This window comes from Mesorhizobium sp. P2_F7 (assembly GCF_056403695.1).
The window spans coordinates 1,074,727-1,116,365 of sequence record NZ_JBFUFA010000001.1 but is presented as its reverse complement, the minus strand read 5'-3'; the positions used below and the strand labels follow the sequence as shown (position 1 = coordinate 1,116,365).

Here is a 41,639-nt window from a genome sequence, read left to right as displayed (position 1 = left end):
CCTCACCAGAGCCCATTGGCAGATCGAGAACGGCCTGCATTGGATGCTCGATGTTCATCTGGATGAGGACCTCAGCCGCGCCCGCAAAGACAACGCCCCTGCCAACACCGCGCTCCTAAACCGTCTCGCCAGGAACATCCTCCAACTCGCCGATGCAGACAAAGTCCCCATCAGCCATCGCATCAAGAAATGCGCTTGGAATGACGACTATCTCATCAACGCTCTAAGCCATATGCGATAGCCCTGCCCTCGAGGGGGAGATGTCGCCGAAGGCGACAGAGGGGGTCGGTACGACCGGGATCGGCCTCCTGCGGCAGAAGAAGGTTAGCGCTCCACGCGAAGCGACCCCCTCTGGCCTGCCGGCCATCTCCCCCTCAAGGGGGGAGATTAGCCCCTCAATCATAAGTCAAATCCGTCGCCTTCCCGCCGAACACTCGATACGCGTAGAACGAATAGAAGATAATCACCGGCAGCACGACCACCGTGCCGGCGAGGATGATGGCGAGGCTTTCGGTTGCCGACGCCGCCTGCCAGATGGTCAGCCTGTCGGGCACCACGAAGGGGTAGAACGACCAGGCAAGCCCTGCAAAGCCGAGCGCGAAGATGGCGGCGAGCGTCAGGAACGGCCGGATCGCGTGGCGGTCGTCGGGCTTGGGCAGGTGAAAAGTCTGCCGCCACAGCCACAGGAACAGCAGCGCCGACAGGATCGGCAGCGGCGACAGATAGAGCATTTCGGGCCAGACGAACCATTTGGCGAAAATGCGCGGGCTGGCGAAGGGCGTGGCCAGCGACACCGCCGCCATGCCGAGCGCGGTCAGCACCAGCGCGGTGCGCAGCCAGGCCACCGCCTTCTTCTGCAACGCGCCTTCGGTCTTGTAGATCACCCAGGCGGCGCCCATCGCCGCATAGGCGGCCGACAGGCAGAGCGCCACCAGCGCGCCGAAGGCCATGCCGCCAAAAGCGACATCGAGGCCGAGCACATAGACGCCCAGCATATAGCCTTGCGCCAGCGAGGCGATGATGGAGCCGAGAAAGAAAATGCGATTCCAGCGGTGCTTCTTGCCGGACGGCACCTTGGCGCGGAAATCGAAGGCGACGCCGCGCAGGATGAGGCCGACCAGAAGCACGAATACCGGAATGTAGAGCGCGGTCAGGATGACGCCATGCGCCATCGGGAAGGCGACCAGAAGCAGGCCGACGGCCAGCACCAGCCATGTCTCGTTGGCGTCCCAGAACGGGCCGATGGCCGCGATCATCGTGTCCTGCTCGGTATCCTCGGCGACCGAGAACAGGATGCCGATGCCGAGATCGAAACCGTCGAGGATGACGTAGATCAGGATGGCCAGGCCCATCAGGCCGGCGAAGATGAGGGGGAGCGCGGTTGGCCAGTCGAAGCTCATTTTCCTCTCCCTACTCGCCGGCAGCCGGCTGCGACATCGCCGTCTTCATCACGCCCGGCAGCGGCGAGGTGTCGCCGTCCTTGGCCGCCTTCAGCGCCAGGTGCACCAGCACGCCGAGATAGGCGATCAGCAAAAGCACATAGAGGATGAGATAGATCGCCAGCGTCAGCGCGACATGGCTGCCCGCGACCGGGCCGACGGCATCCGCCGTCTTCAGCACGCCGGTGACCAGCCAGGGCTGGCGGCCGATCTCGGTCGTGTACCAGCCGGCGAGCGTCGCCAGCCAGCCCGACAGCGACATCGGCACCATCAGCATGGCCAGCGGCCTCGGCAGGCTGTGGCGGCGCTTGAGGAAGAAGGTCGCCGACCAGGAGACGAGAAGCATCAAGATGCCAGTGCCGACCATGATACGAAAGCCCCAGAACAACGGGAGGACCGGCGGATGGAGGCCGGGATAGTCGTTGAGCCCCGGCACGACGCCGCTGGTCGAGTGCCGCAGCATAACACTGGCGCCATCGGGAATGGCGACCTCGAACTTGTTTTCCTTCGTCGCCTCATCCGGCCAGGCAAACAGCACCAGCGGCACGTTGGGCCCGGTGTTCCAGTTGGCCTCCATGGCGGCGATCTTCTGCGGCTGGTGCTCCAGCGTGTTGAGCCCGTGCTGGTCGCCGGCAAAGATCTGGATCGGGATCAGGATCGCGGCGGTGAAGACGCCGGTGCGCAGCGCCTTCCACATCGATTCCGAGCGGTCGCCGCTGAGATAGCGCAGCGCCGACAGCCCGGCGATCAGGAACGAGACGGTGAGCCCCGAGGCGAGCAGCATGTGCGTCAGTCGATAAGGCATGGACGGGTTGAAGACGATCGCCCACCAGTCGACGGGATGCGCCTTGCCGTCGATCATCTCGAAGCCGGCCGGCGTCTGCATCCAGGAGTTCAGCGCGATGATCCAGAAGGCCGACAGCGTGGTGCCACCGGCAACAAGCACCGTCGCCAGCGTGTGGACACGGTTCGACACGCGGCGGAAGCCGAACAGCATGATGCCGAGGAAGGCCGCCTCGAGGAAGAAGGCGGTGAGGATCTCGTAGGCCAACAGCGGCCCGGCAATGTTGCCGACCGTCTCCATGTAACCTGGCCAGTTGGTGCCGAACTGGAAGCTCATGGTGACGCCCGAGACGACGCCCATGGCGAAGGACAGCGCGAACACCTTCACCCAGGTGAAATAGGCGCGCATCCAGGCGGAATCGCCGGTGGCGTTGTAGCGGAGCTTGAAGAACAGCAGCACCCAGCCAAGCGCAATGGTGATGGTCGGAAACAGGATGTGGAACGAAATGTTCGCCCCGAACTGCATTCGCGACAGGATGAGCGGGTCCATGGCGGGCTCCGGCTGCTGTTTCTTGGCGCAGGATAGGCTGCCGATGCGGTGCGGTCAAAGCGGCGTGGCGCCACGCGGGGCGCGTTGTCGCAGCAGATGAGGCCAATCCGTCAGCGGCCCCGGCTACCCCGGCGAAACGGCCAAAAGGGAACGTTTGTCCAGAATTGTCAGCAATGGCATTGACTTCCGGGTTCGCGAACCGACATTCAGCGCAATAATAATCCCCCGCCTCTTTCAAGCAGTCGTTTCCCGCCCCATGCCTTCCACCAATTCGCCATCGATCATTTCCATTTCCGGGGTCACAAAGACCTACGCCACCGGCTTCAAGGCGCTGAAGGAAATCGACCTCGACATAGAACGCGGCGAGATCTTCGCGCTGCTGGGGCCGAACGGCGCCGGCAAGACGACGCTGATCTCGATCGTCTGCGGCATCGTCAACCGTTCGTCCGGCACGGTGACTGTGGATGGCCATGACATCAACCGCGACTACCGCGCCGCGCGCAGCCTGATCGGGCTGGTGCCGCAGGAACTGACCATCGACGCTTTCGAGACCGTATGGACCACGGTCAATTACAGCCGCGGACTGTTCGGCAAGGCGCCGAACCCGGGCTTCGTAGAAAAAGTGCTGCGCGATCTCTCGCTGTGGGACAAGAAGGACGCCAAGGCGATCACGCTGTCGGGCGGCATGAAGCGGCGGCTGATGATTGCCAAGGCGCTGTCGCACGAACCGCGCGTGCTGTTCCTCGATGAGCCGACGGCCGGCGTCGATGTCGAGCTGCGCCAGGACATGTGGGCGATGGTGCGCCGGCTGCGCGACGACGGCGTCACCATCATTCTGACCACGCATTACATCGAAGAGGCCGAGGCGATGGCCGATCGCGTCGGCGTTATCAACAAGGGCGAGATCATCCTGGTCGAGGGCAAGGCCGAGCTGATGCACAAGCTCGGCCGCAAGCGGCTGGTGCTGGAGCTGCGCACGCCGCTCACCGCCATCCCTGATGCTTTCTCGCACTACAAGCTGGAGCTGTCGGGCGATGGCACACAGCTGACCTACACCTATGACAATCAGAGCGAACGCCCGGGCGTCGCCTCGCTGCTGCGCGAGCTCGAGGCGGCCGGCATTCAATTCCGCGACATGGACACGCAAAACAGTTCGCTCGAGGAGATCTTCGTCAATCTGTTGAGGCAAGAACCATGAATTGGCGCGCAGTCTGGGCGATCTATCGGGTCGAGATGGCGCGTGCGTTCCGCACCGTGCTGCAGAGCATCGTCTCGCCGGTGATCTCGACATCGCTGTATTTCGTCGTCTTCGGCTCGGCCATCGGCTCGCGCATCACCGAGATCGACGGCATCAGCTATGGCGCCTTCATCGTGCCCGGCCTGATCATGCTGTCGCTGTTGACGCAGTCGATCTCCAACGCCTCCTTCGCCATCTATTTCCCGAAATTCGTCGGCTCGATCTACGAATTGCTGTCGGCGCCGGTGTCCTATCTGGAGATCGTCATCGCCTATGTCGGCGGCGCGGCAACCAAGTCGATCATCCTTGGCCTGATCATCCTGGCCACGGCCTCGCTGTTCGTGCCGCTGCATATCCAGCATCCGTTCTGGATGCTCGCCTTCCTGGTGCTGACGGCGATGACCTTCAGCCTGTTCGGCTTCATCATCGGCATCTGGGCGAAAAGCTTCGAGCAGCTGCAGCTGGTGCCGCTGTTGATCATCACGCCGCTGACCTTCCTCGGCGGCAGCTTCTACTCGATCAACATGCTGCCCGACGCATGGCGGACCGTGACGCTGTTCAATCCCGTCGTCTATCTGATCAGCGGTTTCCGCTGGAGCTTCTATGGCAAGTCGGACGTCTCGGTCGCCGTCAGCCTCGGCATGACGTTGGTGTTCCTTGCCATCTGCATCGCCATTGTCGGCTGGATCTTCCGGACCGGCTACCGGCTGCGCAACTGAACGGTAGCCGGCAAATCTCAGCTACGGCACATTCGTGATGCTGCCGCTGCCTCTGACCTGCGAACGCTTCATCGTCGGGTGGCCGTAGAGATCGACGTCGCCGCTGCCGGAAATCGAGACGTCCGCGTCCGCCTGCGCGGTGACCTCGGCGTCGCCGCTGCCGCGGATCTCGATCTGCGCGGACTGTGCGATCAGGTTTCTCAGCCGCCCGTCGCCCGAGCCCGAAATCTCGAGGTCCACCGTCTGGGCGGTTCCGCTGGCGGTGACGCTGCCGCTGCCACTGATGTTGAGCCGCAGCTTCGGCTGGTTGATCTCCTCCAGCGCGAGGTCGCCGCTGCCGACCACTTTCCAATCCGTGATCGCCGGTCCCGACACGGCGACATCGAGCCGCGACGGGAACCAGCCCGGCTCGCAGTCGAGGCTGAGCTGGCTGCCTTCCAGCCGCAGATGGTCGATCAGAACCGCTTCGCCGCTGATGACAGCCTGCGCTTTGCCGCCCGGCCGATAGCGAACCGAACCCGGCAAAGCGAGGGTGAAACTGTCATTGGCGTCGAAGGGCAGGGTGACCTCTTTTTTCGTCCGGGTTAGCGCGCCGCAGGTGGATTGTCCGCCGATCCACGAGCCGCCGGCGTTGATCCAGTCCGGCCCGGCAAGGCCGATGCCCACTGCCAGGAAGACGGCGGCGCCCGCCAGTCCAACTGTCGCTGCGAATGCCAGTTTTCCACTCATGATCTGGTTTCCTTCAACGTAGTGACAGATGTGCTCAGGCGCGGTTGCGGTCCGATTGCGTCAGGCGCGAATGCATCCGGGCATAGCGCCCGAGAACCCGCAGGCCGGCGCCCTGGCCCAAGAGCAGCAAGGCGCCGCCGCCGATGAAGAAGCTCACCAGTCCGGCGCCGATAAAGACGCGGCCGAGCGTCACTGTCAGCGCGCCGCCGGCGTCGAACAGCAGCGTGGTGACGATGATCTTGATCCCCAGCGCACCGACAGCGACAAGCGTGATGCCAAGGCCGATGCCAAGGATGACAGCGGTCAAAAGCAGCGGTAGCAGGAAGACGAGGTCGACGAAGGCAAGGCCGGCCAGCGCCAGCGTCGCTGAGAACATGTTGGAAACGCTGCCATGGGATTCGAAACGGCGCAGCCCGGCTTCGGCCTGCAGCTCGCGGGCGAGCCTCGCCGGGTCGCCCAACGCAGCCGCGACCTCCGCTTCGCTGCGGCCCGACGCGTCGGCGAAATGGGCGGCGTAGTCGCCGACAATGTCGTCGATTTCCTGCGGCGGCAGGCCGGCAAGCCCGGATCTCAGTCTCTGCAAGAAATCATCCCTGGTCATGGCAAATCCTTGAGGAGTTGGTCGACAGCGGCCGAGAGCGAGCGCCAGTCGCGGCGGTGGACGTCGAAGGCCCTCTCGCCCAGCGGTGTGAGCCGGTAATACTTGCGCGGCGGTCCGCTGCTCGACTCGACAATGCGGGTGGCGACAAGGCCGTCATTCTGCATGCGCCGCATCAGCGGATAGATCGTGCCTTCGCCCATATTGACCGCGGCGACCAGCGTGCTGGCGATCTCGTAGCCGTAGCTCTCGCCGCGCGACAGCACGGCCAGCACGCACAGCTCAAGCGCGCCTTTTCGCAATTGCACCTGGATTGAGTCGGTCATGTCAGTTTCCGGTTTTCCGGATAGCCCAGCTTCCGGTTCCTATCACATAGATATAACAAGCTACCTGTTAATGCAAGGTAGCTTGTTAACGACGATAGCACGCACGCTCCATGCGGCCATTGGTGGTGGTTTGATCAACGGCTTTTGCGGAGTTTCTACGGGCAGCGCTACGGCTGCGTGTACTAGATCGCCTTGATCAGGCGCAGCAGGCCCAGCATCTCGAACAGCGTCCCCTTGCGGAAGGCGATGTAGGTCGGCTCCTCGATACCGTGGAAGCGGCGCTTGAACGCCGCCTGGCCCTTGAGGTTGAACTTGCTGCGGTTGACCCAGGGCGATTCATAGGCGAGCTCGAAAGCGTTGCGCCAGAAGCTCGATTCGGCAAATTCATTGGTTCCGACGTCGAGCATCGGCGACAGGCCAAGCGTGACGACCGAAATACCCTCGCTGCGAAAGCGGTCGACGGCGAATTTGGTCAGGCCGATCTCGGCGTGTGGGGAGGCATCGATGTGCTTGCGCTTGAACGAGGTGGTGTAGCCGATCACCTTGCCGTCCCTGAACAGCGGATCGAAATCGAGCAAGGCGACGAGTTCGCCTTCCGGGCTGTAGAGCACGAAACGGCGCATATCGATGCCGAGATGATCGGCAAAGGGGCGGTTGAGGAAGGCCATCTCCCAGCGCTTGACGATGCGGTCGGCCCGCCAGTTCTGCGACAGCCGCTGGACCTCGTCGAGATAGACCGCTCCTTCGCCAAAGGAAAACCCCTTCTTCAACAGCCAGCGTTCGGAATAGCGCACGGTTTCGTTGCGCTTGCCGGAAAAGTCATGCGCTGGAAGCTCCAGCCGTGTGTCGATACCGAGGCGGTTGACCTGGTAGCCGAGCCCGGACAGCACGCGCGCCGTCGGCTCGCCGATCTGCACGAACCATGGGCTGTCGGCGGCTTCGACGAAGCGTCTTATGTAGTCGGGCCGGTCGGGCGGATGGGCCACCGGGTCGCCGAGCGCGAAATGGTGCTTCATCTTGGTGCCGAAGGCGATATAGCCGTCGACGTCGCCGAAATAGGACAGTTTTTGCTGCACGGCGGTCGAATAGGCCAACGAGAAGTCGCCGTGCTGGCGGACCAGCGCCAGCCGCTCGACATGCGTCAAATCCAGGCGCGGCACCTTGGCTGCGGCGCCCTCCAGCAGTCTGTCGAGAAAGATACGCAAGGAGGGCATGGTCGAGCTTCCGCGTGCCGATGATAAACAGAGGCCTGCCCCCCAGGCCTCGAATCAGTCGCATTGACGCGACCTCATTATCGATCATATGGCCGCTGTGCCATATAGGACGGGTCCCCATGGCGCAGCTAAAAGGGAATCTCGACCGAATGGCGGCAACGACACGCGAAACGATGCCTATCGCCCCGGGGCCGAAAGGACCCGACGAGACGGTGATCGTCATCGGCGCCGGAGCGGCCGGCTTGGCCGCTGCCGACGCGCTTGGCCGGCGCGGCATGACGGCCGTCGTGCTGGACAAGGAACAGCGGATCGCCGAGCCGTGGCGGCGGCGGCACAAGAAGCTGACCCTCAATACGCATCGCGCCCTTTCGGCCCTGCCCGGCCTTGCCTTTCCGCCACGCACCGCCGCCTTTCCGAGCAAGGATGTCATCGTCGGCTATCTCGAGGATTTTGCCCGCACCCGCGGCATAAGGGTCGAATTCGGCACCGCCGTCGAGCGGATCGAGCGCAGCGGCAGCCACTGGCTCGTCCATACCGGCCAAGGCGTGCTGAGCGCACGTCACGTCATCGTTGCCACAGGTCGTGATCGCTTGCCGTGGACTCCGGACTGGCCGGGCAAGGCGACTTTCGCCGGCAAGCTCGTCCACGCCGCCGATTTCGGCACCGCGGAGGACTATGCCGGCAAAAAAGTGCTGGTGGTCGGCGCCGGAAATTCCGGCTTCGACGTGCTCAACCATCTTGCTCGCGCCGACACGGAAGCCGTGTGGCTGTCGGCAAGGCAGGGTCCGTCGCTGATGCCGAAGCGGATCGGCAAGGTCGCCGTCGCGCGCTTCGGCGGCTTCATGGCGATGCTGCCGACGCGGATTGCCGACGCCGTGATCGCGGCAACGCAGCGCCTGGTGTTCGGCGACCTCACGCGCTTCGGCCTGCCGCCGGCGCCGAAAGGTGGCGCCAGCCGGCTCGGCGTAGAGCAGATCGCTATTGCCGTCGACGACGGCGCCGTTGCCGCGCTGAAGGCCGGACGGACTTCGGTGGTAGCGCCTGTTGCCGCTTTCGAAGGCGCCAGCGTGCGGCTGAACGACGGCACGTTGATCTCGCCGGATGTGGTGATCGCAGCGACCGGCTATCGCACTGGCTTGGAGACCATGCTGGGCGATCTCGGTGTGCTCGACGCCAAGGGCGTGCCGAAGGCCAATGGCGGCACGCCGAGCGGCCAGCCCGGCCTATGGTTCATCGGCATGCGCCCGAGCCTGACCAGCTATTTTCATAGCGCGGGTATGCAGGCTGAGGCGATTGCCCGGCAGATGGCACGGGAGTTGTAGCCGAGCGCTGGACAGAGAAACACAGCGCACTCTCGAGATTGCTGCTGCATCCGCACGACGGGATCGCATACCTCGGCGATTAGCCGAAGCGCCCCGTCCCTTCGTCATCCACGGGCGGAGCAAGGAGCGTAGCGACGCGGCGCAGACCCGAGGATCCATGCCGCGACATCAACGCGTTGCTACGGTGCAGAATTCTGCTCCGCGAACGCTCCACGGCGAAGGTCACGGAATGGATCCTCGGGTCTTCGCGACGCCGCTGCTTCGCCCGTGGATGACGAAGCTGAGAGGACTGGGGCCAACCTCCAAAGCAGGCTCTTGAAGTTGTTCGTTGCCTGGTTATATAACATGTAATGAAGCGAGCAGACTCACCCATGGAAGACATCATTCGATCTCTTGGCTACCTCACGCTCGGCAGCAGGCTGAAGCGCATCGGCGAGCAGTTGCAGGCCGACACGCAGCGCATGCTCGATGGTCTGGAAGTGCCGGTCCAGTCGAGCCAGTATCCTCTTCTGGCCGCGCTCGATCGGCTGGGGCCGCTGCCGGTCGGCGAGCTGGCGCAGTCGCTCGGCATCACCCAGCCGGGCGTGACGCGCAGCGTGGCGCTGCTGGCCGAGCTTGGGCTGGTCGAGGTCATTCAGTCGGACGGTGACCAGCGGCGGCGAATGGTCTCGCTGACCAAAAATGGTCAGCGTCTGGTCGACAGAGCGAAGCGGAATGTCTGGCCGCGCATCGAGAATGCCGTCGCCGATTTGTGCAAAGGGCTGACAGGGCCGCTTCTCGAACAACTCTCCGCCATTGAGGACGGCCTGGCGGCAGCTCCGCTCGATCGTCGTGTAAAACAGGGCGTCGCGCCATGAGCCATGTCCTCGACCGTCCTGTCTGGAGCGCGCTCGACACGCGGCATCGCATCTTTGCCTATGGCGACAAGCTCGCCAGACGTTATCCCTCCTCGATCGTCCCCTTCGCGGCTTCAGGCGCAGATGACGCTGAGAGCCTGCAGGCGCTCGGAAGACTCGTTCCCGCAGGTGAAAGCGTGTTCATGCTTCAGGCGGACGCCATTGTCTTGCCGCCGGAACTGACCGCGACCACGACCGCCTTTGGTGTTCAGATGGTTGCCGAGGCGCCCTTGCCGGACGTCTCCGACGAGCGCGTGCAGCAACTGACGCTGGACGATGCAGCCGAGATGCTCGCTCTGGCGTCGCTGACCAAGCCGGGCCCGTTCACGCTCAAGGCGCTTAGCCTCGGCGATTTCTGGGGCGTGAAGGATCAATGGCAGGCTGGCGGCGATGGCCGGCGAGCGCATGAAGCAGCCCGGCTACAGCGAACTCAGCGGCGTCTGTTCGCATCCGGACTTTCGCGGCCTCGGCCTCGGCAGACTGCTGTCGCTGTTCGTATCGAACCGGATTATGGCGCGCGGCGAGGTGCCCTACCTGCACGCCTATGCCAACAATGCCAACGCGATTGGATTGTACGAGTCCATCGGTTTTAAGCTGAGGTCAGCGATGAATGTGGCCGTCGTGCAGCGCGCCGGCTAGGCAAGAGCCGTACTTATGGCTTCACGCCGATTTCGGCTCCAACCGGCGGAAACCGACGGTTTCCATAAGCATGTCCTCCTCGACCATACCGGCATTGTGGAGCGCGAGCACGTTCAGCGCGATCTCCCGCGCCTCGGCCGAATCGGGATGCACGTCGCGCCTGCGGCAGGCCTCGTCGAACACACGTTGCAGCTTGGCGATGTCATTGGGCCTGAGCAGGCCACGGTCATAAACAGACTTCGGCATGGCAGCCTCCTCTACAAGACCTAGGGCGCCGAGAATAAATGTCCAATCTTTCCCGAGGCTTGAGTGGAGCAGACGCCCGGATTTGAGTAAATCCGGCCCGAACGTTGCAATCGCACCGCGATCTTGCTGCCACCGACCCGGCTACGTCTCGCCACCGGTCAGGCCTGTTCCACCGCAGTTCGCTTGACGTCTCGGCACGCTTGCGAAACAAGGGCTGCCACAAACGGCAGCGAGGCACAAAGTGAGTTTCTGGGGACTGGCGCAGCTCGTCATTTCGACGGTGATCTTCCTGCTGGCGGCAACCGCGGCCAAGCAATGGGGGTTGGCGCCGAGCCTCGGCAAGATCGTGGTGACGCTGGCGCTCTATACGCTGGGCAATCTGATCATGCTGCGGCTGGTCCGCGAGTTCGGCATGTCGGTGTCGTTCAGCCTGTCGGCGGTGATCCAGCTGGTGTCGGTCAATGTCGTGGCGCTGGTGTTCTTCGGCGAACGCGTCAATGCCTTGCAGGCGACCGGCATCGTCCTTGCCATCGCTGCGGTGGCGCTGATCACACTCGGGCCCTATCTGCAGGGGCGGCTATAGTCCGATGAAGACCGCCGTCCGCACCCTCGCCAACTGGATCGAATTTCCGGTGCTGCTCGCCGGGCTGATCATCGCCGGCGGGCTTTGGGGGTTCGAAGAGCTGATGGAGGTGGCGCGCGCCACCACCCCGCACGCCTTCGACACCGAGATCCTGCTCGCCTTCCGCCAAACTGGCCATCCCGACGTTCCGCTCGGCCCGCTGTGGCTGCAAGGCGCGATGCGCGACATCACCAGCCTTGGTAGCTCCTCGGTGCTGGTGCTGATCGTAGCGGCGGTGATCGTCTATCTCCTGCTGATCCGCAAGGCAGGAACGGCGCTGTTCATCCTGGTGGCCGTGGCCGGCGGCCAGGCGCTGTCGACCTTGCTGAAAGCCGAGATCGACCGACCGCGCCCTGACCTTGTCTCGCACCTCGTCACAGAGACGTCGCTGTCGTTTCCAAGCGGCCATGCCATGGTCTCGGCGGTGACCTATTTGACTCTCGGCTCGCTGGCAGCGCGCTTCCTGCCGGGACGTACGACGAAGATCTTCGTGCTCTGCCTCGCGGTTCTGACGACACTGCTGGTCGGCGTCAGCCGCGTCTATCTCGGCGTCCACTGGCCTTCCGACGTGCTCGCCGGCTGGTGCGCCGGCTTCGCCTGGGCGATGCTGTGCTGGCTGGCAGCGCGGCTGCTGCAGCGGCGGCATGCGGTGGCGAATAGTGACAGCGAGTCTGAAAACTGACAGTCCGGAGCGACCATCAAATCAGCCGGTTGATCAGCCCGTGTCCGCAGCCCGCCAGCAGAAAAACCGCCGACAGCAAGGCTGCCGATGTCATCAAGGTCTTGAAAATCTTCAACCGATATCTCCCCTCCAATGAGAACCAAGGCGGGGAGCGTAGCATGCTTTTCCGGTTTCCCGCCCATCCGACTCCACAGGCATATCATGTCTCATATATGCTTTATGATGGTTGAAACATCACCATGATTGTATTATACGTCGTTTCCGCAGACTCAGACGGGGGTTCAGGCCGATGATCACTGCCGCGCAGATGCGCGCCGCGAGGGCGCTGGCCGGCATCGATCAGAGGACGCTCGCGGAGCGCGCCGGGGTTTCGCTTCCTACCATTCAGCGCATGGAAGCGAGCGACGGCGTGGTCAGGGGCGTGGTCGACACGCTGATGAAGGTCATCCAGGCACTCGATGAGGCCGGGGTGGAATTGATCGGCGAGAACCAGACCAGCGAGCGCGGCGGCCGAGGCGTGCGCCTCAAGCCCGTCGCGTCGCCGAACCCGCAAGGTTGAGCCGGCACACAGTCGCGACGGCGACCGCCGACAGTCCTGCCGACGATCCCGCCGCCTTCACGCAAGCGGAAGGCAGTCCATGGATCAGATCCGACGAGCAGTGCATCAACCGGCCCAAAAGTCGGCCCAGAATTCCGCGAAGCCGACATTTTCCGAACTGTTCACGCCGAAACTGGTGACGGTCTGGCGCGAGGGTTATCACCTGCCGCAATTCAAGGCCGACTTCATGGCCGGACTGACCGTCGCCATCGTCGCGCTGCCGCTGTCGATGGCGATCGCGATCGCTTCGGGGGTGACGCCGGAGCGCGGCCTGTTCACGGCCATCGTCGGCGGTTTCATCGTCTCCGCGCTCGGCGGCAGCCGCTTCCAGATCGGCGGCCCGGCCGGCGCCTTCATCGTGCTGGTGGCGGCGACGGTGCAGCGCGAAGGTATCGACGGTCTGCTGCTGGCGACGATGATGTCGGGCGTCTTCCTGCTCGCCATCGGCTATCTCAGGCTCGGTACCTACATCAAATTCATCCCTTATCCGGTGACGGTCGGCTTCACCGCCGGCATCTCGATCATCATCTTCTCCGGCCAGATCGTCGAACTGTTCGGGCTGAAACTGGCGGGCAAGGAGCCCGGGCCGCTGGTGCCGAAGCTGATGGCGATCGGCGAGGCCGCCGGCACGATCAATCTCGCAGCAACGTTCGTCGCGGTGCTGACCATCGTCACCATCGTTGCGGTCAAGCGCTGGCGGCCCGGCTGGCCGGGTATGCTGATCGCCGTCGGGCTGGCCTCGCTGGTGGTGGCGCTGCTGGCACTGCCTGCGGAAACGATCGGCACGCGCTATGGCGGCATTCCGCGCAGCCTGCCGTTTCCGGCGCTGCCGGCGTTCAGCCTCGACAAGGTGGTCGCCGTGCTGCCGGATGCGGTGGCCTTTGCCCTGCTCGGCGCCATCGAATCGCTGCTGTCGGCCGTGGTTGCCGACGGCATGACCGGACGCCGACACCGCTCCAACTGCGAACTGGTGGCGCAGGGTTTTGCCAACATCGCGTCTGCCCTGTTCGGCGGCATCTGCACCACCGGCACCATCGCCCGCACCGCCACCAATGTGCGGGCCGGCGCGCACGGGCCGGTTTCGGGCATGCTGCATTCGCTGTTCCTGCTGGTCTTCATGCTGGTGGCAGCACCCCTGGCCAGCTACATCCCGCTTGCCGCCCTTGCCGGGGTGCTGGCGGTGGTCTGCTGGAACATGTTCGAAAAACAGGCCTTCGCCACGCTGCTGCGCGCTTCGCGCGGCGACGCGCTGGTGCTGATGGCGACCTTCCTGATCGTCGTCTTCCGCGACCTCACCGAAGGCATCGTCGTCGGCTTCGCGCTGGGCTCGATCCTGTTCATCGACCGTATGGCCAAGTCGATCGCGGTCGAAGCGGACCAGTCGCTGGCGCAGGACGATGTCGCCGACAGCGCCAGCGTCTATGATTCCAGCGAGGCGACCGACGCCGAGACCGTCGTCTATCGCATCTCGGGCGCCTTTTTCTTCGGCGCTGCCTCCACGGTCGGCACCGTGCTCGACCGCATCGCCGACCAGCGCAAGAACTTCATCCTCGATTGCTCGGCGGTGCCGTTCTTCGATTCGACGGCCGCCAATGTCATCGAGGGGGCCGCCCACAAGGCCAGGCGCGCCGGCGTGCGCTTCATCATCTCAGGCGCCTCGCCGCAGATACGGCGCACGCTGATCAACCACGGCGTCAAGCGGCCGCTGGTGACTTATGCCGCCTCGATCGGGGATGCGCGAGCGCAACTGATGGGGAAGCTGGAGACACAGTAAGCAGCCGGGATTTGCCGGGCGGGGTCATTTTGTCAGTAGAAAGTTATCCGCCGGTTGAATGTCAACTTTTGACGGTGGCGGCCGCTCCGCCTGCATTTAGCAACGAGGAAAACATGTGCGCGTAGTTCTCCGCCTGCACGGCCCAATCCCACTCTTGGATCGTCTCGATCATGCGGGCGGACATCCGCGATCCGATCGATGGCGTGGTCCGCAACAGGGCGAGCTTGTTCGCAAGCCCTTCCGCAGTTCCATCGAAGAACAGCCCGTTGTCACCATCCCGAATCAGTTCGGGCATGTTTCCCACACGGGTCGTCACCAAGGGGACACCGCACGCCGCCGCCTCCAAGCAAGGATTGGGAGTACCTTCGCTGCGACTGGCGCAGACATAAACGTCGAGATTCCGATAGAAGTCGAGCATTTCGTCATGGTTGCGCCAGTGTTGCTCCCGAATCGCAGTCAGTAGTCGCACGCCCGGCACGGCAGCGACGGCGGGCTCGATGACGTCGTGGAAGCCGCGATGTGCCGGACCATGGTTGCCGAGACTTCCCGCCCATCCGACGCGGAGCTCGCCAGAATAAGGTTGCGGCTCTGGCGGGGGGCAAAAGAATGTCGTGTCGACTCCATTGGGCGTGTAGTGGACCGGAACACCCAGTAGAGGACTATATTCGTGCTCGAGCTTCCGATTGTTGACAAAGACAGCGCGCGCCAGCCGGTGCAGAGCAGCGAGCCCGGGCTCGCGGAACTCGCCCTCCAGTTCTCTGTGGCTGCAGATCCCGATGAGCAGCCTGTCAGACCGCCGGGCGAGGACCGATTCCGGCAGGGGCAGCTTCGCGAGTTGGAACCAATAGAAGATGAGCACGATGTCCGCCACGTTCACGTCGGACTCAGTCACATCATGCTGGAATCGTTCGACGATCTCGAACCTTCCTTCCAGCACGCGCCGGAGATTTTGCGTCTTTCTATCGATCGCCCAGCCGGGTCGGTCCGCGATCGCCAGGATGCGGGGGAGGTGTACATCGCTCACGAGGCGTACCGCTCAAGCCAGTGCGCCGACCATGGCTTGGTCTCGTCCAGGTCGTCGTCCGTCGCCGTGGTGAGCACCTGGGTAGTGTCCGGCAGTTGGATATCTCCTGGTCGCAAGCGGGGTCGCCATCCGTGCCAACCAAGACCATTGACCTCCTCGCTCAGGTACCGGCGGCCAGCATACTTGCGCGCGGCGTGCTCTGCGCTCAGGAACAGATAGTGCTTCATGCGAAAACGCTCGGGGGAGAGCCTTACCGGACCCTCGAAGCGTACGCGGTGGCCGCCTGACCACGCAATCTCCATGGGGCCGCCCTGTTTCTTGTACGCACGGACGCAGTGCGGGGAGCTCGGCCGGAACGGGTAATAGGTACGCAGTGTGTGTTGATAATTGGGATTGTCGTGATCAGGTGCTTCCCGAGTAGGAATGAACGTGAACTCGGAAGACTCGATCGCATTGAAGCCGAGTGCGTCGGCTGCCGCGATGGCGGAGACCAACGATGAGTACGAAGGCGGCGGAAGGTGGATCTCGTCAGCGTCAAGATGCATGAACCAGTCAGCGTCGAGCGACTGAAAAAGTTCCTCTTTGCGACGAAGAAGCTGTTCCCAGCAATACCAGCCGTTGTGCGGGATGCTTTCGAAACCTATCAATCCGACCCCGCGGTAGCGCTGGGCAATCTCAAGCGTTCGGTCCGTCGAAAGATTGTCGCAGATGTAGACCTGTACGCCTTGCCGAAAGAGGTTCTCGAGACATCCGGCGACGAACCGTTCTTCGTTCCGTGTTGTAAGGACCGCGACGACTCGCGGGGAATTCCGGTCCCGCGCAGCATGCGCAATGTGGGTGTTGAGATCGACCAAATCCCTCAATCCTTGGTTATATGCTTCCGGATGCCATGCTGGCCGATCAACTGATATGGCGCAATTAATGAACTTGGCCGAAATGACAAGTCAAAAGACTCAGAGCGGCCATGCCGAGGCGCCATCACTTTCCCACAAAAATGACCGTTTCGGGTCGGAAACAGCCATTCGGGGTTCTCCAGTTCTGCGTTGTGAAAACCAATTGACGGGGATAATCCGTGTCCCTGGCTGCCTCATCGCAGCCATCTCGAAGCAGGCTTTCGCCACGCTGCTGCGCGCTTCGCGCGGCGATGCGCTGGTGCTGATGGCGACGTTCCTGATCGTCGTCTTCCGCGATCTCACCGAAGGCATTGTCGTCGGCTTCGCGCTGGGCTCGATCCTGTTCATCGACCGCATGGCCAAGTCGATCGCCGTGGAGGCGGACCTGCCGCTGGTGCAGGACGATGTCGCCGACAGCAGCGGCCGCGCCTACGATGCCAGCGAGGCGAGCGATGCCGACACTGTCGTCTATCGCATCTCCGGCGCCTTCTTCTTCGGCGCCGCCTCGACCGTCGGCACGGTGCTCGACCGTATCGCCGACCAGCGCAAGAACTTCATCCTCGACTGCTCGGCCGTGCCATTCTTCGATTCGACGGCAGCCAATGTCATCGAGGGCGCCGCGCATAAGGCAAAGCGCGCCGGTGTCCGCTTCATCATATCAGGCGCCTCACCGCAGATACGGCGCACGCTGATCAACCACGGCGTCAAGCGCCCGCTGGTGACCTATGCTGCCTCGATCGGGGATGCGCGGGCGCGGTTGGCCCCGGAGAAGGCGTAGCCGCCGGCCGGGGACCGGCCGGCGGTCGATCATTGCGATGTTCCGTCGAAGGTCTCCGCGGCGATATCGCCTTCGTTCATCAGTGGCACGAAGATCCGCGTGCCGTCTGTGCCGATATCGGCGCTGCCCGGCTTGAACTGCACTACTGCTTCCGGAGCGCCGCCATCCTTGTAGCGATAGAGCGTGCCGGTCATGTAGGCGGTGGCGTAGATGCTGTCGCCGATGGCGACGACGCCGTCGAGATCGGCGAAGTTTTGCGCGCCGGGCAGTGGCGTGACGGCCTTGCTGGCGAGGTCGACCGACAGCAGGCCGCCGGGCTCGGCGGTGCTGAAGTCGGGCTTGATGCCCTTGCCCCAGGACGCCACGATCAGCCGATCGCCATCGGCGAAGACGCCGTTGGGCGACGCCAGCAATGCGTCCTTGACGAACAGTTCAGGCTTGCCGCCGTCGATGCGGTAGATGGCGTCGGCCAGCATGTCGGTGACATAGATTTTGCCCGACCTGTCCGATGTCACGTCGTTGAGGAAGACAGCGCCAGGCACATCGATGGTCGAGACGAGCTTGCCGCTGGCGAGATCGACGACACGCACCTTGGTGATATCGGCGACGTATATCTTGCCGCCGGAGATCGCCGAACCCTTCGGTGCATCCATGCCGTCGGTCCAGTGTTGGGTGACGACCTTGCCCTCCAGCGACAGCACCGAGAGATAGCCGTTGCCGTCGGCTTCGCCGGGATTGCCGACGATGTTGGAGACGATGATGCGATTGTTGGCGGCGTCGAACAGCGCCGATTCCGGCTGCTGGAAGCCGGAGGCGCGCCAGATCTCGCCGGCCTGGGCGGCCGGTGCAAGCACGATGCCGAAGGCGGCGAAACAAATCGAGGTGATGAGGGGTTTCATGGCCAGGTCTCCTGTGATGACGAGCGGAGAGCTAGAGATTTCGATACTTTTCGGGAAGGTCGATTACAGCTAGTATCGAAAACCGATACCAAATGGCGCAAAAGAGGTGCATCCCATGAATGGCCTGATCTTCGAGGCACTGAAGCGGACGCTGAAGGCCAAGGGCGTCACCTATCGCGACCTTGCCGAACGGATGGGCGTTTCCGAGCCGACGGTGAAGCGCATTTTTCACGAGCGCAATTGCAAGCTCGACCGGTTGGTGGAAATCTGCGCCGCCGCCGGCGTCGAGCTGGAAAACGTGCTGGGATCGATGAACAGGGGGCCGGGACCGGTCAACCGCATCGCGCCGGAGATCGAACGCAAGCTCGCCGGGCGGCCGGCGCTGCTGTTCATCTTCGTCATGCTGTCGGAGAAGTTCACGCCCGAAGGCGTCATGCGCTCGCAAGGCCTGAGCGAAGCCTCGATGTTCCTCTATCTGCGCGATCTCGAAGCGCTCGGCCTGATTGCGCTGGGCAGCGGGCTGTCGGCGCGGCTGCTGGTCGACACGCCGATCCAGTGGAATTTCGAAGGGCCGCTCAGGCCGCTGTTCGAGATGACCAACAAGAATTTCATCGGCTGGGCGATCACCCATCTGGAGCGGGAAGCGACTTTCGTCTCCTTCTCCAGGCGGATGCGGCCGGAAACGGCGGAGATGGTCAGGCGTGAGGCCGAGGAACTGGCCGAGCGCGTAAAACTGCTCGCCCATCACGACCAGCACACGACGCCAGAAGACGGGCTGACCGGCTACAAATGGACGTTTGCTTTCGGCGCGACGCCGTTTCCGGCGATCATGCCGATCGGCCCGCACCCCAGGGATGCCGGGGCATCCGACCGGCCCGCCGCTCCAGCAAAGGGACGCCGTCCTTTGCCCGCCTGACACGGCCAAGCCTCCGCCTGTCTTGCTTCGGTTTTCACCATGATCTTTTGTCTGGACGTTTTTGCTCTTTGCAGCCGCGGTTCAAAAATGAAACCCACATTCGTGATAGAGTTCGCGCATTGATTTGCCAGACCGCATGACACGTCCCCATGAATCGAAGTGATCCCATGCCGACCGCACCAACACTTGAACTTCGCCGCTACTCGCGCCTGAAGAATCTGCGGGAGCGCGCGGAACGTCAGGGTGCCGCATTGCAGTTCTGGGCGCGTACGGCATCGCTTGCTGTGATCTCCTGCTTCTTTTCATTGATCAGCCGCTGGGATGCCGCGTTGCTTTTCGTGCTGGCAGGCCTCGTCCTGTTTCAGCTCGTCGGCCTGATCCAGTTTCTCTTTGCGCGTCGTCGCAGCACGGCGCGATGGTGGATCGGTTACCTCGTCGGTACGCTGGACATCATTCTGCTGACCGTTCTGCTGATAACGCCCAACCCGTTTTCCCAGGAGATCGCGCCGGCCGCGATGCAGCTGCGCGAGGGCAGCTTCAAATTCCTGCTGATTTTCGTATGCCTTGGCGCGCTGACCCTTTCGACACGATTGGCGCTCTATCTCGGCGCGCTCGCGGCCTTGACGTGGACGATCGGCGTGGGATGGGTGATTCTTCGTCCGGAAACCGTCATTCCGGCGACGAACCTCTATTCGATGCCGATGACAGAGCGACTGAACCTCTATCTCAACCCCAATTTCGTCGACACATTCGCGCAGGCGACCAACGTGTTGATTGTGCTGATTATCGGCGCAATCATGGCGCTGGTCGTGTCTCGTTCCCGACATCTGTCGGATGATTATGTCAAGGCAGAGCGCGCCCGCGCCAATCTCGCCCGGCATTTTTCGCCCAATGTCGTCGACCAGCTCGCCACCGATGACGAGCCCTTCGGTCCGGTCCGCCGGCAGGATATCGCGGTGCTGTTCGCCGACATCGTCGGCTTCACACACTATTCCGAGGATCATCCGGCCGAAGCGGTGTTCGAACTTCTGCGCCAGTTCCACCGTCGCATGGAGCAGGTCGTTTTCGACCACCATGGCACCGTCGACAACTATATCGGCGATTGCATCATGGCGACATTCGGGGTTCCGCAAGCCAGCCATGATGACGCGACTCGAGCCATCCGGTGCGCCGAAGCGATGATCGCTGCTCTCGAAGACTGGAATGTGCAGCGTGTGTCCAGGGGATACCCGTCGCTGGACGTTCGGATCGGTGCACAATATGGCGCAGTTGTCATCGGCGCGGTCGGCAGCGAGCGCAATCTGTCCTTCGCGGTGGTGGGCGACACCGTCAACGTCGCCAGCCGTTTGCAGGCGCTCTGCCGCGAGCTTCGGGCGAATATTTGCTTTGGGTCACGACTGATTGAGGCCGCGAAGGCGGAATCGCCCACGACACAGTTGAATGCGCGCGATCATGGACCGGTGAGCATCCGCGGCCGGGACGAACCGGTCCATGTCTGGGTCGAACACAGAGCCGAAAACCAGGGCGCTGTTGCGGTTTCGGCGTGATGCAGGCTGCCATGTGAAACGCCTGCACCTCGGCCGGATAGGGGAATGTTCTGACGCAACCCGAAAGCCGTCACGTGTCTGAGGCGATTGCGCCAGCCTTCGTGGCCGCGGCGTCTATGCTTGCCTTGTCCTCCCAGGTCACCGCCCGGTAGTCGAAACCATACTCCAGCGTCGGCTTGACGATGCGGAAGAAAGGCGACAGGTCGAAGTCGCGCGGCGTGTATAGCGAGTGGTGACGGATGTGCAGGATTTCCCGGCGCGAATAGTTCGACTGCGCCGAGGCGCGGCCGGGCGCGCGGGTGATCTCGGGCAGGATCGGATAGCGGATCTGGCCATAGGCCTCGGCAATCAGCGTCGAGCAGATGGCGCGCGTCGGATCGCCGGAGCCGAACGCCAGCATGCGGCGGCGCCAGCGCACCGGCACCGGCGGTGCCGGCAGGAAAAAGCGCAGCATGTCGAAAATGTTCTTGAGATCGTATTTCAGGCCGAGCTTGCCGATCATGAAGGCGACGACCTTGTCGCGGTCTTCCGGCGTCAGGCCGCTCGCGCGGCAGATCCGCGTGTTGTAGGTGCGGTAGCGCGACAGCGGCACGGCGACACAGCCTTCGCCGAGCGTAACCTCGATCAGGCGCGGCCGCTCCGACCCGTCAGCGGGTACGGGCAAGGCATCGCCAACATAGAAGGCGGCGTGTGACCATGTCGACTGGGTCAGATATTTGATGACCGCGGAGATCTTCTGGTTGCCCTCGATGAGCAGGATGTCGCCGGGTTCGAGCGCGCGGCGCAGCGTCTCGGCGTCGGACGGTGTGTACGGCTCATAGCCCGAGGATTCGTCCTGCAGCCGGCCGGCAAGCCAGCGGCCAAGTCGGTCGAGAAGCGTTTCGGCGGGCGCGGTCATCGTAGAGCGTGACTAGCACGGGGTGGTGGGCGAGGGCCAGCGGCCGGCGCATCACCCGACTGTTGCGCTTGTCTCTTCCTGTGGCGCCGGGCCGGCAAGGTCGTCGCGGGCATTGCGGGCGAGTTTCTTCGTCGAGCGCTTGGGGCTGTCGCCGAACAGTTCGGCGGCTCCGGCAAGACAGCTCTTCTTCAGGCTCTTTTCGGAGCGCTTCAACAGCTTGCCCAGGAGCTTTGTGTCCTGCGCATCGCCGAGCGGCTCGCCGTCGGCTTCAAGCAGCGCGCGCATGACGAAGACATCGTGCAACTCGCCCAGCCTTTCGCCCAGTTCGTCGACCGCCTTGCGCCGCACCTTGATCGGCGTCGGCCACAGCCGGCCGAGCAGCGACAGATGCATCGAATGGGTCTTGGCCGCCTTGCGCAGATCGTGGAAATCCTCGGCCTCGCCGCGCGATCCCGCTCTGTCCAGCGCCTTCTTCGCTCGGCGCAAGGTCGCGCGGGCGCCGTCGGCGAGCACATCGGCGGCATGTTCGGGCAGATCCGGGAGCAGCAGCCGCTCTATCCGCACCAGGCCTTCCTCGCAGGCGGCGGTGGCAGCGCCTATCGCCGCGTCGAGGCCGGCGCCGGCATGGATTTCATGTTGGCGGGAAATGAGCCGGTCACGCACGCTGTCGAGGCCGCCGCCGGCAACCTGCTCGGGAAAGGCGGCTGCCAGCCGGTCGATGGTCTCGACCAGCGCGGTCGCTTCGCGCGGGCCTGCCAGCAGGGCCGCCACCTGGCGGTAGCACTGATTCTCGGTCTGGCAAAACGTTTCGTTTCCGGAATGGACGAGACGCAGCAAGGCACGCGCGCTCTTCAGCCGCTTGCGGCATTTGTGCAATGCCTGCTCCGGTCGGTCACGCGCGGCGGCCAGATGGGCAAGCGCCTTGCCGATTTCCTCGCCAAGGATGCGCCTGACCTCGCCGGTCAGCGGCAGGCGCGGGTCGATGCGAAAACTCATGCGGCGATCTCCGGAATCCCCCCAAGGGCGAGCGACGCGTTGTAAAACCTTTGCTCGCCGGTCACTTCGCGGCCGAGCCAGTCGGGCAGCATTTCGTCTGGTACATTCTCCGGCGTCTCAAGCTCGGCCACCACCAGGCCGGCAAGAATCCCGCCGAAAACATCGACTTCATAGAGATAGCCGCGATGCCTAACATGGTGGCGTGTCTTCTCGATGACATGTCCGATGGCGAAGGCCAGCATCTCCTCGGCATCGGCCAGCGGGATCGGATATTCGTATTCGTCGCGCTCGCGGGCGCGGCTGCCGAATTTGAGCGTCAGCTTCGCCGAGGTGCCGTCGCTGATGCGCACCCGCACGGTGCGGCCAGGCGCTGCGGCAAGGTAAAACTGGCGAATGCGGATATCCGCCTCGGCCAGATTGCACCATTCGGCGCTGGAGACCAGGAATTTGCGTTCGACTTCCTTGCCCATGGCCGCGCACTAAAGCGTCTGCGGCTCGACATGGCAAGCCGGCACAGAGAATCAATTTGACTTTAATCAATCGATTGATTAAATAGTCTGCATGATCAAAGCCGCACCCGAAAAAATGCCCCGCCAGGAAACATCGCCCGCCGAGCAAACGCGCGCCGCACTCGTGCTGGCCGCGCTCAAACTGTTCGGACGGCAGGGCTTCGACGGCACCTCGACACGCGAGATTGCGGCTGAGGCCAAGGCCAATATTGGCTCGATCGCCTATCATTTCGGCGGCAAGGAAGGCTTACGCGCCGCCGCCGCCGACCACATCGTCGAAACCATCCAGGCCATTGCCGGACAGGCTATCGGACCGGCGCAGGCATCGACGCCGTCCACCCCAGAGGCTGCCAGGGCACAATTGTTCACCGCGCTGGAGGCGATGGTGGGATTTATCGTTGCCAGTCCCGAGGCCGGCGAGATCGTACAATTCGTACTCCGCGAGCTCTCGCATCCCACGGCGGCGCTCGACCGTATCTATGCCGGCGTGTTCGAGCCGACGCATCGCCGGCTCTGCCAGGTCTGGGAACAGGCTACCGGCGAGCCAGCCGAGAGCGAGGCCACCAAGCTCACCGTTTTCACCATGATCGGCCAGGTCATCTATTTCCGCATCGGCCGTGAGGCAGTGCTGCGCCGGATGGGCTGGCGCGAGATCGGCGCGGCGGAAGCCGCCAAGGTGGTGGCGGTCGCCACGAACAATCTCGAGGCCATGCTGGGCGCGCGCAAACCGGCCGCCCGCAAGGAGGGCAAGCGATGAGCTTTTTCTGTTCCCTGCCGCTCGCGGCCCAGCTGTTCGGCGCCTGCGCGCCGGCAGCGCCTCTCGCCGTCGGCTATGTCGAGGGCGACTATGTCTTGCTGGCGCCGATCGAGGTGGCGCAGGTCGAGACCGTCACGGTCAAGCGCGGCGACCGTGTCGAGCCCAACACGCCGGTGGTGACGCTGGAAAGCGCCGATGCCAAGATTGCCGTGGCGCAAGCCGAAGCGGCGCTGGCGCAGGCGCAGGCGCAGCTGGCCGATCTGCAGGTCGGCAAAAGGCCGGAAGAGATCGCCGTGCTGAAGGCCGAGGTCGACATGGCCCGCGCGCAAGCCACCGACGCCAGGCGCCGCTATGACCGCGCCGCCGACCTGTTCAAGCGCGGCACCGGCACGCAGGCCGACTACGACACTGCGTCGGCGACGCTGGAGACGGCCAATGCGCAGGTCGGCCAGGCGGAGGCAAATCTCGCCGTCGGCGGCCTGCCGGCACGGGCTGAAACGATCAAGGCGGCCGACAACCAGGTCAAGCAGGCGCAGTCGGCCCTGGAACAGGCTGAGTGGCGGCTGTCGAAGCGGGTGCTGGCGGCGCCCTCGCCCGGCCGCGTCAACGACGTCATCCGCAACCCCGGCGACACCGCCGGCCCGACCGCGCCCGTCATTTCTATACTGCCCGACGGCGCCGTGAAACTCAGCGTCTATATCCCGGAAAGCGCCTTCTCGTCGATCAAGGTCGGCACGCTGCTTGCCGTCCATTGCGACGGCTGTGGCGACGGCGTGAAGGCGCGCGTCAGCTATGTCTCGCCCGATCCGGAATTCACCCCGCCGGTGATCTATTCGCTCGAGAACCGGCAGAAGCTGGTCTACCTCGTCGAAGCCCGGCCCGAGGGCAATACGGGCCCGCTGCAGCCGGGCCAGATCGTCGATGTCGAACTGGCGGCCTCGGCACCATGAACGCCATCGACGTTCATGGCCTGGTCAAGCGTTTTGGCGACAAGACCGTCGTCGACCATGTGACGATGTCGGTGGCCGAGGGCGAGATCGTTGGCTTTCTCGGCCCGAACGGTTCCGGCAAGACGACGACCATCCGCATCATGTGCGGCCTCTTAACGCCCGATGAGGGCGAAGGCACGGTGTTGGGTTTCAACATCCGCACCGAGTCGCTCCGCATCAAGCGCGAAGTCGGCTACATGACGCAGAAATTCTCGTTCTACGAGGATCTGACCATCGGCGAAAACCTCGAATTCGTGGCGCGGCTCTACCGGCTGAAGCCGGTGGAAGAGCATGTCGCGCGCACGCTGGAAGAGCTCGGCCTGACGACGCGGCGCAACCAACTCGCCGGCACGCTGTCCGGCGGCTGGAAGCAACGGCTGGCACTGGCCGCCTGCATCATGCACAAGCCGAAGCTGCTGCTGCTCGACGAGCCGACCGCCGGCGTCGACCCCAAGGCGCGGCGCGAATTCTGGGACGAAATCCACAGGCTGGCGGGCGGCGGTCTGACCGTGCTGGTCTCCACCCACTATATGGATGAAGCCGAGCGCTGCCACCGCATCAGCTATATCTCCTATGGCAAGATGCTGGCCACYGGCACGGTGGACGAAGTGGTGAAGAATGCCGGGCTGACCACCTTCGTGCTGCAGGGACCGCGCCTCGATCAGGTCGCCGACGCGCTCAGGGGGCGGCCGGGCGTCGACCAGGTGGCGCCGTTCGGCGCCACGTTGCATGTCGTCGGCTCCGACAAGGCAAAGCTCAAGAAGGCGCTGGCCGACGTCGAGAAGGAGCACAAGGGTGTCACGGTAAAGCCCGGCGAAACCAGCCTCGAGGATGTGTTCATCCAGTTCATGTCCGGCTCGAAGGACAATATGGCATGAACGGCATCTTTTCCTTCGCCAGGCTTGGCGCGCTGCTTATCAAGGAATTCATCCAGATGCGGCGCGACCGCATCACCTTCGCCATGATGCTTGGCGTGCCGCTGGTTCAGCTGGTGCTGTTCGGCTATGCCATCAACAACGATCCCAAAAGCCTGCCTGCCGCACTCGTGGCGACCAGCAACGACCCTTACACGCGCGCCATTGTCGCGGCGCTTCAGACGACCGGCTATTACCGTTTCGACCACGTCGCGCAAAGCGCCGAGGAGGCCGAATTCCTGATGGCACACGGCGACGTTACCTTCGTCGTCACCATCCCCGCCGATTTCGGCCGCCGGGTCGAACGCGGCGACAATCCTGAGATTCTGATCGAGGCCGACGCCACTGACCCGGCCGCCGCCAGCGGCGCCATCTCGACGCTAAGCACTGTCGCCAGCCAGGCGCTGCTTCGGGCGCAAGGCATGCAGGAGGCGGCGACCGAGAACGCCAGGGGCCAGCTCGATGTGGTGGTGCACCGGCGCTACAACCCGGAAGGCATCTCGCAATACAACATCGTTCCCGGCCTGCTCGGCGTCATCCTGCAGATGACCATGGTGATGATGACCTCGATCGCGCTGACGCGCGAGACCGAGCGCGGTACGATGGAGAACCTGCTGGCGATGCCGTCCAGCCCGCTCGAGATCATGATGGGCAAGGTGCTGCCCTATCTGGCGGTCGGCGCGGTGCAGGTGGTGGTGGTGCTGGCGGCGTCGAAGCTTCTGTTCGCCATCCCGTTCACCGGCTCGATGTCGCTGCTGCTCACTGCCGTGCTGGTGTTCGTGCTGGCGCTGGTGCTGCTCGGCTACACCATCTCGACCATTGCCCGCACGCAGATGCAGGCGCTGCAGCTGACCTTCTTCTTCTTCCTGCCGTCGATTCTGCTGTCGGGCTTCATGTTCCCCTATCGCGGCATGCCGGGCTGGGCGCAGATCTTTGGCGAGATTTTCCCGCTGACGCATTTTCTGCGCATCACCCGCGCGGTGATGCTGAAGGGCGCCGAGCTGCCGGCGGTGGCGGGCGAGATCACCTGGCTGGTTGCGTTCGTGGCTTTGTTTGCCGGCGTCGCATTGGTGCGGTTCAGGCGGACACTCGACTAGGCTCTCAGGGGTTGAGCGATTTTGGACCGCTGACGAAGGGACTGCCCCTGACGTAAAACCGCAGCAGTCGGTCGGCATCCTTGGTAATGCCGATGCGGATGCCTTGGCCGATGTCGCCGGCTTGATGCTCGTCTTCTGCCAGCCATAGCGGGCCTTGGCGGCACAGATCGAGGCCGTCGAGCGAACGATCGATCCGCAAGGCCTGGGCGAGCCGTCCCGGACCTCGCGCCAGGTCACGCAGGCTCTGGACGCCCCGGTTCTGCTGCATAAGCGGAATGCCTTCGAGCGGTTCGAGCGCCCGGATCAGCACGCCGGTGCCGGTGCCCGGTCCCTCGCTTGAAACATTGAGCATCCAGGAGACGCCATAGGCGCGATAGACATAGGCATGACCGGGTGCGAGAAACAGCGATCTATTGCGCGGCGTCATCCCGCGAAAACCATGGCCGGCGGCGTCGCCGACGACATAGGCTTCGGTCTCGACGATGCGGCCGCTGACGATACCTTCCGGCAACTCGCGCATCACCAGCCTGCCGATGAGATAGCGGGCGAGAGCAGTCGTATCTTCCGGCAGGTCGACGCGGTCGAGTGGGCGGTGGCCGGTCATGCTAGCGCCGCCTGGCTTCAAGGTATCCGCTCGACCCATTGTGCGCGCGAAGGGCCCGGCTCGAATGGATCGCCAAAGTACTGGGTCTCGCGGGCCACCTTGCCATCGAGGAACTCCATGATGCTCACCGTATAGGACGGAACCCCGTCATAGGTCAGGACATACTCGGTGATCCAGAGGTTTCCGGCGCCGATGATACGGCGCACGGAAAAGCGTTTCTGGTTCGGCTGCGCGACACGCGAGGACCGGATGTTGTGCCGCCCGACGATGCGCTCGCCCGATTGCGGATAGTCGAGCACCGCGTCGTCGCGATAGATCTGATGCTCCGCCTCGAAATCATTGGTATCGGAGGCCGCCCAATGGCGATCCAGCGCCGCTCTTATCTCAGCGTCTGCCATACCGGTTCTCAGGCCGCGGCCATGATCTCGGCATAGGTGCTGAAATCGACATTGCCGCCCGACAGCACGACCGCGACGCATTTGCCCGACAGCTCGATCTCGCCTGACGAGAGCGCTGCCAGCGCCACGCAGCCGCCGGGCTCAACCACCAGCTTGAGATGCGCCATGGCGTCGCGCATCGCCTGTGCGGCCGCCTTGTCGGAGACGGCGATGGCGCCGGCGAGATTCTTGCGGTTGATCTCAAAGGTGATCGCGCCGGGCTCGGCGGTGAGGATGGCATCGCAGATCGAGCTGTGGCCGGGTTCGTTGGAAACCCTTTCGCCCTTGGCCAGCGAGCGGCGGGTGTCGTCGAAATGCTCGGGCTCCACCGCCCAGACGGCCGTATCTGGCGAGGCGTCTTTGACCGCAATCGAAATGCCGCTCGACAGGCCGCCGCCGCCGCAGGGGACGAGAACCGCGTCGAGGCTGACACCGAGTGCCTTGGCCTGGCGCATCAGTTCAAGGCCGATCGTGCCCTGCCCCGCGATGATGGCCGGATCGTCGAAGGGCGGCACCAGCACCATGCCCTTGTCCATATAGGGGCGCACCACGGTCATGCGGTCGTCGCGAAAACGATCGAACGGCACCACTTCGGCGCCCATCTTGCGGACATTGGCGATCTTCATCGCCGGCGCATCGGCCGGCATGGCGATGACCGCCTTGACGCCGAACATGGCGGCCGACGCGGCAACGCCTTGCGCATGGTTTCCGGAAGAAAAGGCGACGACGCCGCGGCCGCGCTCTTCCTCGCTCAATGTCGACAATTTGTTGTAGGCGCCGCGGAACTTGAACGAGCCGGTGCGCTGCAGCGTCTCCGGCTTGAACAGGATGCGGCCGCCGAAGCGCTTGTTGAGTTCCAGCGATTCGATCAACGGCGTTTCGACGATCAGGCCAGAGAGCCGCGCGGCGGCGGCGTGGATGTCGGCAATGCCGGGAAGCGTGGTCATGGGGAAGTCCTGCGAGGGTGGGATCGCCGCATGGTGCACGCAAAGGCAGGCCGCGCACCAATGAAAAAATGTGACCGTTACAAAGTTTGGCGTGCGGGCGCAGGGCGTCCCATCCGTCAGCCTCTGCGTCCTGCCGGAATTCTCTCCATCGAGAGACTCGCGAGGAGGAGGGTCAAACTGGCCCACCTCTCCCGCCTTTATCCGCGGGGCCGTATCGGCTAAGGGCGGGAGAAGCAGAATCCCGGACCGCCAGAAATGACCGCCAAACCAAAACCCCTGTTCCTCGGCATCGACACCGGTGGCACCTATACCGATGCCGTGCTGTGGTCGGAACAAGGTGGGCCAAAAGGCAAGGTGCTCGCAAAGGCCAAGGCGCTGACCACGCGCCACGATCTTGCGGTCGGCATTTCCGGCGCGGTCGATGCGGTGCTGGAAAAATCCGCCACCGACCCGGCTGCGATCAAGCTGGTGTCGATGTCCACAACGCTTGCCACCAATGCGCTGGTTGAAGGCCAGGGTGGCCGCGTGGCGCTGATCATGATCGGCTTTACCGAGGCCGACCTTGCCCGCGACGGACTGAAGACGGCGCTCGGCACCGACCCGGTGGTGTTTTGCTCCGGCGGCCATGATGTCCACGGCAACGCGGCCAAGCTCGACCTGTCGGGACTGGAAGCGGCACTCCCCGAACTCGGCGCCTCGGTGTCGGGCTTTGCCGTCTGCGCCTATTTCGCCACCCGCAATCCCGCGCATGAACTGGCGGCCCGCGACCTCATCCGCGAAAAGACCGGCTTGCCAGTTACCGCCAGCCACGAATTGTCGGCCAAGCTCGGAGGTCCTCGTCGCGCGCTCACCACTTTGCTCAACGCCAGGCTGATCTCGATGATCGACCGGCTGGTGGCGGCGACCGAAGGGTTTCTGGAAGCCCGCAACATCGCGGCGCCTCTGATGGTGGTGCGCGGTGACGGCGCGCTGGTCTCGGCGGCCTTTGCCCGCCAGCGGCCGATCGAGACCATTCTGTCCGGCCCGGCCGCCAGCCTGGTCGGCGCGCGCCACATGACGGGCCTGGACAACGCCATGGTCTCCGACATTGGCGGCACGACCACCGACGTTGCCGTGCTCGATGGCGGCCGTCCCAGGCTCGATCCCGAAGGCGCCACCGTCGGCGGCTTCCGCACCATGGTCGAGGCGGTGGCGATGCGCACCTTTGGTCTTGGCGGCGATTCCGAAGTGGCGCTGGAAGACGGCGCGCTCAACCCGAAGATCCTGCTCGGGCCGCGCCGCCTGGTGCCGCTGGCGCTGGCCGGCATGATGCATGGTGTTTCCGTGACGTCGGAGCTTGAACGCCAGCTGCGCGCGCCAAACCCGGGCCGCATGGATGGCCGCTTCGCGCTGCGCACCGGCGTGCCGGACAGGCTCGCCGCCGGCCTCACCGCGCCTGAAGCAAAGCTCTACGAGCAGATCGGCGCCGTGCCGCTCGCCATCGACAGGCTGCTGGCGTCGAACGCCCAGAACGCCACGTTGAACCGGCTGGTGTCGCGCGGGCTGGTGCATATCTCGGGCTTCACCCCCTCGGACGCCGCACATGTGCTGGGCAAGCAGGCCAATTGGGATGCGGCGACTGCCCGCCTCGGCGCCGAGCTGTTTGCCCGCAAGCGCGACGGCCGCGGCCAGAACATCGCCGCCTCGCCGGAAGTGATTTCAGAACGCGTGCTGCTGACGCTGACCCGCTGGTCGGCCGAATATATCCTGGAAACCGCCTTCGCCGAAGACGGGCTGGATGGGGCCGCCACCGTCGCCCATGCGCTGGTGCAGCGCGCCGTCGATGCCCATCCCGGCATCGCCCGCCTGAGCGTCGCGCTCGACCGCCCGGTCATCGGCCTCGGCGCCTCGGCGCCGCTGCACTATGCCGGCTTGGCCGAGCTGGTCGGCAATGAGTGCGTGGTGCCGGAGGATACGGACGTCGCCAACGCACTCGGCGCGGTCGTTGGCCAGGTCCGCGTCTCCGCCGAAGCCCGCGTCAGCCAGCCCAAGGAAGGCTTGTTTCGACTCGCGTCGGGGCAAACGGTGCGCGACTTCACCGACGAGGCCAAAGCGATCGCTGCGGCGGAGGCGGATGTGCGGGCGATTGTGGCCGAGCGGGCGAGGGATGCCGGCACCGACAATGCTGAGATCGAGGTCGCGACAGAGTTCAAGGTTTCTACGGTTGAGAGCCAGCGCATGTTCATTGAGGCGCATGTGGTTGCGGTGGCTTCGGGACGGCCGAGGATTGCGGTGTAGCGGTAATCTCCCCCCTCGAGGGGGAGATGTCGCCAAAGGCGACAGAGGGGGTCGTCGCGCGTGAAGCGCCGAAATGACGTTGGCGCTTTGTGCGCTAGGGCCCCCTCTGGCCTGCCGGCCATCTCCCCCTCGAGGGGGGAGATTAGCAGCTCCGCCGGCCGCGATTCTCCCCACCTTCACCCTAAGCTGAATTGACCCCTCACCCCTGACATGCCAAAGGCCGCAAAGCCTTTCATCTGGAGAAGCCCTGATGACCGATCGCGTCGAGATCGCCGGATTGCGGATTGCCCGGGAACTGCATGACTTTGTCACCGGCGAAGCGCTGCCTGGAACCGGTATCGCGGCTGACGCCTTCTGGAACGGCTTCTCGTCCATCGTCCATGATCTCGCCCCGAAGAACCGGGCGCTGCTGGCCAAGCGCAACGCCATGCAGGAACAGATCGACGCCTGGTACCGCGCCAATGGCGCGCCGATCGACATGGAGGCTTACAAGAGCTTCCTCAGGGAGATCGGCTATCTCGTGCCGGAAGGCCCGGCCTTCAGCGTCAGCACGGACAATGTCGACCCCGAAATCGCCGTCGTCGCCGGGCCGCAGCTGGTGGTGCCGGTGATGAATGCGCGCTATGCGCTCAACGCCGCCAATGCGCGCTGGGGTTCGCTCTACGATGCGCTTTACGGCACCGATGCCATCCCCGAAACCGGCGGGGCCGAAAAGGGCAAAAGCTTCAACCCCGTGCGTGGCGCCAAAGTGGTTGCCTGGGCGAAGAGCTTTCTCGACGACTCCGTGCCGCTCACCTCCGGCAAATGGGCTGGCGTCAACGGGCTTACAGTCCAGGGCAACATCTTGCGGCTTGGCGCCGGCGCCGGCGGCACCACGCTGGCCAATCCGAAACAGTTTGCCGGCTATCGTGGCGACGCCGCCAACCCGGAAGCCATCCTGCTCAGCCAGAACGGCCTGCACATCGAAATCCGGATCGACCGGGCCAACCAGATCGGCCGCACCGATCCGGCCGGCATTGCCGACATCGTGCTGGAATCGGCGCTGACCACCATCCAGGACTGCGAGGATTCGGTTGCGGCGGTCGATGCCGAGGACAAGGTCGTGGTCTACCGCAACTGGCTCGGCCTGATGAAGGGCGACCTGGCGGAGGAAATCAGCAAGGGCGGCAAGTCTTTTGTCCGCAAGCTCAATCCTGACCGCGCCTGGACAGCGCCGAATGGTGATGCGCTGAGCCTACCCGGTCGCTCGCTGATGCTGGTCAGAAACGTCGGCCACCTGATGACCAATCCGGCGATCCTCGACCGCGACGGCAACGAGGTGCCGGAAGGCATCATGGATGCGGCGCTGACGGCGCTTATTGCCCTGCACGATGTCGGGCCTAAGGGGCGCCGCGCCAATTCCCGCGCCGGCTCGATGTATGTGGTGAAGCCGAAGATGCACGGGCCTGAGGAAGTCGCGTTCGCCGTCGAGATTTTCGACAGCGTCGAGGCGCTGCTCGGCATGGCCAGAAATACCATCAAGATGGGCATCATGGACGAGGAGCGGCGGACCACCGTCAACCTCAAGGAGGCGATCCGCGCGGCGAAGGAGCGCGTGGTGTTCATCAACACCGGCTTCCTCGACCGCACCGGCGACGAGATCCACACGTCGATGGAAGCCGGCCCGATGATCCGTAAAGGCGACATGAAGCAGGCCGCCTGGATCTCCGCCTATGAGGCGTGGAATGTCGACACCGGGCTCGAATGCGGGCTGGCCGGCCACGCCCAGATCGGTAAGGGCATGTGGGCGATGCCGGATTTGATGGCGGCGATGCTGGAACAGAAGATCGCCCATCCCAGGGCCGGCGCCAACACCGCCTGGGTGCCGTCGCCGACGGCCGCCACGCTGCACGCTACCCACTATCACAAGGTTGATGTTCATGCGGTCCAGGCGGCGCTGAAGAGCCGGCCGAAGGCCAAGCTCGACGACATCTTGTCGGTGCCGGTGGCTGTGCGGCCGAACTGGACACCGGACGAGATCCAGCGCGAGCTCGACAACAATGCGCAAGGCATTCTGGGCTATGTCGTGCGTTGGATCGACCAGGGCGTCGGCTGCTCGAAAGTGCCTGACATCAACGATGTCGGCCTGATGGAAGACCGCGCCACGCTGCGCATCTCCTCGCAGCACATCGCCAACTGGCTGCACCACAAGGTCTGCTCGCAGATCCAGGTGATGGATTCGCTGCGCCGCATGGCGGCAATCGTCGACCTGCAGAATGTCGGCGACCCGCTCTACCGGCCGATGGCCGCCGACTTCGAAGGCTCCATCGCCTTCCAGGCTGCCTGCGACCTGGTGTTTAGGGGACGCGAGCAGCCGAACGGCTACACCGAGCCGGTGCTGCATGCACGGCGGCTGGAGCTGAAGGCGAAAGAGCGAGGCTGAAGAGAATAAACAACGCCCATTGGCTCTCAATGGGGATAATCTGGGCTACGCTCTATTCCTCAGCCGGTTGTAGCTCATAATTCCCAAGTAGCAGCCTGTTCCAGTCGCCGCTGGATGAATCCACCATGCGTCATGGCCGATCAGCGCCCAGAGTGTTAGGCCAACGAGCAGGCTGACGGCGGCGGCTACGAGCCCGCCGGCGGCGAGCGATGCGCCTACGCGACCGTTTGCCGTCTGGGTCGGTTTATTTGCTTCCATGCCGGCTAATCCTGGTTTGTACACGCTACGCCTGATGCGGCGTCCAGTAAACGAAGTGCGGCACTCGCTGGCCAGCGTGTGCAGGTCGCACATTGAGATGTGCGGCGCCGTTACGCCGCCTGCGCCACGCGCTCCGACATCATGCGATAGGAAATCGCCTCGGCCAGATGGATGCGGCCGACGGTTTCGCTGGCGTCGAGGTCGGCGAGCGTGCGCGCCACTTTCAGCACCCGGTGATAGGCGCGTGCGGAAAAGCCGAGTTTTTCGCTGGCGTCCTTCAGCAGCGACAGGCCGGCTGCATCCGGCACGGCGATGTCTTCGATGATCGAAGGCGAGCAATGCGCGTTGGTCGTCGCGCTGGTGACGCTGAGCCGCTCGAAACGCTCGCGCTGGATGGTCCGCGCTCGCGCGACGCGCAGCGCAACCGCTGCGCTTTTCTCCGCCCGATCCGGCCGGATCAGGTCGGCGGCCGACACTGCCGGCACTTCGATCCTGAGATCGATGCGGTCGAGCAGTGGGCCCGAGATGCGCGCCTGGTAGTCGGTGCGGCAGCGCTCGCCGCGCAGGCAGCGATAGCCCGGTTCGCCCGCCATGCCGCAGCGGCACGGGTTCATCGCCGCCACCAGCTGGATGCGCGCCGGATAGGTAACGCGGTGGTTGGCGCGCGCGATCATGCAGTCGCCGGTCTCCAGCGGCTGGCGCAGCGCGTCCAGAGTCTGCGGCGAAAATTCCGGAAACTCGTCGAGGAACAGCACGCCGTGATGGGCGAGCGAGACCTCGCCCGGCCGCACCCGCAAGCCGCCGCCGACCATCGCCGCCATCGAGGCCGAATGATGTGGCGCGCGGAACGGCCGCCGATCGGTCAGCTTGCCTTCGCCGAGCTCGCCCGCCACCGAAGCGATCATCGAGACTTCCAGAAGCTCCTTCGGCGCCAGCGGCGGCAGGATCGACGGCAGCCTTTGTGCCAGCATCGATTTTCCCGAGCCTGGCGGGCCGACCATCAGCAGGTTGTGGCCGCCGGCTGCCGCCACTTCCAGCGCTCGCTTGGCGCTCTCCTGGCCCTTGATGTCGCAGAGGTCGGGCAGGTCGCGCGCCGAGACATGGATGCCGGGCTCGGGCCGTGACAGGACTTGCGTGCCGCGAAAATGATTGGCAATCGCAATCAGGCTGCGCGGCGCCAATATGTCGAAATCCTTGCCCGCCCAGGCCGCTTCCGGCCCGCAGCCGAATGGGCAGATCAGGCCCTTTCCCTCTGCGTTGGCGCCGATCGCCGCCGGAAGCGCACCGGCAACCGCGGCAATGGTGCCGTCGAGCGACAATTCGCCGAGCACGACATAGGAGGCGAGCATGTCGCCCGGAATGGCGCCCAGCGCCGCCATCAGGCCGAGCGCGATCGGCAGGTCGTAATGACTGCCTTCCTTGGGCAAATCGGCCGGAGCGAGGTTGACCGTCACCTTCTTGGACGGCATCGACAGGCCTGACGCATGCAGCGCCGCCTGCACCCGCTCGCGGCTTTCGGCCACCGCCTTGTCGGCCAGGCCGACGATCTGCATGCCGACCTTGCCTGGCGCGATCATCACCTGGACATCGACCGGCACGGCCTCGATGCCCTGGAAAGCAACCGTGCGAACCCGCGCCACCATGTTTGTCTTGAGCCCCTCATGACGGCTCACCCTGGCCTTATGTTCAGGCCGCGAGCGATGCTGGCACAAGACAACCACAGATTTCAGGCTTAGGCAAGAACATTACAGGAACATGTGTTGGCGGCACGCGGTATCGCTTCGCGCGGGGATCTCGCAGTGTTCACCCGCCGCGGCGCTTGGCATCGCTCGTGGAAACAGCGGCGATGATGCTGCCAAACGATATTCGCCTGTAGGCATAGCGACCAGGGAATCGGAAACGGATGTACCTCTCGCCACCGCGCGTCTTGGCGCTTTCCAATGTCCAGGTTCGATCCAAGAATGATTTCCATCCCCGACCTTGAGGGCCCGCTTTCCTCGAAAGCGCCAGCGACGCTTGCCGACGAGGCCGAGCAGATCGGTCTTGATGTCTTCGGCGTCAGCGCGCAAGCCCAGGTGCTGACTGCCGAGCGCGACATGAATTTCCTGCTGACCACGCTGGACGGTGCGAAATATGTCTTGAAGATATCAAATCCCGCGGAAGAGCCCGCCGTCACCAATCTCCAGACGAGCGCGCTGCTTCATCTCGAGGCAACGCGGCCAAGCCTTCGCGTTCCACGCATCGTGCCGGCGCTGGACGGCAGCGTCGAGCCACCGATCGCGCTGCGGGAAGGCCGCACCAGCGTGGTTCGGCTGCTGAGCTACCTCTCGGGCGTGCCGCTCCATGCGCTACCCAGAACGCGTGGCGTGCGGCAAAATCTGGGAACCCTGCTCGCCGAGCTCGATATCGGGCTTCAGAACTTCTCCCATCCCGCGCAGAGCCACAGCCTGCCGTGGAACAGCATGGATCTGCCAAGGCTGGAGCCGCTGCTCGGCACTGTCGAGGATGAGGCCCTGCGCGGCTTGGCCGAGCGCGCCATCCGCGACTTCGCCGATGTCGTTGCGCCGGAAATTCCCAGCCTGCGAGCGCAAATCATCTACAACGACCTCAATTTCTACAATGTGCTGATGGACCAGACCAACAATGAGGCGGTGGCCGGCCTCATCGATTTCGGCGACATCATCCACGCGCCGCTCGTCAATGACGTCGCGGTCGCCGCCAGTTACCATTTCTCCGACGCCAGAGGCTCGCTGCTTCCGCTGGAGGAGTTCATTGCGAGCTATCACCGGCGGCTGAAGCTCACCGATGCCGAGATCGCGCTGGTGCCCTTTCTCATCGCCTCGCGCATGGCCACGACCGTGCTGGTCGCGTCGTGGCGGGCGAGTTCGCATCCCGACAACAAGCACTATATCCTTCGCAACAGGCCCAACGCCCAGGCGGGGCTGTCGGCGCTGCTCGGCCAGTCGAGGGATGAGAAGCGCGCCTGGATCAACGGCGTCTGTGGAAAGGCATGAAATGAGCAGCGCGCGCGATACCAGCATGGCCAATGCCTTCATTCCCGGAAGCTCGCCGCTCCCGCAGACCATGCACGCGCTGGTCGAAAGGCGTGAACGCGTCCTCGGCACCGCGTACCGGCTGATGTACCAGGAGCCGATCCATGTTTCGCGCGGCGAGGGCGTCTGGCTGTTTTCGCCCGGAGGCGAGAAATATCTCGATGCCTATAACAACGTATCTTCGCTCGGCCATTCGCATCCTGCCGTGGCGCAGGCGATAGCCCGGCAAGCCTCGGTTCTCGCCACCCACACGCGCTACCTCCAGGATGAGATCCTCGACTATTCCGAGCGGCTCTTGGCGACGTTTCCGCCGGCCATCGACAATGTCATGTTCACCTGCTCCGGCAGCGAAGCCAACGACCTGGCCTACAGGGTCGCGAAATACCAGACCGGCGGCACCGGGGTGATCGTCACCGAGACGGCCTATCACGGGATAACCGACGCAGTGTCGCAGTTCTCGCCGTCGCTGAGTCCGAACGTGCCGCTCGGCGCGCATGTCTTCAAGGTTCCGGCGCCCGACAATTATCGCCTTGGCGCGGAAGCCGCCGCCATTTTCCTGAACGGCGTCGATGTGGCGCTGGATGCGATGGTCGCGCGCGGCATCAAGCCGGCGGCGCTCATCGTCGATTCCATATTCACCAGCGACGGCATATTCGCGGAGCCGCGCAATTTCCTCGCCGCGGCGGCGCAAAAGATACGCGCGGCCGGCGGTCTCTACATCGCCGATGAGGTCCAGTCGGGCTTTGGCCGCACCGGCACGCAGATGTGGGGCTTCGAGCGCCACAATGTGCTCCCCGATCTGGTCACCATGGGCAAGCCGATGGGCAATGGCTTCCCGGTCGCCGGCATTGCCGCGCAATCCCAAATCATTCGCGAGTTCGGCCTTAACGCACGTTACTTCAACACTTTTGGCGGCAATGCCGTCGCCTGCGCGGCCGCCATGGCGGTTCTGGAGACGATCCAATCCGAAAGGCTGATGGATAATGCCCGCCAGATGGGTGATGCGCTTCGGTTGCGGCTGGCGGCACTCAGCGCCCGGTATCCTCAAATCGGCGACGTGCGCGGCGCCGGCCTGATGATCGGCGTCGAAATCGTCGCTGCCGATCGCGCGCCCGACAAAACGGAGACGACGCGACTGGTAAACGGCATGCGCAAGCGCGGCGTCTTGATCAGCTCATGCGGCGCCGGCCACAATGTGTTGAAGATCCGCCCGCCGCTGATATTCCAGCCGGAGCACGTCGATATTTTTGTGGCGGCATTCGAGGCCATTCTCAGCCGATCCGAGACCGCCGGACCGCTTTGAGAAACTATTTCCGCTTTGCTTCCACCGCATCCCAGAACAGGCTGGCGATGTCGGCGCCGCCGAAACGTTGCACTTCGCGCACGCCGGTCGGCGAGGTCACGTTGATCTCGGTCATGTAGTCGCCGATGACGTCGATGCCGACGAGGATGAAGCCGCGTTCCTTCAGCGATGGTCCGATGCGGGCGCAGATCTCGCGTTCGCGCTCCGTCAGCTCGGTCTTTTCGGCGCGGCCGCCGACATGCATGTTGGAGCGTGAATCGTGGTCGGCCGGGACACGGTTGATGGCGCCGACTGCCTCGCCGTCGATCAGGATGATGCGCTTGTCGCCCTTGCGTACATCCTTGAGATAGCGCTGCACGATATAGGGCTCGCGCGACAGCTGGGCAAACATCTCGAGCAGCGAGGCGAGGTTGCGGTCGTCCTCCTTGAGATGGAAGATGCCGGCGCCGCCATTGCCGTAGAGCGGCTTGACGATGATATCGCCGAACTCTTTTCTGAAGGCGGCGACCTCCTGCGGGTCCTTGGTGATCAGCGTTTCCGGCATCAGGTCCGGAAATTCGGTGACGAAGATCTTTTCCGGGCTGTTGCGCACCCAGGCCGGGTCGTTGACCACCAGCGACTTCGGGTGGATGCGCTCGAGAATGTGCGTGGTGGTGATGTAGTTCATGTCGAAGGGCGGATCCTGGCGCAGCAGGATCACGTCCATCTCCGAGAGATCGGTGCGCACCTTGTCGCCCAGCGAAAAATGATTGCCCTTCTCGTCGCGGAGCTTCATCTCCTCGATGCGGGCAAACACCTTGCCGCCCAGCATCGACAGCCGGTCGGGCGTATAGTGAAACAGCTGGTGGCCGCGCCGCTGTGCCTCCAGCGACAGCGCAAACGACGTGTCGCCGGCGATCGAGACGGTGGAGACATGGTCCATCTGGACGGCGATTTTTAGCGGCATCTTCGGTCTCCGGCGCGGTCGACGACAGCCGATATAAGGAACTCAGCGCCTTCTGCCAATCGTGCTTGCTTGGCCCAGACCCTCAGCGGTCGAAGACGAGCCGCGAATAGCCGAGGAAGGACAGCGCCATGGCCACCAGCGAGGCGATCGCAAGTGCCGCCAGCGGCGGCATTTCCGGCAGCGCGAACAGGATGGCGCAATAGACGAGATAGTTGACGATGCTGGTGGCGATGCCGACGCCGCCATAGCGCGCGCCCTCCTTTGCCATGCCGCGGCTCGACGGCGAAAAGGTCAGGTGCCGGTTGATCTGCCAGGTGACACACAGCGCAAAGCCGATCGACAGCACGCGCGCGACGAGGGGCCCGAGCGGCGTCACCGCCAAAACAAGCCAGAGTGCGGCGGCATCGGCGACGAAGCCGACGCCGCCGGCCAAGACAAAGCGGGCGATCCGGCTCACGGCCTCAGGCTGCCCGGGGCGTCTTGCCCGGTTCGGCCGTCGCGGTTTCATTGGTACGCTCGCGCCGTTCGACCCGGCCCGACGGCACCGAGAGATAGAAGATGCGCTTCTGCTCGGCGCGTCCGCGCGAAACCGAATCGAGGATCAGTCCGGTCACCATCGCAAGCATCGACAACAGCAGCAGGCCGACCGACAGCACCCAGGTCGGCATGCGCGGCACGAGGCCGGTCTGGGCGAACTCGATCAGCACCGGCGTCATCAGGGTAAGGCTCGATGCCAGGAAGAAAATCGCGAAGGCGCCGAAGAAGCGCAGCGGCTGCGTCTCCTTCATCAGCATGGCGAACATCCACAGGATCCTGGCGCCGTCGCGATAGGTCGACAGCTTCGACGACGATCCCTCAGGCCGGCGGCCATAGTCGAGCGCGATCTCGCTCACCGGCAGCTTGAGCTGCGAGGCATGCACCGACATTTCGGTCTCGATCTCGAAGCCGCCGGAAACGGCGGGAAAGCTCTTGACGAAACGCCTGGAGAAGACGCGGTAGCCGGAGAAGATGTCGGTGAAGTCGGTGCCGAACAGCCGCTTGTAGAGGCTGTTGAAGATGCGGTTGCCGAAGGCATGGCCGGAACGGCCGGCATCGTCGGTAACGCCGCGCCTGGTGCCCACCACCATGTCGCAGCGCTCGGTCTGCAGGATGTTGATCAGCTGCGGCGCATCTTCCGGCGAATAGGTGCCGTCGCCGTCGGCCATCAGATAGATATCGGCATCGATGTCGGCGAACATGCGCCGCACGACATTGCCCTTGCCCTGGCGCGGCTCGCGGATGACGATGGCGCCGGCCGCGCGGGCCTTTAGTGCCGTCAGGTCGCGCGAATTGTTGTCATAGACATAGATCGTGGCCGACGGCAGCGTCTCGCGAAACCCCCGCACCACCTCGGCGATGGTCAATTCCTCATTGTAGCAGGGCAGGAGCACGGCAATGGCCGGCTCGTGGCGGACTTCGTGCGGCATTTCCGTCTCCCGATGCCCGGCGGAGCCTCCGGCCGCGCTCAAATGCGGCCTCGCTCAGGCGACTTTACTATTTATTGAAGCTGTTAAGGCTAGGTTTAAGTCGAGCTTCTTTCCGACAAAGGCCATGACGATGAACGCAGCCAAGGCGGGTGCTTCCTCCTGGAAGTCCGATATGACGCTGGCGCTGCTTGCCATGCTGGTGGCGCTGGCCGTCAATGCCACCACCGGCTTTCGCGAATTGAGCAATGCCGGCGGCGACAATGACAGCTTGCTGCGGCTGGTCGAGGTTCGCGACATGCTGGCCGGCCAGGGCTGGTTTGACCTGCATCAGTACCGGATGGGGCCGGAAGGCGGCTTCGTCATGCACTGGTCGCGGCTGGTCGATGCGCCGCTCGCCGCCATCATCCTCGCCGCCTCGGCGCTGACCGGCAGCACGGCCATGGCCGAGGCGATCGCACAGGTGCTGTGGCCGGCGCTGCTGTTTTGCCTGGCGGTGTTCTGCCTCGCCCGCGCGGCGCGCAGCTTCGCCGGCGCCGGCGCCGTACTGCCCGCCATCGTCATCGGCGCGGCGGCACTGCATTTCATCGGCATCTTCTTGCCGGGTGCGCTCGATCATCACAATGTCCAGCTGATGCTGACCATGGCCAGCCTCAGCCTGCTGCTCGAGGCGCCCACGCACCGCTGGGCGGCGCTGATTTCGGGTCTGTGCGCTGCACTGACGCTGGCCGTCGGCATGGAAACCGCGCCCTATGTCGCCACCATCGGCGCCTGCGTCGCCTTGCTGTTTGTCGTCGATCCCGGTGGCGAGCTTCGGATCGCAAGGGACTTCGGTCTCGGTTTCGCCGGAGTCTCGGCGCTCGTCTTCGTCACCACCATCCCGCCATCGGCCTGGGGCCAGGCGCAGTGCGATGCCTTCTCGGCAGTGCAATTCGTGGTGGCGGCAGTCGCCGGATTGGGCCTTGCCGTCGTGACGTCGCTCAAGCTGTCCAATGGCACGGCCAGCCGCCGCCTGATCTCGCTCGGCCTGCTCGCGCTTGTGCTGGCCGCCGTCGTCGTGGCGCTGTTCCCGCAATGCCTTGCGGCGCCCTACGCAAACCTCGATCCGCGCCTCAAGGAATTGTGGCTCGACCACATCGATGAGGCACAGTCGCTGTTCCATATCGCCGTCAACGAACCGGCCTCGCTGGCGGCGCGCTATGTCACGCCGCTGGTGGCGATCCTGCTGATGGCGCTTCGCCTGCGTGGACCCTGGCGCCGCCAGGACAGCCTCGTTGGTGCCTTGCTGGTCGCCGCCTTCATCGTCAGCGTCTGGCAGGTCCGTGGCTCGACATTCTC

Annotated in this window: 39 protein-coding genes and 3 pseudogenes (1 of these 42 running past the window's edge); 22 read left to right on the top strand and 20 right to left on the bottom strand. The window is 64.1% G+C overall.

The annotated features are described in order from the left end of the window. Window positions 1-241, top strand: a pseudogene (locus tag AC1DZ8_RS05220) (ISAs1 family transposase); the annotation flags it as partial. Between the two features lie 154 nt (window positions 242-395). On the opposite strand, the gene AC1DZ8_RS05215 reads toward AC1DZ8_RS05220, so the two are convergent. Both AC1DZ8_RS05215 and AC1DZ8_RS05210 read right to left on the bottom strand, forming a co-directional pair. Further along, complete coding sequence (locus AC1DZ8_RS05215) at window positions 396-1,400, bottom strand: cytochrome d ubiquinol oxidase subunit II (protein ID WP_477305127.1); 1,005 nt, start codon at window positions 1,398-1,400, stop codon at window positions 396-398. 10 nt (window positions 1,401-1,410) lie between these two features. Next, entirely contained in the window at window positions 1,411-2,772 is a 1,362-nt protein-coding gene (locus AC1DZ8_RS05210; protein WP_477400397.1) for a cytochrome ubiquinol oxidase subunit I, read from the bottom strand. A 256-nt stretch (window positions 2,773-3,028) separates the two neighbouring features. Here AC1DZ8_RS05210 and AC1DZ8_RS05205 point away from each other — a divergent pair, with 256 nt between their 5' ends. Further along, entirely contained in the window at window positions 3,029-3,970 is a 942-nt protein-coding gene (locus AC1DZ8_RS05205; protein ID WP_477305124.1) for an ABC transporter ATP-binding protein, read from the top strand. Then, entirely contained in the window at window positions 3,967-4,728 is a 762-nt protein-coding gene (locus AC1DZ8_RS05200) for an ABC transporter permease (RefSeq protein WP_477305122.1), read from the top strand. The genes AC1DZ8_RS05205 and AC1DZ8_RS05200 overlap by 4 nt, the downstream gene beginning before the upstream one ends. 21 nt (window positions 4,729-4,749) lie before the next feature. On the opposite strand, the gene AC1DZ8_RS05195 is transcribed toward AC1DZ8_RS05200, so the two are convergent. The 4 genes from AC1DZ8_RS05195 to AC1DZ8_RS05180 all read right to left on the bottom strand — a co-directional run bounded on the left by AC1DZ8_RS05195 (window position 4,750) and on the right by AC1DZ8_RS05180 (window position 7,595). Next, the gene (locus tag AC1DZ8_RS05195; protein WP_477305120.1) at window positions 4,750-5,457 is read right to left on the bottom strand and encodes a GIN domain-containing protein; all 708 of its coding nucleotides are present in this window, start codon (window positions 5,455-5,457) and stop codon (window positions 4,750-4,752) included. 34 nt (window positions 5,458-5,491) lie between these two features. Continuing rightward, on the bottom strand, window positions 5,492-6,058 hold the full coding sequence (locus AC1DZ8_RS05190) for a DUF1700 domain-containing protein (protein ID WP_477305118.1): 567 nt from the start codon (window positions 6,056-6,058) through the stop codon (window positions 5,492-5,494). After that, the gene (locus AC1DZ8_RS05185) at window positions 6,055-6,381 is read right to left on the bottom strand and encodes a PadR family transcriptional regulator (protein WP_477305116.1); all 327 of its coding nucleotides are present in this window, start codon (window positions 6,379-6,381) and stop codon (window positions 6,055-6,057) included. The genes AC1DZ8_RS05190 and AC1DZ8_RS05185 overlap by 4 nt, the downstream gene beginning before the upstream one ends. Window positions 6,382-6,563: 182 nt before the next feature. Beyond that, window positions 6,564-7,595, bottom strand: a complete 1,032-nt coding sequence (locus AC1DZ8_RS05180) for a phosphatidylglycerol lysyltransferase domain-containing protein (protein WP_477305114.1) — start codon at window positions 7,593-7,595, stop codon at window positions 6,564-6,566. Between the two features lie 119 nt (window positions 7,596-7,714). On the opposite strand from AC1DZ8_RS05180, the gene AC1DZ8_RS05175 reads away from it, so the two are divergent. The 3 genes and pseudogenes from AC1DZ8_RS05175 to AC1DZ8_RS05165 all read left to right on the top strand — a co-directional run bounded on the left by AC1DZ8_RS05175 (window position 7,715) and on the right by AC1DZ8_RS05165 (window position 10,452). Then, the gene (locus AC1DZ8_RS05175; protein ID WP_477400394.1) at window positions 7,715-8,917 is read left to right on the top strand and encodes a flavin-containing monooxygenase; all 1,203 of its coding nucleotides are present in this window, start codon (window positions 7,715-7,717) and stop codon (window positions 8,915-8,917) included. A 371-nt stretch (window positions 8,918-9,288) separates the two neighbouring features. Beyond that, a complete protein-coding gene (locus tag AC1DZ8_RS05170; RefSeq protein ID WP_477305110.1) occupies window positions 9,289-9,774 on the top strand; it encodes a MarR family winged helix-turn-helix transcriptional regulator in 486 nt (161 codons plus the stop codon). Then, window positions 9,771-10,452: pseudogene (locus tag AC1DZ8_RS05165) on the top strand (GNAT family N-acetyltransferase). The gene AC1DZ8_RS05170 and the pseudogene AC1DZ8_RS05165 overlap by 4 nt, the downstream one beginning before the upstream one ends. A 21-nt stretch (window positions 10,453-10,473) precedes the next feature. Here the strand turns inward: AC1DZ8_RS05165 and AC1DZ8_RS05160 are convergent. Continuing rightward, entirely contained in the window at window positions 10,474-10,698 is a 225-nt protein-coding gene (locus AC1DZ8_RS05160; RefSeq protein WP_477287120.1) for a hypothetical protein, read from the bottom strand. 241 nt (window positions 10,699-10,939) lie between these two features. On the opposite strand from AC1DZ8_RS05160, the gene AC1DZ8_RS05155 reads away from it, so the two are divergent. From AC1DZ8_RS05155 to AC1DZ8_RS05140, 4 genes are all read left to right on the top strand, one after another. Further along, on the top strand, window positions 10,940-11,281 hold the full coding sequence (locus AC1DZ8_RS05155) for a hypothetical protein (protein ID WP_181059899.1): 342 nt from the start codon (window positions 10,940-10,942) through the stop codon (window positions 11,279-11,281). A 4-nt stretch (window positions 11,282-11,285) separates the two neighbouring features. Next, window positions 11,286-12,002 (top strand): phosphatase PAP2 family protein, encoded by a 717-nt coding sequence (locus tag AC1DZ8_RS05150; protein ID WP_477305108.1) that lies wholly within the window; start codon window positions 11,286-11,288, stop codon window positions 12,000-12,002. A gap of 289 nt (window positions 12,003-12,291) precedes the next feature. Then, on the top strand, window positions 12,292-12,561 hold the full coding sequence (locus tag AC1DZ8_RS05145; RefSeq protein ID WP_477305106.1) for a helix-turn-helix domain-containing protein: 270 nt from the start codon (window positions 12,292-12,294) through the stop codon (window positions 12,559-12,561). Between the two features lie 79 nt (window positions 12,562-12,640). Next, a complete protein-coding gene (locus tag AC1DZ8_RS05140) occupies window positions 12,641-14,374 on the top strand; it encodes a SulP family inorganic anion transporter (protein WP_477305104.1) in 1,734 nt (577 codons plus the stop codon). A gap of 61 nt (window positions 14,375-14,435) precedes the next feature. On the opposite strand, the gene AC1DZ8_RS05135 is transcribed toward AC1DZ8_RS05140, so the two are convergent. Both AC1DZ8_RS05135 and AC1DZ8_RS05130 read right to left on the bottom strand, forming a co-directional pair. After that, window positions 14,436-15,398 carry a glycosyltransferase family 4 protein gene (locus AC1DZ8_RS05135; protein ID WP_477305102.1) on the bottom strand — a complete coding sequence of 321 codons (963 nt, stop codon included), beginning with the start codon at window positions 15,396-15,398 and terminating at the stop codon, window positions 14,436-14,438. After that, window positions 15,395-16,252: a glycosyltransferase family 2 protein gene (locus tag AC1DZ8_RS05130; protein WP_477305100.1), complete on the bottom strand. Its 858-nt coding sequence runs from the start codon at window positions 16,250-16,252 to the stop codon at window positions 15,395-15,397. The genes AC1DZ8_RS05135 and AC1DZ8_RS05130 overlap by 4 nt, the downstream gene beginning before the upstream one ends. Before the next feature lie 244 nt (window positions 16,253-16,496). Here AC1DZ8_RS05130 and AC1DZ8_RS05125 point away from each other — a divergent pair. Then, window positions 16,497-17,069: pseudogene (locus AC1DZ8_RS05125) on the top strand (STAS domain-containing protein); the annotation flags it as partial. Window positions 17,070-17,098: 29 nt separating this feature from the next. On the opposite strand, the gene AC1DZ8_RS05120 reads toward AC1DZ8_RS05125, so the two are convergent. After that, a complete protein-coding gene (locus AC1DZ8_RS05120; RefSeq protein WP_477305098.1) occupies window positions 17,099-17,968 on the bottom strand; it encodes an SMP-30/gluconolactonase/LRE family protein in 870 nt (289 codons plus the stop codon). A gap of 115 nt (window positions 17,969-18,083) precedes the next feature. Here AC1DZ8_RS05120 and AC1DZ8_RS05115 point away from each other — a divergent pair, with 115 nt between their 5' ends. Beyond that, window positions 18,084-18,884, top strand: a complete 801-nt coding sequence (locus AC1DZ8_RS05115) for a helix-turn-helix domain-containing protein (RefSeq protein WP_477305096.1) — start codon at window positions 18,084-18,086, stop codon at window positions 18,882-18,884. A 167-nt stretch (window positions 18,885-19,051) separates the two neighbouring features. Further along, window positions 19,052-20,431 carry an adenylate/guanylate cyclase domain-containing protein gene (locus AC1DZ8_RS05110; RefSeq protein ID WP_477305095.1) on the top strand — a complete coding sequence of 460 codons (1,380 nt, stop codon included), beginning with the start codon at window positions 19,052-19,054 and terminating at the stop codon, window positions 20,429-20,431. A gap of 70 nt (window positions 20,432-20,501) precedes the next feature. Here AC1DZ8_RS05110 and AC1DZ8_RS05105 read toward each other — a convergent pair whose 3' ends face one another. From AC1DZ8_RS05105 to AC1DZ8_RS05095, 3 genes are read right to left on the bottom strand one after another with little or no spacing between them, the layout of a single operon-like run. Then, the gene (locus AC1DZ8_RS05105) at window positions 20,502-21,329 is read right to left on the bottom strand and encodes a C40 family peptidase (protein ID WP_477305093.1); all 828 of its coding nucleotides are present in this window, start codon (window positions 21,327-21,329) and stop codon (window positions 20,502-20,504) included. Window positions 21,330-21,380: 51 nt separating this feature from the next. Beyond that, window positions 21,381-22,325, bottom strand: coding sequence for a CHAD domain-containing protein (locus AC1DZ8_RS05100; protein ID WP_477305091.1), 945 nt, complete (start codon window positions 22,323-22,325; stop codon window positions 21,381-21,383). Continuing rightward, the gene (locus tag AC1DZ8_RS05095) at window positions 22,322-22,795 is read right to left on the bottom strand and encodes a CYTH domain-containing protein (protein WP_477305089.1); all 474 of its coding nucleotides are present in this window, start codon (window positions 22,793-22,795) and stop codon (window positions 22,322-22,324) included. Before AC1DZ8_RS05095 ends, AC1DZ8_RS05100 begins: the two co-directional genes overlap by 4 nt. A gap of 91 nt (window positions 22,796-22,886) precedes the next feature. On the opposite strand from AC1DZ8_RS05095, the gene AC1DZ8_RS05090 reads away from it, so the two are divergent. The 4 genes from AC1DZ8_RS05090 to AC1DZ8_RS05075 are packed head-to-tail and all read left to right on the top strand — an operon-like array spanning window position 22,887 to window position 26,591. Continuing rightward, the gene (locus AC1DZ8_RS05090) at window positions 22,887-23,591 is read left to right on the top strand and encodes a CerR family C-terminal domain-containing protein (protein WP_477305087.1); all 705 of its coding nucleotides are present in this window, start codon (window positions 22,887-22,889) and stop codon (window positions 23,589-23,591) included. After that, window positions 23,588-24,541 carry an HlyD family secretion protein gene (locus AC1DZ8_RS05085; RefSeq protein WP_477305085.1) on the top strand — a complete coding sequence of 318 codons (954 nt, stop codon included), beginning with the start codon at window positions 23,588-23,590 and terminating at the stop codon, window positions 24,539-24,541. Before AC1DZ8_RS05090 ends, AC1DZ8_RS05085 begins: the two co-directional genes overlap by 4 nt. Beyond that, a complete protein-coding gene (locus AC1DZ8_RS05080) occupies window positions 24,538-25,458 on the top strand; it encodes an ABC transporter ATP-binding protein (protein WP_477305083.1) in 921 nt (306 codons plus the stop codon). Before AC1DZ8_RS05085 ends, AC1DZ8_RS05080 begins: the two co-directional genes overlap by 4 nt. After that, window positions 25,455-26,591 carry an ABC transporter permease gene (locus AC1DZ8_RS05075; protein ID WP_477305081.1) on the top strand — a complete coding sequence of 379 codons (1,137 nt, stop codon included), beginning with the start codon at window positions 25,455-25,457 and terminating at the stop codon, window positions 26,589-26,591. Before AC1DZ8_RS05080 ends, AC1DZ8_RS05075 begins: the two co-directional genes overlap by 4 nt. Window positions 26,592-26,595: 4 nt before the next feature. Here the strand turns inward: AC1DZ8_RS05075 and AC1DZ8_RS05070 are convergent, their stop codons facing one another. Genes AC1DZ8_RS05070 through AC1DZ8_RS05060 form a run of 3 tightly spaced genes read right to left on the bottom strand, consistent with a single transcriptional unit; the run spans window position 26,596 to window position 28,579 of the window. Next, window positions 26,596-27,195 (bottom strand): DNA-3-methyladenine glycosylase, encoded by a 600-nt coding sequence (locus AC1DZ8_RS05070; protein ID WP_477305079.1) that lies wholly within the window; start codon window positions 27,193-27,195, stop codon window positions 26,596-26,598. Between the two features lie 17 nt (window positions 27,196-27,212). Beyond that, a complete protein-coding gene (locus tag AC1DZ8_RS05065; protein ID WP_477305077.1) occupies window positions 27,213-27,593 on the bottom strand; it encodes a nuclear transport factor 2 family protein in 381 nt (126 codons plus the stop codon). An 8-nt stretch (window positions 27,594-27,601) separates the two neighbouring features. Beyond that, entirely contained in the window at window positions 27,602-28,579 is a 978-nt protein-coding gene (locus tag AC1DZ8_RS05060) for a threonine ammonia-lyase (protein ID WP_477305075.1), read from the bottom strand. Window positions 28,580-28,834: 255 nt separating this feature from the next. On the opposite strand from AC1DZ8_RS05060, the gene AC1DZ8_RS05055 reads away from it, so the two are divergent. Beyond that, window positions 28,835-30,856 (top strand): hydantoinase/oxoprolinase N-terminal domain-containing protein, encoded by a 2,022-nt coding sequence (locus AC1DZ8_RS05055; RefSeq protein WP_477305073.1) that lies wholly within the window; start codon window positions 28,835-28,837, stop codon window positions 30,854-30,856. 250 nt (window positions 30,857-31,106) lie between these two features. Beyond that, window positions 31,107-33,278, top strand: coding sequence for a malate synthase G (locus AC1DZ8_RS05050; RefSeq protein ID WP_477305071.1), 2,172 nt, complete (start codon window positions 31,107-31,109; stop codon window positions 33,276-33,278). Window positions 33,279-33,646: 368 nt separating this feature from the next. Here AC1DZ8_RS05050 and AC1DZ8_RS05045 read toward each other — a convergent pair whose 3' ends face one another. Further along, window positions 33,647-35,179, bottom strand: a complete 1,533-nt coding sequence (locus tag AC1DZ8_RS05045; protein WP_477305134.1) for a YifB family Mg chelatase-like AAA ATPase — start codon at window positions 35,177-35,179, stop codon at window positions 33,647-33,649. A gap of 297 nt (window positions 35,180-35,476) precedes the next feature. On the opposite strand from AC1DZ8_RS05045, the gene AC1DZ8_RS05040 reads away from it, so the two are divergent. After that, on the top strand, window positions 35,477-36,550 hold the full coding sequence (locus tag AC1DZ8_RS05040; RefSeq protein ID WP_477305069.1) for a phosphotransferase: 1,074 nt from the start codon (window positions 35,477-35,479) through the stop codon (window positions 36,548-36,550). A gap of 1 nt (window position 36,551) precedes the next feature. After that, window positions 36,552-37,892, top strand: a complete 1,341-nt coding sequence (locus AC1DZ8_RS05035; protein ID WP_477305067.1) for an aspartate aminotransferase family protein — start codon at window positions 36,552-36,554, stop codon at window positions 37,890-37,892. Between the two features lie 4 nt (window positions 37,893-37,896). Here AC1DZ8_RS05035 and gshB read toward each other — a convergent pair whose 3' ends face one another. The 3 genes from gshB to AC1DZ8_RS05020 form a co-directional block, all read right to left on the bottom strand. Continuing rightward, window positions 37,897-38,838, bottom strand: a complete 942-nt coding sequence (gene gshB / locus AC1DZ8_RS05030) for a glutathione synthase (RefSeq protein ID WP_477305065.1) — start codon at window positions 38,836-38,838, stop codon at window positions 37,897-37,899. An 82-nt stretch (window positions 38,839-38,920) separates the two neighbouring features. Next, window positions 38,921-39,295 carry a GtrA family protein gene (locus AC1DZ8_RS05025; protein ID WP_477305063.1) on the bottom strand — a complete coding sequence of 125 codons (375 nt, stop codon included), beginning with the start codon at window positions 39,293-39,295 and terminating at the stop codon, window positions 38,921-38,923. A gap of 4 nt (window positions 39,296-39,299) precedes the next feature. Beyond that, a complete protein-coding gene (locus AC1DZ8_RS05020) occupies window positions 39,300-40,304 on the bottom strand; it encodes a glycosyltransferase (protein WP_477305061.1) in 1,005 nt (334 codons plus the stop codon). Between the two features lie 124 nt (window positions 40,305-40,428). Between AC1DZ8_RS05020 and AC1DZ8_RS05015 the strand changes: the two genes are divergently transcribed. Next, window positions 40,429-41,639, top strand: partial view of a GtrA family protein gene (locus tag AC1DZ8_RS05015; RefSeq protein ID WP_477400385.1) — the 5' portion only. Its footprint extends 583 nt past the window's final position; 1,211 of the gene's 1,794 nt are visible here — the first part of the coding sequence; its start codon is at window positions 40,429-40,431; its stop codon lies off the right edge, out of view.

Coding starts and splice junctions, on each gene's coding strand:
- AC1DZ8_RS05200 (WP_477305122.1), top strand. CDS start 3,967: ATGAATTGGCGCGCAGTCTGGGCGATCTATCGGGTCGAGATGGCGCGT.
- AC1DZ8_RS05050 (WP_477305071.1), top strand. CDS start 31,107: ATGACCGATCGCGTCGAGATCGCCGGATTGCGGATTGCCCGGGAACTG.
- AC1DZ8_RS05140 (WP_477305104.1), top strand. CDS start 12,641: ATGGATCAGATCCGACGAGCAGTGCATCAACCGGCCCAAAAGTCGGCC.
- AC1DZ8_RS05040 (WP_477305069.1), top strand. CDS start 35,477: ATGTCCAGGTTCGATCCAAGAATGATTTCCATCCCCGACCTTGAGGGC.
- AC1DZ8_RS05110 (WP_477305095.1), top strand. CDS start 19,052: ATGCCGACCGCACCAACACTTGAACTTCGCCGCTACTCGCGCCTGAAG.
- AC1DZ8_RS05060 (WP_477305075.1), bottom strand. CDS start 28,579: ATGACCACGCTTCCCGGCATTGCCGACATCCACGCCGCCGCCGCGCGG.
- AC1DZ8_RS05075 (WP_477305081.1), top strand. CDS start 25,455: ATGAACGGCATCTTTTCCTTCGCCAGGCTTGGCGCGCTGCTTATCAAG.
- AC1DZ8_RS05195 (WP_477305120.1), bottom strand. CDS start 5,457: ATGAGTGGAAAACTGGCATTCGCAGCGACAGTTGGACTGGCGGGCGCC.
- AC1DZ8_RS05120 (WP_477305098.1), bottom strand. CDS start 17,968: ATGAAACCCCTCATCACCTCGATTTGTTTCGCCGCCTTCGGCATCGTG.
- AC1DZ8_RS05055 (WP_477305073.1), top strand. CDS start 28,835: ATGACCGCCAAACCAAAACCCCTGTTCCTCGGCATCGACACCGGTGGC.
- gshB (WP_477305065.1), bottom strand. CDS start 38,838: ATGCCGCTAAAAATCGCCGTCCAGATGGACCATGTCTCCACCGTCTCG.
- AC1DZ8_RS05190 (WP_477305118.1), bottom strand. CDS start 6,058: ATGACCAGGGATGATTTCTTGCAGAGACTGAGATCCGGGCTTGCCGGC.
- AC1DZ8_RS05150 (WP_477305108.1), top strand. CDS start 11,286: ATGAAGACCGCCGTCCGCACCCTCGCCAACTGGATCGAATTTCCGGTG.
- AC1DZ8_RS05035 (WP_477305067.1), top strand. CDS start 36,552: ATGAGCAGCGCGCGCGATACCAGCATGGCCAATGCCTTCATTCCCGGA.
- AC1DZ8_RS05215 (WP_477305127.1), bottom strand. CDS start 1,400: ATGAGCTTCGACTGGCCAACCGCGCTCCCCCTCATCTTCGCCGGCCTG.
- AC1DZ8_RS05065 (WP_477305077.1), bottom strand. CDS start 27,593: ATGGCAGACGCTGAGATAAGAGCGGCGCTGGATCGCCATTGGGCGGCC.
- AC1DZ8_RS05170 (WP_477305110.1), top strand. CDS start 9,289: ATGGAAGACATCATTCGATCTCTTGGCTACCTCACGCTCGGCAGCAGG.
- AC1DZ8_RS05145 (WP_477305106.1), top strand. CDS start 12,292: ATGATCACTGCCGCGCAGATGCGCGCCGCGAGGGCGCTGGCCGGCATC.
- AC1DZ8_RS05045 (WP_477305134.1), bottom strand. CDS start 35,179: ATGGTGGCGCGGGTTCGCACGGTTGCTTTCCAGGGCATCGAGGCCGTG.
- AC1DZ8_RS05090 (WP_477305087.1), top strand. CDS start 22,887: ATGATCAAAGCCGCACCCGAAAAAATGCCCCGCCAGGAAACATCGCCC.
- AC1DZ8_RS05070 (WP_477305079.1), bottom strand. CDS start 27,195: ATGACCGGCCACCGCCCACTCGACCGCGTCGACCTGCCGGAAGATACG.
- AC1DZ8_RS05085 (WP_477305085.1), top strand. CDS start 23,588: ATGAGCTTTTTCTGTTCCCTGCCGCTCGCGGCCCAGCTGTTCGGCGCC.
- AC1DZ8_RS05115 (WP_477305096.1), top strand. CDS start 18,084: ATGAATGGCCTGATCTTCGAGGCACTGAAGCGGACGCTGAAGGCCAAG.
- AC1DZ8_RS05175 (WP_477400394.1), top strand. CDS start 7,715: ATGGCGCAGCTAAAAGGGAATCTCGACCGAATGGCGGCAACGACACGC.
- AC1DZ8_RS05180 (WP_477305114.1), bottom strand. CDS start 7,595: ATGCCCTCCTTGCGTATCTTTCTCGACAGACTGCTGGAGGGCGCCGCA.
- AC1DZ8_RS05160 (WP_477287120.1), bottom strand. CDS start 10,698: ATGCCGAAGTCTGTTTATGACCGTGGCCTGCTCAGGCCCAATGACATC.
- AC1DZ8_RS05185 (WP_477305116.1), bottom strand. CDS start 6,381: ATGACCGACTCAATCCAGGTGCAATTGCGAAAAGGCGCGCTTGAGCTG.
- AC1DZ8_RS05105 (WP_477305093.1), bottom strand. CDS start 21,329: ATGACCGCGCCCGCCGAAACGCTTCTCGACCGACTTGGCCGCTGGCTT.
- AC1DZ8_RS05095 (WP_477305089.1), bottom strand. CDS start 22,795: ATGGGCAAGGAAGTCGAACGCAAATTCCTGGTCTCCAGCGCCGAATGG.
- AC1DZ8_RS05100 (WP_477305091.1), bottom strand. CDS start 22,325: ATGAGTTTTCGCATCGACCCGCGCCTGCCGCTGACCGGCGAGGTCAGG.
- AC1DZ8_RS05020 (WP_477305061.1), bottom strand. CDS start 40,304: ATGCCGCACGAAGTCCGCCACGAGCCGGCCATTGCCGTGCTCCTGCCC.
- AC1DZ8_RS05210 (WP_477400397.1), bottom strand. CDS start 2,772: ATGGACCCGCTCATCCTGTCGCGAATGCAGTTCGGGGCGAACATTTCG.
- AC1DZ8_RS05205 (WP_477305124.1), top strand. CDS start 3,029: ATGCCTTCCACCAATTCGCCATCGATCATTTCCATTTCCGGGGTCACA.